We start from the raw sequence: 57,671 nt of genomic DNA on the forward strand, positions 1-57,671 counted from the left end.
GGGATTGGTACAACTTCTCCCAGTTCCAAGTTGGATGTGAAAGGAGGGATTTCAGTGGAAGGGGGAAATCCAATTGCCTCTGTCAATGGTTTCAGAAATTCTTTACAATTTATTTCAACTGGTCATTCTGCCATTGTATTCAACCCCGGTGAAACCACTGAGTTGATGTTTGGCTTTCATACAAACGGGAATTTTTATTGGGGTACAGGACAGAATGCCGGAAACAGATATTCGATGCGTTTGGGCAAAAATGGTGATTTGCAAGTCTATGGCAATATGGGGATTGGAATTAGTCCAAGCCAAAATTATAAGTTTCAAGTCAACGGCACCATCCGAGCCAAGGAAGTAAAACTGGAAGCCCATAACTGGCCGGATTATGTCTTTGAAAAAGACTATGAATTGATGCCATTGGAAGCCGTGGACTCCTTTATCGGGGAAAACGGTCACCTGCCGGGCTTGAAACCAGCCAAGGTATATGAAGAAGAAGGGGTCAATATGATGGAGCTGAACCAGAAGCTTTTGGAGAAGGTGGAGGAGTTGACGCTTTATGTGATCGAACAAAGGGAAGGCTTGATTCTACAAAACGATATGTTGAAGGTCCAAAAGGAAAAATTGGAGTCTTTGGAAAAGAAACTTGAAGAAATATTAAGGTAATCCTAAAATGAAGTCTGTCTACGTTGTCATATGGTCCATTTGCCTGATGTTTCTTGCAGGGAATAATAATGCCCAAACAAGAGCATTGACGGGACCAACCCTGCTGGATAGCCTACAAAAGAACCAACTCCAAAAGGTTGATAGTTTGGTTTCTCTTGACTCAATGCAACACCAATTGAATTCAAAAAGAGATTCCATTCAAGCTTGGTTGGAAAAAACAAAGGGGGGTGGTTTAAAGACTACCATCCCAGAGGACAAGATATCTGTCCAAAAACATATTCCCGCCGAAAAGTTGTCCAAGAAATTGGAAAGACCGGATATCCCTCCCTTTCGAATGGCGTCAGAAGGGCTTCCAGAACAATTGGATCCACAAAGAATACTGAAAGGGAATCTTGGGAAAAACAAGATGGTCCCAAAAGGAAATCAATCTGTTTCTGAAACAACAAATGGATTCAAAACGAAAGCTGATAGGTATATTGGGGAATTTGATGGATATAAAAGTACACTGGACACCATGATGAATATAGACCCCAATCAGTTGGACTCGGTATTTATGGAAATCAAAATAGAGCAGGTTGAAAACCTGGAGGGGAAACTATCTACAACAAAAGAACTGAGCGGTTTGGAAGAAGGCGGTGATATCAAAAGTGCTTTTACGAACACATTGGAAGAAGAAAGATTAGCGCTGCGGAAAATAGACACTGAAAGACTGGATTTAAAGAAAATCCAGCAGGATCATTTTACTGATTTGGCAGTATTGAGACAGGGAATGGAGTCTATAAACAAAGTTAAGTCTGGATATAGCCATTTGCCGGATTCCAGAAAGCCTTGGGAAGGCATCAAAAGAAATAGCCTAAAGGATTATCCTTTTGTCCAAAGATGGGAGATAGGGGTGTCGGGAAATATCACTTCCATAAAGCCATTGTTGGGAAGTCTCCACACAGGCTTGGGGTATAGGTTGGAAAAACGTTGGGTTGCTGGTTTGGGACCTATCATTGCTGTTGATTTGGAAAGAAAGAATTCAAGGCTCTTTTCATGGGAAGGGTATAGGACATATTCACTGGTTACAATCAAAGAGGCCTTTTTTCTCCAAGTGGAATATCAAAGAAGAAAATCAATTGCCTCAATGGGAGACTCCCGGTTCGGAAATATGAATACATTTCTGGGTGGTTTGGGGACAGAGTTTGGACTGATCAGGCAAGTCAAGGTACGTTCTACAATTCTGTACAGCATCAACAAAAGAAAAGTTTTAAAAGAAGGATTCCAGTCCCCTTGGCAGATAAGTATGGGGATCGTCAATTATAGAAAATAATAACAGGTTATGAAAAAAGTTTTACTGGTAATTATAGGATGTTTTTGGGTAAATCTTGTTTTGGGACAAGGTGTTATAGGTTCTTCCCCTGATGCAATGGCCCAGTTTAGACAAGCCAATGCAGGCGTCAGCCAATATACTGGGGCTGTAAATGTGTCTATTCCACTTGGTACGATAAGTGGCAGAGAGCTGGAAACATCTGTATCGCTCAATTATGCAGGATCAGGCCATCGGGTACAAGATGTAGCCTCATCAGTTGGGCTGGGTTGGTCATTGTCCGCAGGAGGGATGATCACGAGGATTGTAAGAGGTGCTCCTGATGATCTACAAAATGGTTACTGTCATAATGTTTCTGATACTGAGCCTGATATGTTTTTCTTTTCTTTTATGGGAAGATCAGGGAGTTTTGTCCTGGATCGAAATGGTGAGGCGATACTATATCCCTATCAAAATTTAAAGATAAAATCAGGGATTTGTGATTATAAGGATATGTGGTACATAATTGATGAGATGGGTAACCAATATAGTTTTGGAAAAGAAGGATACATTTATTCCAATGAATCTATAGAAACCACAACCGTCCAATCAGTGCAAAGTAATGTACCGGAAATAAATTATGTTTCTACTTGGTATCTGAAATCCATAAAATCTTTGAATGGAACAGATGAGATGAAATTTTTCTATACAGATCAAACTAACTACACTTACACCAATTATTATTTCACACAAAATGGCGATTGGTGTGCACAAAGTATTAGGGACGAAAGCTCAATTATAACTGTTCAAACTAGGTATTTATCTTATATTTCCGCTCATGGGGGAACAATTTCTTTCAATTGGAATGACGTTAGGGAAGATCTTCCTGGAGCAAAATCGTTAAAAGGTATCACAGTTAAAAATCATCTTGGAAAAGTTCTTAACCAATATGATTTAGTGTATAGTTATTTCACTTCTCCAGGAGCAATCAATAATTGCCAAACCAATTGTTTGCGGCTTAAACTGGATTATATCTACGATAAAGCTCCAGACCCATTGTATGCTTTTGACTACAACTTAGCAACAAAACTTCCTCGCCGAGATTCTAGAAATTATGATTACATGGGGTTTTACAACGCAAATACAGTGAATTCTTGGTTGCCAGCTATTCCTGAATTTGGACAACCTGGAGCATCTAGGGAGCCTAATGCCACCAATGCCCAAGCCAACATGCTGACAAAGATTAATGAAAGGGGAGGTGCATACAGGTCTTTTATTTATGAGGGCAACAGAGCATGGTTAAACAATTCCAATACATTGGTTCCTGGTGTAAGAATATCGAAAATGATAACTGGAGACGGTAACGGTAATGAAATCACAAAAGAGTATAGTTACTTAATTGGTGATCCAGGTTCCAATTCCAGTGGGATTTTGTTTAGAAAGCCAATCTCTGCTATTATTTTAAACTCACAGATCGTTAGGCATTTTTCGCACTCCCCGATAGCTTTACTGGATGTTAACGGGGTTAATGTTGGATATTCCAGGGTGGTGGAAAAAGTAGTAGGTAAAGGGAAAACCGTATCTCATTATACAAATTATGATACTAGACCAGATGGTGGAACCAACGAAAACCATGAGGTGGATGTATTATTCCTTTCATCGGTTACACCATATTTTTGGGAACGAGGGAATCTACGCAAAACAGAAATATATGACAACAACGACAAAGCTATTTTGTTTGAAACCATTCATTATGATTATACTTTGCCAGTTAAAAGAACCCTGTCTGCGTATTCATCAATTCCTGTTTTTTGTAACGGAAATAATTTTGCTTCACATAGATTTAATTATGAAATTGTTTCCAAACCGTTGGTAATCGAGTTCAAAGAAACAGAAGCCTTTGACCAAACTGATGGTACAAACACACGTAAGATTAAGACTGTAGAGAAATATAAATATGACCCTGTGACTTTACAGTTGGTTGAGTCCTCTCTCCATAATTCAGCAGAACCAAATGAAGAACATATTACCAGACTTAAATATGTTACAAATAATGGTTATGCATATAGGTCAAATTGTGAAAATGATTATATGAATAGGCTAGCATTTATTGTTAAAGGGGATAATAGGTTTGGCCAGTTGTTTTTACTTTACCAACAATTTTTAGATTGTATTGGTAGTGCTGATTTGGATGCAGAAACCTATGCTATTTTGGTGTTGAGGGCAAAAAATGCCATCAGCACAATTGTTGAGACGCAGCATTGGTTAAAAAGGGGATCAGTCGAAGTTTTTTTGGGAGCATCTTTAAACCAATTTAGGATGGAAGGGACAGATAATAATTGGGTAGTCCCATCTTCTGAATGGGCTAGTAAGAAAAGTTCAAGTTTTTCTGGTACATCCATAAGTTCAAGTGGCCAGTTCCAGCGGCCAAATTCTTTTGCGTTAATGAAACATTATCCTGAATATGAAAATACAAATGGTAAGTTGATAAAAGAAATAGATCGAGGTAATATTGCCACTGCCTATACCTACTCCAATAACTTTACCACCTTAGAAAGTGTTACAAGCAACCCTGGAAGTCAAGAACATAAGACTTCATATATTTATGAGCCTGGAATTGGAGTCTCAAAAGAAACAGATGTCAATGGACGGTCCACGTCATTCGAATATGATTTTCTGGGAAGAATGAGATTGGTTAGAGATCATGAAGGTAATATCCTTGAAAGGTATCGTTACCATTATAAAAACCAAAAGCCCAGTTTCAGAATCAATGCAAATAATACCCAGGTTATGCCGGGACAAATGATCGAGATTGATGTATCTGATATGATTTTACCAACTGGGGGTGATGCTGAATTTGTTTGGGATATGGATAATGGTACAGTTTACGAAGACAATAGACTTCATACATCCGTTTCATATTCCACACCTGGATTATATTCTGTGAAGGTAGTGATGTTGACCAATGAATATGAGCCATTTACGAAATATCTTAATATTTTGGTTTTAAGTCCTATGCAGGTGTCAATATGTGCAGACGGACCACAGGAAATTGATGTGTGCGGACAGGATCCTCCATTTTTTGGAGCCTGTACTACAACCAACAACCAACCTTACAGCGCAACAATGTTCCATGCCAACTTTTCACCCTCAAATGCCACAGGCTGTCTTGGGGTATACAACTACCATTGGCAATATAAAAATGTAAATTCCTCTTTTTGGATAACGATGTCGAACCAGAATTCCTCTTCTGCGTGGTTTCCAAATTTTGGAGGTGCAGTGGGAAATTATCAAATCAGATGCACTGTTACAGATAGCTGTAACAATACCGTAACAGCAAATAGTTGGATAAATTATTACAAAAGCAACCCATCCTGTACAGGTGGAGGGGTAATAATTGAGGGAAACAGTAACGATGGTGGGTGAAATATTTGACCTGTCCAGGTTTATATAATTCCCTAGACAATATGATGTCTTGGCATTTTATCAAGTGCCAACTAAATAACTAAAAAGATTTATGAATTAACTTTTATCCATATGAAAAATTTGATAATGACTCTTTTCCTCTTTGTCTGGGTGATAATTCCGGCCTTGACACAGCAAACGAAAATCGTGGAAAATGAACAAAAGAGCCAATATGAGAATACTTCTTACCTCATAGTGGGATCACTGACACTTAAAGCCGGTTTTCATGTCAATTCTGCCCAGACAGGGGATTTTTTTGCCAGACTTCTCGACAACCAAACGGCTGCGGCACCATCAGAGGGACAGAATTTTGTCCGTAAAGAATCGGTTTATACCTATGGGGTTACCACAGATGACGAGGTATTGGCACTGACATCGAATGATAAGAGCACTTCTTTCTCCTATATGGATGGTTTGGGGAGAGGGCTTCAGTCGGTCATTGTCCAGGGAAACCCCAGCAAAAAAGATATCGTACAGCCAGTATATTATGATAGTAAGCACAGGGCTTCCAGAAGCTATCTTCCATATAGGAGTACTGGAAGCAATGGAGCTTTCAGGGCAAATGCCCTTACAGAACAGGCCACATTTTACAATAGTCCCCCAAGTGGAGTGACTGGAGATAGCAAGGCATATTCAACTACCGTATTTGAAGATTCACCTTTGGAAAGGGTCTTGGGGGTTACAAAAGTTGGCAATGATTTTCAAAATGAACTTGCAACAGGAAGGTTTACAGTCAATACCGCAAGTACTGTAAGAAGATGGGGAATCGTAAATAACCTCCCCAGATCATCTTCTTTTTATCCAGCTGGAAGTCTTTCTATTCAGGAAAGTACAGATGAATCAGGAACCAAATCGCGAACCTATACCGATATGGCTGGCCGGACAATCCTTAGTCAAACACAAAGCACGGCATCAGCATGGCTCAATACCTATTATGTTTATAACGACTATAGTGAACTGCTCTTTGTCATTCCTCCCCAATCTTCCGCGACACTGACTCCCTCAGAAGACCATGTGAATCTTTGGCATTTCCAATACCAATATGATGAATTTGGCAGGCAGATAGGGAGCAAAGCACCGGGTACCGGGTGGACATACACCATCTATGACAAATGGGACAGGCCGGTACTGACTCAGGATGCTGAACAGCGGGAAAAATCAACGCATGAATGGACCTATGTCAAATATGACATCCACAACAGACCGGTGATCACAGGAACAATCCCAATAAGTACCGCAATTGGCACACTCAGAACTCAGGTGGCCAACTCTCCTGCCTTAAGATTCGAAACCAGAAACACCTCCGCCCGGGGATATACACTTACTTCCTCCTATCCGACGAATGCCACAGACGCAAGGGTTTTGGGAATTACCTATTATGATGACTATTCTTTCAGTACGAATAGTGGATGGTCAAATAATAATTCCAGTTATATTTTTCAGGCTATTACTGGTGTTACACCAAATTCATTTGAATTAGATGTTAAAGGCTTGGCTACAGGGTCAAAAACTAGGACTCAAGGTAATTCTGTTCAATGGATATATAGTGTTACCTATTATGACCAATATTATCAACCTATTCAAACAGTTTCTTCTCATCAAATGGGAACTACTGGTCTAATCAGATCTTCTAGCAAGTATGCCTTTTCAGGAGAAATCCAACAGAATATCACTACTTATACACATAGTTTGGGGACAACCAATATTCAGAGAAGGTTTACCTATGACCATGCCGGGCGGCCGATAAAAACATACCATAAGATAAACAACGAATCGGAAGTTTTATTGAGCTGGTACCAATACAATGAACTCGGTGAACCTGTCAATGTCATACACCACAGTAGGAATGATGGGGGAAATTTCCTTTACAAAACCGTTTCGAAATCCACCATACAGGGTTGGATGGACGAGGTGGAATATCGCTACTCCAACAATGACCTTGTCTTCCGGCAAAAGCTTGACTATAATAAGCCCAATGGGATATCAAATAACACAAGGTTGGATGGCATGATTACCTCCAACCAATGGAAACACTATGGTTCACAACCTGTTCAAGCTTACAACTATACCTACAATATTCCCAAAAGACTGACGGCATCAACCTATTGGGAGAATGGAGGATCAGAATGGTCGAAAAACGATTTCTATACGGAAAACAACATCGCCTATAGCGGCAACGGGAACATTACTTCATTGAGAAGAAACAAAGATATATCAGGCACAGCACGACAGATTGATAACCTAACCTATACCTATAGTGGCAACAGGTTGACAGCGGTTGCAGATGCAGCCCCCACAGCCTATAAAGCGGAAGGCTTTGATGATGGCAACCCATCAGGAACAGATTATGCTTATAATGAAAACGGCTTTCTGATTAGTGATGTGAACAAGGGGATCACGGGCATCACCTATACCTTACTGGACAGACCTGAACGGGTTACCCTTTCCACAGGAGCCAATATCCGCTACACCTACAGTGCTGGAGGAGGCTTGATGACTGTGTCCTATCATAGTACAAGCAATGGTCCTGCCGACAGAACCTTACAATACGTAGGGGAGTTGGTTTTTGAAAACGGTGTACTGACGGATATCAACCATGAATTGGGTAGGGTACGGGCAGATGCAGGAAACAAATACCAGTACTACCTGACCGATCACCTGGGCAGTACCAGGGTGGTGCTGCAAGAAGACCCGGATGTTTTTGTCTCTTCTGCTGGGTTTGAGATTGAATCCATGGATAAGGAATCAAGCCAGTTTATCGGCTATGATGACGTCACCAAAATAGCAGCAGGCATGCTCAACCATACATCAGGGGAAGAGTCAACCTATGCGATGAGGCTAAGTGGCGGTTATGGAGAAAATATCGGCCTTGCCAAGTCGGTGTCTGTGATGGCGGGGGATACGATCCGTATGGAGGTTTATGGCAAATACATAGATCTTGGTGAGGCCAAGCAGAATCCAGCAGTAATGTCTGTACTGATGGCCATCACTGCAGCAGACCCTGTTTCCATGGGTGTTGATGGAGGTATGGCTACAGCTATGCGTGCCAGGACAGATGGCAACTCAGGACTTGCAGGATTACTGACGGCAAAAAAAGAAAAAGGAGATGCTCCACCAGCCTACTTGAACTACCTATTTTTTGATCGGGAGATGAATTATAAATATGGGGGATTCGTCCAGATGTCCAACCGTGCACGTGAGGATGGTTCCAATGTAGCGCATGAAAGATTAGCCCAGGAAGTAGTGGCGGAAGAACCGGGATATTACTATATTTACCTATCCAACGATTCCAATAAGGGCTCAGAGGCGTTCTTTGATGATTTTACAATTATGACATCAGAGTCATATATTGTGCAGCAAATAGATTACTATCCCTATGGTATGATTGCCAGGAATAACGTCAGAACAGGAGATAAAACAACCAATGATCTCTTTCAGGGAAAGACTTACGAAGAGCTGACGAGCTGGTATGACTTCCATGCCAGACAGTATGACGCTGCCCTTGGAAGATGGTTTGGGGTAGATCCGCAGGATCAGTTTAGCTCACCTTATTTGGCGATGGGCAATAATCCGGTGATGATGGTTGATCCGGATGGGGAGTTTGCTGGGCTTGTTCTCGGAGCTATGGCAGCAGGAGCCACGCAAAGTGCCTTATTCTACGCTGCCAGCTTGACTGCCGGAAATAGTTGGGATTGGGGTCAGTTTGGCAAGTCGTTAGCTATAGGAGCAATTTCAGGAGCCACTACTGGAGGGATAGACGTTTTGTCCACTTCTTTAATGAAAAATGTTTATGGAGTTATTCCGGGAGCTTTGGTAAAGGGCGGCTTATCCGCAGCAGGTTCTGGGATTTCAAGTGGTCTTGGAAATGTGCTAATGGATGGTAGTTGGAGTTCGTTTGGATCTGGCTTTGGAAAAGGAGCTATGATTGGCGGTTTAATGGGAGGGATTTCTGGAGGATTTAGTGGTTATCAAAATGCTAAAAACTCGGTTTTTGAAAGAAATATTTTATTTGGAGGATTGACAGAGAATGGACGAAAGGATGCATTTAAGCATTTTGTTTTAAAGCATGAATTATTTCAAAGTGGAATGATGGACTATAGTTTTGAAAATATTGAGAATGCGTTTGGAACTACTCAGGCAATTGAGCCAGGTACTGGTAATAACATTTCTATTGCGAAGGCTGCAAGGCAATTTCCGAATGGTGTAAATTCGAAGTATTCATTTAATTCTAAAAAGTTAATGTCATTAACTAAAATTGAAGCTAATGTAATTCATGAAAAACAACACATTTTGGATCTTCATTTAGGCAAAGTGAATAAGATCTTATATAAAGCGAGCAGTAATGAAGAGTTTCGAGCTATTTTAGAAATAAGGGCACATGAAGCTGTTTTAAATGCAGGTTTTCAAAAATCTTATAACTTAAGTAGAATAAAATATTGGAGCAACTTTATAAAATAAAATTCATGAAAAAAATGGTATTTTTACTAACACTTATGCAATTTTCAATTGCATGTTCCTCCAATAAGGATTTGTGCGATTTCTATATAAACTCTAAAAATGGGTTAAAGGGAGATTTATATTTTTTTAAAGGACAGAGAGGTGAGTTCATTTCATGGACTAACGATTTGTGGATAGAACAATCAAAGTTTGAATTTTTAGAAGTAAGTGACACTTTGAAAATTTTTTATCTTGAGAATAACATTCAGAATGAAGTTTTCTTGAAAAAGAAAGGGGGGATAAGGAAGATAGATGAAAATGCATCAAATAATAGATTCTTAAAAATATCAAAAAAGAAGGCAAAAAAGAAGACACCATCATATATTTCAAATGAAATATTCCGATACTGATAAATAATTTATATACCTAGATAATCTCTTGAAAATCTGAAATGTAGACATTTAGCTTTAAGGTACTTTTTAGCAATTGATTATCTAGGGTATATACCCTTCTTAACGAAGTTTGGTAAAGAGATCATTCATAATTTATAACCCTACTTGCTTTTTTTAGACTCAAAAGGTGCGATGGCGGAAGCCTTGCAGGTATTTTGAGCAAAAAAGACAACAAAGCAGATGCTCCTCCTGCTTACTTGAACTATCTTTTCTTCGATAGTGAGATGAACTATAAGTACGGGGGATTCGTCCAGATGTCGGAGGCAGCCAGAGAAGATGGCACGTCCAAACCCCATGAAAAATTATCTCAGGAGGTAGTGGCGAATGAGGCGGGATATTTCTATATTTATCTTTCCAATGATTCCAATACGGGATCCGAGGCGTTCTTTGATGATTTTACAATTATGACATCAGAGTCATATATTGTGCAGCAAATAGATTACTATCCCTATGGTATGATTGCCAGGAATAACGTCAGAACAGGAGATAAAACAACCAATGATCTCTTTCAGGGAAAGACTTACGAAGAGCTGACGAGCTGGTATGACTTCCATGCCAGACAGTATGACGCTGCCCTTGGAAGATGGTTTGGGGTAGATCCTAAAGCTGGAGTAATGCCTTACAATTCTCCTTATGTGTCTATGATGAATGATCCAATAATGTTTGTCGATCCCGATGGAGAATTGCCGTTTTTGGCCATAGTAGCTATTGGAGCAGTTGTATTTGGCACTACAAATGTTGCCGTTCAGGCAGCAAATGGAGAGATTAAAAATTTTGGAGATGGGGTAAAAGCGTTTGCTAGTGGTGCTGCTGCTGGAGGTGTTATCACTGCTGGTGCAGTTACTGGACTTGGAGTCCCGGTTTTAGGAACGGTTCTTAAGGGAGCTGGGATTGCATATGGAGCGTCTCTTGTTGTTGGTACAGTTGGTGGGGTGGGGCAGGAATCATAGGGGGGGATTGGTCTAAATTAGGCAATTCATGGAAGCAATTTGCAGGCAATTTCTATTTAGATGGAAACAGAAATTTCTTTGGACAGACGTGGCAGGGGATTAGCCGCTTTAGTTGGGAGTTGCCTCAATCCACAATAGGGCATGGCTACTCGCAAATAAGAAATACTTTTGGAGGAGTAGATCAAGTTAAATATTTAGGAGGGGCGACCTTTTCTGTTGGAACAAATAGAGATGCAAGACAGGGAGTTTCAATAGGTAACCATATAAACATCAGTCTCAGAGATGAAAAAATTGATATGTTGAATGATCCACTATTTATGCATGAGTATGGACATACTTTCCAAAGTAAAATTTGGGGGCCGCTTTATTTACCAACATTGGGATTGCCAAGTATCTTTAGTGCCGGAAACTCACGACCTATAGGAAATGGTTTAACGAGTCACAGCGTAAGATGGTATGAGATGCAGGCAAATAGATTTGCAAGTAAATATTTCGGCAGACATTATGGCATAGATTGGTCCAATTTTGAACCTCCATTGAATAGATATCCAAGAAGAAAACCTTAAAAGAAAATTAAAATGAAAAATATTAAAAATACTCTTTCGGTGATGGTTGTAATAGTTATGTTCTTAACAATGTCATTTAGTTGTGAGGATGTGTTTCCAAGAATTTCAATTGGGATAATTAACAACTCTAGCCATGATATTCAGTATTTAACAACTATTTACGAACCCGAAGGGTTGATTTATCCAGATACAATTTTGCCTTTGAGCTTATCTCCACCATTTAGTCTTTCCAAATCTAATAGCTCTTCTTACCTAGATTTTAACATGAAAGGCAGAGATCTATTCTCTGGTATACCATCGGATACATTGTCGATATTTATTTTTCATCCAGATACTTTGGCTTTGTACGATTGGGAAACTATCCGGACGGATTACAAGATATTGATTCGTTATGATCTAAGTTATAAAGACCTAGAGCGTTTGGATTGGAAGGTCTTTTATCCTCCCAATGATGAAATGGATGGGATAAAGATGTTTCCCAATGAATAGGTTTCAGAAAGTAGATAACGGAACTTGAGGCGTTCTCCTGAGACAAGTCTATTTGTTGGTATACAAGTTCGAGACAGGTTCTGGCGACTTTGCAATTCATATATTGTACAGCAAAAGGCAGCCGCACCTCCTGGTCCAAAGACTCCCGTTTTTCCCCTCCCTACGGTATGATTGCCAGGAATAACGTTAAAACAGCCAATGATCTTTTCCAAGAGGGACGAGCGTGAAGAAACAGTCCTGTGGACTGTTTTAGCGAGTAGCCAGGTTGCGGGAAGGGTACGAATAGCTGGTACGACTTCCATGCCAGGCAGTATGACGCTGCCCTTGGGAGATGGTTTGGGGTAGATCCTAAAGGGGATTTACGACCAAACCACAGCCCATTCATGGCAATGGGGAACGATCCAATAAGTAATATAGACCCAGATGGAGAGTTCTTTTTTGGCACACTTTTATCACCAATCTCTGGAATTGCTAGAGGTATAACAAGGGTAGCACAAGGAGATGGGATAGGAGGTTTTTTTAAAGGTTTTGGAGAGGGTGTATGGAATGGGATAAAGATAGACGCTGGTAAATTTGCATGGGATAAAAACCTAGGTGTCGGGAAAAACCTACTAGCCATTGGATCAAGACTTACGTGGGAAGCTCCACAGCAGTTTGTAGGAAATCTATATAATGCTGCTCATAATGTGACAGGGCAAGTGGATTGGGTTCGTTTTAAATATGGTGCAACAGTAGTAAGTTCCGGTATCCAGCCAGGGGGTATTTCACTTGGTAGTTATATTACCGGTAGAAGTGGGGCTATTCAGGCAGATGAAAATAATTGGCTATTCCAACACGAATATGGACACGTACTTCAGAGCCGCTCATTGGGCTTGGCTTACTTAGGGAGAGTGGGGCTTCCTAGTCTATTTGATAATGATGCTTATGGAAGCCATGACCTGCATCCTGTAGAGCAGGATGCAAACCTTAAAGCGTTTTTGTATTTCAATAAGCACATTCGTGGTTTTTATGAGTCACCTAGCGATTCAGGACAACCGAATGCATACAAACCAAATGATGGCAGAGGTTGGAATTTTACCCGAAATCCACTAGATCCAAATAGAACTGGAAGAAGAGGTCAATATTGGGATTATCGAAACCAAAGCCATTTACAAACATTGAGTAGCTTGAGGGTAAGGGCTCGCTGGTATGATTACGCATTCCCTTTATCGTCAGGTATTTATAATACAATCAGATACAATAATCCTTAATTGATATGAATATGAATTTATTGAATTTAGTAGTTGCATTTATGATTTTGATGGCTCAATCTTGTATTGAAAAGGATGATTGTCACCGTGTAATCAAGATTGTAAACAATTCAAATGAAGGTGTCTGGATAGCAGAATCTGGCATTCAGCATAATGGACTCAATTGCCAACAAATTCCAGGGCTTATTCCGGAAGGCGGAAGCTATGATCTTGAAATAAGAAGCTGTTGGGAAGACCAGATAAATAAAGGGTATCAAGGAGCCGTGGTTTTTTATTTCTTTGATGAAAGCTTTAAGGATAATTTTCCTGACTGTGACTCAATTAGATTTAATCAAAGTGTCATAGAAAGAAGGACTTACACTGTTGAAGATTTAAATGCTTTGAATTGGGTGGTGACATACCCTTAAATAACCGAGGACAAAGTTGATGGGATTAGAGCTGAATGAAGATCTGATAAAGAAATATACCCCCATGACTTTAATGTTTCAAGATATCTGATTGGTCTATTTGGGAGTATTAGTATTTTGTTGGAATATGGTAGAAATTGGCAAAGACAGAAGAGTGAATTCTCAATCCATTTTGTTCAAATCTTGAACTCATGGGGATGCAAAAATCAACCCTGCTGTATCTATCCTGATGGCCACCGCGGAAGCAGTCCCTGTTTCCATGGGTGTGGATAAAGGAATGACTACTACTATGCTAAACAGGTCGGATGGGAATTCAGGACTTGCAGGAATATTGACGGCAAAAAAGACAACAAAGCAGATGCTCCTCCCGCTTACCTGAACTATATTTTCTTCGATAGTGAGATGAATTACAAGTATGGAGGGTTTCCCGAATCGCTTTACTCTAGGGACAAGCTGTCCAGCTGTCCGTGGAGGCAAGAGAAGGTGGCTTCCTACCCTCAATCCTGGCTCAAAAACTCTCGTTCTTGCCCTCCCATGAAAGATTGTTTCAGGAGGTAGTAGCAGATGAGGCGGGATATTTCTATATTTATCCACCGCGGCGGACAAGCTCTATCCAATGATTCCAATAAGGGCTCAGAGGCGTTCTCCCGAGAAAAGACTCGGGACAGGTTATGATGATTTTACAATTATGACATCAGAGTCATATATTGTGCAGCAGAAGGCAGTCGTACAACCTGGCTCAAAGACTCCCGTCTTTGCCCTCCCTATGGCCTGATTGCCAGGAATCATGTGAGAACTGGTGATAAAATAACCAAGGAACTTTTCCAAGAGGGACGAGCGTGAAGAAACAGTCCTGAGGACTGTTTTAGCGAGTAGCCAGGTTGCGGGAAGGGTACGAAGAACTCACTGGCTGGTATGACTTCCATGCCAGACAGTATGACGCTGCGTTAGGCAGGTGGTTTGGGATGGATCCGCAAGATCAGTTTAGCTCGCCTTACCTGGCTATGGGGAATAACCCTGTAATGATGGTGGATCCGGATGGTGAGTTTGTTTTCTTAGCATTAGCAGTTGGTGCAGCTATAGGAGGTTATTCGGGCTATAAAATAGGAAAATCCAATGGCGCCTCAGGATGGGGCATGGCAGGTTATATTGCGGGCGGAGCGTTGATAGGAGGGGTTTCGGGTGCTGCTGGAGCAGGTATTGCAGCAGGTGGAAGTTTTATGGCAAACACTTCTGCCCTAGCTTTTTCTTCAACATTTAATTCAATTGGTATGAGAGCTTTGAACGGTGGGCAGACTCCTGTAACAACAAGCTTTGGTGCTTTCTCAGTTGATTGGTCTACTGGAAAGGTGAATACTTTTAGTAAAAATAATTCTCCTTTGCAAAATTTAGGCTATGCACTAGGGGCAATGGCGAATCTTCAAGATGTATTTGCGGGTCTTGACGGTGCAGTTGCTAACGTTAAGTCAAGAAAAGAAATCGCAGGGCATAGCTGGATGGAGGGAAAGGATATCAATATTTCTGTCGGTCCTGCGGAAGATTTGAAAGAGCATTTACGTAATTTGCCGGATGGGAAAATTAATAATTTGAAATGGGAAACCCAATATTTTTCTAACACAGTAAAAGGTAGAAACTTTATTACCTCTTATAACCCGAAAGAAACATTTAGCACTAAATTGAACAATGTGAATGTTACTAAGCTACAAAAATTCACGAAAAACCTTAATGAAGGTTTGTCTTTGGGAGGAAAGCACAACTTAAAGTATGGTGTTTGGAATGGATGTGTAAACCAAACTTCTCGTGCGTTAATGAAGGCTGGTGTTTTTAATTTTAATTACTTTTTACCAATAACATCCCCAGTTCTACTTAATGCTGAATTGGCCATGAGGAATTATGGAATGTTATTTTCACATTATATGATAAAAAATAAATGAAAGCATTATCTCTTATTTTGTTTATGTTTTGTTTTATTTCAAAACATGCCGGATTCGGTCAAACACAATTTCAATGTGATCTTCGTGCGAAAGAATCTTTGGAAATGGCATACATTGTTGAGTCTATAAAAGTCAATCAAAGTGTAGATAGCTTGATTGAATGGAGATTCTCAAGCGAGTATGAAAACAATATTTTGTATAAGTACAAGCGGGGCAGATATGCTTTTTTTAAATTACAGAAAAATTCCAAAGGTAAATTTCTTCAATCGATCGTTTACCAACGTCAAAGTTTCCAAAAGATAATTTTTTTAGATGATACACTAACTAAATATGAAATAAATAATCAGACTCGATTTAAGGTTTGGATGTCTAAAGATAGACCAAGTATCTATTTCTGCTTGGTAGAGCAAGATAGTATCAAAATATGGGTGTTCACAAAGGACAATAGTGTATATACATCTGAACATGTGCTGGTTGAATGATAGAAATAATTTTGACGGGAATCCTTGGATGCACAGCGTGACTTATTTTGACAAATACTTATGAAGGAATTATTAAAAGATTTAATTGGTAAAGAAATCTATTGTCTGTACTCAGAAAGAATAGAATTAAACACATCCTCTGAAGAAACTCAAAACCATGTGGTTATTCAAATGACGCCATATATACTTATTCGATTGACCAAGAATAATACATTTGGTGTAAAATTATTATCCAAGCAAATTGATGATGATCATTATAAAATTGTCGTTGAAAGATATTCAATTGAAGAATTAAAACATAATGATTTGAATTTTTCGAAACATTTCATAAGACCTTTGGAAAAGATACATTCCATCAATGTCTATATTGACAAATATTCCTCTGGAAACTCAGATTTAGCTACTTCTATTACTTCTATGATCGAAATATGTTTTAAATCAAGTTGCTTGGTTTTATATCCGTCGTATATACCTTTTGGCGGAATGATGTCGTTTTATGACCCTTTTATATGTGACAAAAACTATAGCCTAGAAGATCATAAACTTGCATATTCATTAAAGTAATTGCAACTACTGCGTTTCAATCCATCCAGATCTTTATGGTAGATGGCGCCAATACGATCAATTCATTTAGGTTTTGGGAGTCAGGTTTATCAACTATTTCTGCCTTTAGTGTACCTGCGGACGATTTGACGGGATTCTTTTTGGAAAGACCTGGGCCAAATTCAAGTGTTGCTGGTTCGCGATTGAGAATTCCAGAAGGTCAATATTCTTTAACAAATCACTGGAGAGAACGTTATGGTGGAAAATATAGCCTTCAAAATGCTGATTTATCGGGAAATAGAGGGGGAATATTAATGCATAGAGGTAATTACCCAAGTAACACTGATGGATGCTTGCTACCAGGATGTGCATGGAAACCAAACTATGTAGGGGGTAAAGCTCCTTACAATAGCGGTTATAAATTGAATGAGCTCCATCATTTTATTGATAATGCTGGCTATAAATATGTAAGGTTTAATATATTTAATACAATAGGACGATGAATCATAAGATAGTTTATTTTGTAGTGCTAGTAACTATTTTGAGTTGTGGAAATAACCAAGATAACAACAATAGTTTTGCTTTAAAAAAAGAGTCAATTGACTCAATGTCGGTAAATAAGCGAATTTACATGCTGTTTGAGATAGAAAACAAGCAAACTTTTCTTTTATCAGAAGAAGAAGAGAATAACTTTTTTGGAGCACTTCCGAATTCTTTTGAAGAGTTTAAAGAATTTTATGAAAGAAGTTATCAACTTGATGATGGAAGAAATTTATATCTATCTTATGATCATCATTTTTTGATCTTATTGCCTAACCTTTATTATATTGAAAAGGTAGAGATTCTGAAAAAGTTGATAAATCTATCGCTAAACGGTAATTGGGACGCAGATCAAATTTCGGCCTTACAGAGGTGCATTCAGTTTAAATTTGCTGTAGAGGTTAAAGCTGCTTGCGATATTTTGAGTGGTTTTCCCGAAACTGAAATACTAAAATTCTGGGTGTTTTACTTTGATGGCCCCCATCCAGAAAATTACCAAAAGGATTTCGAAGAACTGTATCAAAGGTATCGGACAGAGAATGTTGAGATTGCAGAACTTATGAAAAGGACTTATACGGAACTGCTTCGGAATTCAGAAGCACACGCACATTGATTTAATGATTGGCTAGGTTGCAGGATAAGGTGGACCTAAGAATTAAATAATACAGGTCGTTTCGATTTCTATACTTGGCAGTACACCTCTCTTTGGGCAGGTAGTTTGGGACTGACCCGCAGGATCAGTTTATCTCACCTTATTTGGCGATGGAGGATTGAACGTTAAGAACCTCTCCTGTGGAGAGATTTAGTGAGAGGCCGGGATGCAGGGTAGTTCGGTGATGATGGTGGATCCGGATGGGGAGTTGGCATTTCTGGCCACAGTGGGAATTGCAGCTGCTATTGGTGGTGCAGGGTATACAGCAAATGTAGCATTTAGCAAAGGTGGTTTTGACAATTGGAGTTGGAACCAGTTTGGCAAATCGGCAGGTATGGGAGCTGTCTCTGGAGTGGTAACAGCTGGAATTGGTTCAAGAATGGGACCTGTAGGGAGCCAAGGATTTGCAGGGGAAATCGAGAGAGCCATGATGCATGGGCAGGCAAACATGATGGTTGGTTCGGCTTTTGGACAAACCCCAAGTTTATCCCCTTTTGCGGCTGGAAGTATTGGGTCTCTTGTTGGATCGGCAGCACATAGATTGGGTCCAGTTGGGCAAATTGCAGGTTCAATATTGGCTGGCGGGCTTGGAGCTGAATTAACTGGGGGAGGTTTTTGGAGGGGTGCTGCTGTTGGTGCGACGGTGGCAGGTTTTAACCATCTGGCACATAGGTTACAAAATGATCCATGGGAAACAACTGGGGAATATGAAAAAAGTGGCAAGTTAGTTGGTATTCATAGGGTCATAAGGCAGCAAAATGGGTATACAACTTATTCAAATAAGACCGGAGGGTTCTTTACTCTTGGTTCTGATGGAAACGATGTAGGGCAACAAAATGGGATGTTGAGTTATTTTCCAGGAGGGAAGAATTTTAGTAATTCACATATGGGTGAAGATATAAGATCTTTTTTTAACTTTATAGATAAAGTGGTTCAAGCAAATAACAAGTATGGAAGAACCGATCCTTCTGGAATTTACACTTTACCTTTACCTTCGGATCCAGATGGTTTTTCAGGAAGGCCTTTTTATTTTATCCCATTTGTACCAAAATTATATAAGTGATAAAATATATATATATGTCACTTTATTGTGTTAGACATTTTATTAGGCCAGTAGACTTGGTTCGAAACATAAGTTTAATTTCAAAATTTAAACTTATGTTTAAGTCGATCGGTGTGTTATTGATTCTAGAGGTTTCTAATATCTTATTTAAGATGGCTTTAGATAGTTTTGGATTTCAATATCGTGCTGAGAATAGGATTATTTCAGATTCTAATATTGATTATTTTACAATTTTATTAGTGGTTCTGTATCAGCCATTATATGAGGAGTTGGCTTTTAGGATGATGTTAACATATAATAGAATAAGAGCAATTGTTTCTTTTTCTCTTATTTTATCTATGGTATTAAAAGTGTTTGTGGGAAGATGGTTAGAGTTGGAAATGGGTGATTATATCCATTATTTTTATTGGGAAACTATTGTGTTGTTATTTAGTTTTATTTGTATTTATCTCGTATTTCACTTTTTTCAGAAAGAAATTTCTAAATGGATTGAAGTTAATTATACACTGTTTTTCTTTTCTTCAATTTTTATTTGGGTAATCCTTCATCTAAATAATTTTGAGATAACAGTTAGTGTATTGCCTTTGTTGTCTTGCTTTTTAGTTGATTTATTTATAGTTGGTTATATATACAGCTATGTTAGATTGAAGAATGGGTTGATTTGGGCAATTGGACTTCATGTTGCTTATAATGCAATGGTGCTATTTTAAAATTTGAATTATAGAAATATTTGGTTGAAATCAATAGCCCCATGCTGGAATAGATGAGCTGAAAAGCCGTTATGCCATTCGGGAAATTTGTAAAGATGATTTTAGTTCAATTGATCTCAGTGAAAATCCATATAATGCAGTTATGAAAGGTATGACACAGAAAACAGCACAGGATCGGTATTTTCGATAACTCTAAGTATATGGCATTTCGCAGAATTGGCTGGATTCATTACAATAAACAAGGTTATGATTATTGGTTAAGAGCCAGAAATTTTATTTGGTATGGTAAATAATTTGTTTTTCCTTTCAATTTTGTTGACAATTGGAAATTGTTCACCCAAAGATAAACTCGTCATATCCAATCAATTGCTGGTTGGGAGTTGGGCTTCGTGTCATGAAGATGGTTTATATGTTGAGTTACATTTCACAGAAGAGGGTGATTATGCGTATCATTTAGATGCTGAAGTATTGGATTACAATATTGGAAAGTATGTCATTTGTTCAGACAAAATTCATGTTTCGGTACAAGAGGAGGATCTTGATTGTGAACAGGAACTTGTGAATAAAATGGAAATTGTTTTCAAGTCATAAGAAGAGTTTGGAAGTGTTGAGAACGGGAAGAAGTATATTTTTAGAAAAATGTCAAGCAAACCGATTATAAACTATAAATTGGGTACTAAATTTCTTGAAGAAGAAGGATACATGGATCAATTTATAGTTAGGAAAGACTCGTTTGATTGTGTTAAAGTCTTTAGTGAATAGATTTATAGATTTAATGAAACCAAAGAATAAAGTTTTGAATATGGGCTTTTAGAGGTTTTTATAAACAGAAATGAAAAAGATAATCTCGACATTGATACTTTCCTTCACTCTACTTGAGGTGTTTCCCATAAACTGTCCTATTGTAAACTACGTGGAAAACAGTGAAGTTGCTGAATTGATCTTCATTGGCAAGGTGAAAGATTTGACTGCAGATTCAGTCCAATTCAAGATATATGAAACATTTAAGGGAGAAGTAAAAGAGGATGTGATGGTTTTAATTCCTACATTTTTCGAAAAGTTAAAATTGGACGATTTATGGTTGGTCTATCTTTACAAGTCAGAAAATGGCGATATGGTTTTGGAGGAGTGTGGTGGAGCCAAAAATTTCTCCAATCCCATAATACATCCAATGGAGCTTTGTTTTCGATTGGTACTGATTTAGTAATTCGTTCCTCAGGAGGAAATAAGGGGTGTCTACAAGTACCATTTTATGGTGAAGACAAACAATCTGGTTTAGGTATTAAAGCTGGCATGGAAAATTTAAAATGGTTTAAATCAATGAGGAATATGTTATTATTAAATTTTAGCTTATCGATGATATTATTTTGTTGTTCTGAGAAATACGACTTAAAAATAATTCAGTCCAACGACCAAACAAAAGAGCTCACAATTGTATGTAAGGATTCCAAATATTTGATTTTTGATGGTAAGGTAGATATTCAAGCTATCCCATCAGATGGATATGTTGTAAATCAAGGGGGAGTTGAATATTTTAATGCACTAGTTAAATGGGAAAATGAAAAGGTCTTTATTTATTATACTTATGGGATATTCGAAAAATCAAACGGCTCTGATCATATTCTTTTGAGTCGCATTTCCGTCAAAGAATTTGAAGAGTTGAAATCTGACTCATCATATACCTATTTTTATTATTAAAATGAGAATCTGACTGCTTCGTGAAATCATTAAGAGAGTTGAAAAAATAAATTCAGATTCAATGGCAAGGAAAGGGAAGAACTGACAGGCTGGGATGATTTCGGGGCGAGGATGTACCAGCCAGATCTTGGTAAGTTTTTTACGCAGGATAGGTTTTCGGAGAAATATTTAAATTTTTCTCCATATCAATATGCGGCAAATAATCCCATATTTTATATCGATGTTAATGGAGATAGTATAAATGTAAGTAACATTCTTTCTAACAAAGATTTGGCAGAAGTATTCAAATCGTTCTTTAACACTAAATTGGGAAAAGGTTTTATTGGCCAATTTGCAGCTAAAGGTCAAACAGTTTTGGGGCATACTTTTGATAAGGATGGAGAGTACCATTCAGCAGGTATAGATCTTACATTCAATGGTAAGTCTTTGGGAGAGGATAGTAGTTCCCCTAATGGTCAAACGGATGCAAAGGAAATAGATGGTAGACTAAGTCTAATTATAGATATAAATACAAATCTTAATAAAGATGGAGGTCCAGTTGACGCATATAGAAAAGCATTGGATAATTATAAAAATGGGACTTTGACAAAAGATGAAGCAACTCAAACTATGAGAGAATATTTAGCTGAACGAGGTAAGACCTTAACACATGAGGCTTTTATTCATGCATATCATTTTTCTAATAATTATGTCAAAGGCATAAGGGGGCGTCCAGGTTTGAATGCTGTAGGAGAATACAAGAACCACCATTATTATGAGTATTATAATAAAGGGAAGACTAAATTTTCAACCGATGGCATCAGGGTTATATTAAGCATACATAAACAGTTCAATACAGGAATATCAGCAGCGGAAATAAATAAAAGTGCACATGAATATAATGTTCGATAAAATGATAAGTTTATTTAATTCCATTGTGACAGTATTTGTTTTATTATCTTGTCAAGCAGAAGGTAATTTACAAGAAGAGGTTCTCAAAGGAGTTTTAAGAGAGTCTTTACTAGTGTACGATTTATACGATTCTAACTTAAGTAAAGGAATAATTGCTGTTAATGACACATCAATTTTGTTAAGTGAAGGAGATAAAGAATCTATTAGTAGACATCTTGAAGAGATTATTGACGGCGATGGTATAAAGGATATCCTTATAGATAGGTTACTTGATCAACAGAGTAAGAATACTGTATTAGAATTGAATCTTCCAAATTTAAAATTACAAAGTAAGGTTGAACCAACAGACAATGTGATAGGTAGAGTTTATTTTTCCAATGTAATTACGATTAAAGATAAACCTTCATTGGTATTGTTTTTCTACAGATTTAGATGTGGGAATAATTGTGGTTCTGGAAATATTGTTTTTGCTCGCTTGAGGAAAGGTAAATGGGAATTGGAGTCAGTTTACCCACTATATGTGATATAACTCTAGCATATAATTAATATGTGTAATCTAAGATTCTCAAATTTCTCCATGAGGGCTGACAGGTGTGGGGAATTATACATATGGTCTTGCCAAGTCGCTTGAAAGCCAGTCCTGATAGCGAAGCGTATCGGGATGAAACCTAGGGACAAGATAGATGCTGAGGTGTATGTAAAATACCTTGATCCGAATACCTCTGGAACACCGGGTTCTGCATTAGCCCAGCTGATCAGTAATTTGGCAAACAATACTGCAGGTGTAGTAATTGATGGGGCAACAGCAGGCTCAGAACCAATGCAACTAGCCGGTTTGCTGAGTTATGGATCAGGTAATTCTACCGGGCCGAAAGCCTACCTGAATGTCCTTGTCTTCGACCAGAACTATCAGCTGCAGGAGGATCTGTCTACCTTCAGACAGGTGGCTTCAGCAGCAAAGGAGACAGGCACCAGCCTCACACCCTGGCCCAAAGACTCCTGTCTTTGTCCTCACACCAGCTCCTAAAAATTTCCCCAATCACGATACAAAAACCGGGATATGTGTATATTTATACGCTGCGGCGCACAAGCTATCTCCAACGAGAATGCTACTCCCGTTGAAGTGTTCTCCCGAGAAAAGATTCGGGACAGGTTTTGGGGAATGTATAGGATACATTTAAGACACAGGTGGGTATAGGTAATTACCCGGCTGTTTTTGAGAATACTACCAGCGACTATGAAAGTAAATACTACTTTGATCAGAATAAAATCAATTCAAAGATGGTTTTCCCTTGGCTTAGAAAGGTCATCACTGTCTGGAAAAGCCAATCACCTATTTAATTCTTCCTCAAGATACTTTTCCAGAGTAGTGGGGAGTTTTACCGTATTGTTCGGCTGTTCTGGAACAGCTTTGTTATCGATCACAGCTTGAGTCATATCCGATAGGTTGGCCGCAGTATTTTCCGTGAATCCAAGTGACATAAGTGTCATTGAGAGGCTTAGGGGTGGGATTCCCCTTTGCCTCGATTGGCATCAGTTTTTTGTTCCGTTTTATAATAAATTCAAGTCGTCTTTAAGTTTATAAAAAACAAGTATTAATAGTTCTAATAACAACAGATAATCGTTTTAACATAAAATACCAACTACAGGGTGTTTTTCACAACAAAAAAGCCTAAATTAAGAGGCTTTAAAAAAACATGTGGCGATTACAAACAACCCTCTGTTCTCCTTTATACTGGAAACCGTCTGACGTGACTGCATAACAAGATCTGCCTCAAGGATTGGGAGTAAGGTCAAGCCTGTCTTGCATTTCGAGATACGATTCTTCCATATGACAGGTACAAGTTGTGAGAGGTTTAAGGGGGGGCTTTATCTCGATATTCTTGAATCGGAAGAATAACTTTTACTGTATTTTTTTATGTTTTTATTTGAATTTATATTTTTTATTTATACTTTCAGAAGTACTTTCTTGTTGATTTTTAGGTGATTTATGGCTTTTTATGCTTTGGTCTAAAGGTTATTGAAAAATTTCCTGAAAATTGTAATAGACAACAAACCCAAAATTATTATGAAAAACCTTCTACTATTTGTGGTAGTTTTTTTTTGTTTTGTATCATTGATACCTGCACAAAACCTTGATTGGGACTATGCAATTAAACCAGGGGGTGGAGAATGGTCTAAATTTACTGACGTACAGGAGCGAATTAAAGCTTGTCAGATTCCTGAAGAAGTAATTCCAAACCTTTCAACCCAAAGACTCTTTAGGCTAGTGTTATCCCAGCCCTTTTTCTTGAGTTATGGATTGTCCAATAGTCCTGTTGAGGGTTTTAATGGAGCAATGAATTCATTTAACGGATACATTGAATTGATAAGTAGGAGTTCTGCATCCTATGAAATAATAAACTATTATAGAAACGAGGACTTTCAAAAACTCTCTTTTAAAGAAGAATTGGCAGGATTTGGTTCAGCGACCACAGCTTACCTTGGTTTGAAATTGATTAAATCAATGGCTGACAGCAGAATTTCTAATTTGGATTTTGAAGATGTTATAGGTGAAATAAAATTAGTAGTCCAATCTCTTAAAAACTAACTCTATGAAATATTCAATACTTATAAGTTTTTTGGTCATTTTCCTTGGCTGCCAGTCAAAGGAAGATATAAACCCTGAATACAGAGACTTACTTGTGGAATGTAATTTAAAGGACACTGGCCAAAATCTCGATTGGCTAAATCAAATAATAAAAGACCTTGATTCTAATCCAGGTGGATATCGCATTGTTAAGTTGGTTCAATATGATTCAACCCCTTACGTGTTGGTTGAAGCGATATGGAAAAGTACGCCAGGGTCTATATATGATTGTAGAGGTCTAGATATTACAGGGAAATCTGAAATGTCTTATAGCGATTTTAAGTCTCGAACAAAGACTATCAAAGTGTTGTATGAAAAGCAATAGTCTATCTATGAAACCACAAAAGCTATACTCTTAATTGTCATTGTTATTAGGCTACTTTCACTCTAATGCACAGAATATTTATACACCTAAATTCACATTGGTACCGACAGGCGGTTATTTTACCTATAACTATTCTCAATCTCAATTAAATGCGATTCAAAGTGATGTCGAAAATGGTTTGTATGGTTCTAGTTGTGTTGTGATAACAGGTTCATCTAATAATTATTGTCATGGCTATGCCTGGAACATGCACCCTCTTGGTGGAAGAGAAGTGGTGCTAGACGATTATTATATGAATGCGGTTTCGACTTATATTGACGATGAGAGCTATTTGACGACAACAAGTACAATCTTACCCGGTGTTATTGTTAGATATTCTGGAGATCATTCAGCAGTAGTGGTAAACGTCACAAATCGATATATTCCAATGTCGTCTTGTTTGATAAGCCAGCATATGGTCAACAAGGTCGATATATTTTTGTAACTATGAATAACAGTTGTACTGCTCCTAGCTCAGAAACTAACATTCACATTTATGATCCTCCCGGAGCTGGAATGGTGGTTTACCCAGTTCCTTCAAATGACGAAGTGAATATTGAATTGAGTGACATGCAGGAAAAGTTAGTACAGGACGATATGACGTATGGGGGCGTGTCTCGGGTAATTCCCATTGCAGGAGTAGCTTATAGTGGATGGACTATTGGAGATGCAATTGGAAGTAATATAGAGACTGTTTCTGAAACCGTAGCTGGATGGTTGATGGAGCTAGTTGTTCCGGCTGCTGTTTTATCAAATCAAGATATGCAACTTAGTCCAGGGGAAATTGGAAAACTTAAAGATGCAGGATTTGACCCCCACGAGTTGAGTTGAAAGGTGGCAAAAGAACTGGACAAACCTATTTGTATAAATATCCAGCTGGAGATATATTTGTGAAGGGTAAGGGAGGTAAAGGGCCTGGAGAGCCTACTGGTATTAATATCAATGACTTAAAATAGCAACATTGTGAAAGTGAATGAAAATAAGGTATATTTTCGATTACATGATTTTGAGGGTGAACCTGATGATATTAGCAAATTAGAAGAGGAGCTGGGTGCAAATTGTATCTATTCCTTCTTAATGCCTCACTCTGTGGGAAAATACCTCGCCTTTAGGTGAAGACTTTAGTGTTTTACTTTCTGATCTTTGTGGTGAAAATTATAACCACTATGATCACCAAGTTTTTCACAAAGGAGAACACGAAGTCTCGGATGCACTTTAGTCGCCTTTAGGCGAAACCCAACCTATCGGTCTTCAGCCGTTAGTAGTTGATTTTTTGGGATTTGCAATTCCCATTTTCAGAAGTGAAGCTGCAAACTTCACCCAGCGCCCAATAGAACTTCAACAGTATAGAGAAGAAAAACACCTAAGAGGGGATATTTCACAAAAATGTAAATGGATTAGGGTAATATGTTTATCCATTTACACTAATTTTGTAGCTGAATATAGAGCGTAAATCCAAATGAGAAATAAAAGATTATTATACATTGCCTTATTTTTATTAGTACCGGTTCTGATTTTTGCGGGTTCGATTTGGGTAATATATAGTAAGCAGAAGGTTTTGACCCAGAATGTGTTGGCGACCATCAATGAGGAGTTTGTTGGAGAGATTACCATCGAAGATTCATATATCTCCCCATTTGCAAATTTCCCATATATCTCTATTGACTTGAAGGGGATAAAGTTTTTTGACTCAAAGGCAAAAGACAATAAGCCCATTTATGAAGCTGCTGATTTTTACATTGGGTTCAATGTGTGGGATATCATCAGGGCTGATTACAAGGTGAAAAAGTTGAAAATCAGCAATGGCCACCTGGATGTCGTCAAATTGGAAAATGGAGATATCAATGTGCTTTTGGCAAAAGGAATGGGCAATGAGGAGAAGGTGGAGGAAGAACCATCGGAATTTGCATTCGATCTATCTGGAGTGGTTTTGGAGAAATTTGATATTACCTATTCTGATGTCAAGACCAACCAAGATTTGGTATTCCACATCGATGAATTGTTGACAAGCTTCAGCCTCAAGAATGGACATATTTATGTGGATTTGATTTCTGACTTTGTATTTGATTTGGACCAAGATGGGGAGAATACATTTTTTGCAGATAAGCGGATCTATCTGGATGTGGAGTTGGACTATTTTGAGGAATTGCAAAACCTATTGATTGCCCCTTCGAAGATCAGGTTGGAGGATGCATTGTTGGGGATGTCTGGGCAGGTCAAGGTATTGGAAGAAGGGCTCGATTTGGATTTAAGTTTGAATGGGGAAAAACCTGATTTCAATATTTTTGCGGCATTTTTGCCAAAAGATGCTGCAGAGACCTTGATGAAGTATAAAAATGAAGGGGAGGTGTATTTCTCAGGCTCAGTAAAAGGGATTGCCGGAAATGGGCAAAGTCCTGCCGTAGCGGTTGAGTTTGGCGCTGACAATGCTTACTTTCTCAATCCTGGCATCCAGAAGAAAGTGGATGAATTGAGATTCTCGGGTTTTTATACCAATGGAAAGGAAAGAAGCCTGAAAACTTCAGAGATCCAGCTTCAAAACTTCCATGCCAAGCCCGATGAGGGGATTTTTCAAGGCAGGTTGGTTATCAGGAATTTTGAAGATCCATACATCAAGATCAACGTTAATGCGGATTTGGATTTAGGTTTTTTGGGTGACTTTTTTGAAATAGAAGGCTTGCAGGGGATCGATGGGCAAGTAGTATTGAACATGGATTTTGACGAGCTGATTGATATGGATATAACTACAGCATCCATCTCCAATGTGGAGGGGAGTCTTCAGAGTGAGTTGTTTCTGAAAAATCTTAGCATTCAAATACCAGGCTATCATCTTCCTGTCAAAAATGCCAATGGATACGCATACATGCGCAAAGGCAAAATGGTCTTGGATTCCCTAAGCTTCCAAATGGGAGGGTCAGACTTTGCCTTTTCTGGTGAACTGAGCGATTTCCCGGTGTTGCTGCATGGCAACAACCTGCCTATGAAAGTAAAGTTAAATGCAAAGTCCAACTATTTGGATTTGAGGGAGTTGATTCCTGCTGATTCAACTATCGGTGGAATCGAAGAAGAGATTTATGATTTTCAGGCCAAATTGGCATTTGAGACAACAGGCAAAGAGATTTATGGTTTTGAATATTTGCCAAAGGGTGAATTTTTCATTGAAGATTTTTATGCCAAATTCAAGAATTATCCACATTTGCTCCATGATTTTCACGCAGATATATTTATCCGGGAAGATTCTTTGGAAGTCATAGACTTTAGTGGCGAGATCGATAAAAGTGACTTTCTGTTCACAGGGAAAGTCCTGAATTATAAAAAGTGGTTCCAGGATGAGCAAATAGGGGATAGCAGCTTTGATTTTAAGCTTGTATCCAGGCAACTTCAGTTAAATGACCTATTGAGTTACAATGGGGTCAATTACCTGCCCGAAGATTACTCCAACGAGATAATTTCGGATTTGAATCTTAAAGGAAAAGTTGACTTACACTATCAGGGAGATTTTAAATCGGCTGATTTCTATCTGGAAGATTTGGACGGAAAAATGAAAATCCACCCATTGAAACTCGAGAACTTTTCCGGAAGGATTCACCTTGAAGATGATTACCTGACGATGGATAACTTTCGTGGAAAAATGGGGTCATCTGATTTTTCAGTCCGTTTGGGATATTTTCTGGGTGCAAAGGATTCTTTGTTGAACCATGCGTCGAAATCAAATTATTTCCACCTGAAGTCCCAGGCTTTAGATTTGGATGCATTGTTGGGTTTCGAAGGGATAGAAGTTGATACCAATCACCAAGAGGCTTTCAATATCTTCAAATTGCCATTTTCGAAGATGGAGTTTTCAGCTGATATCAAAAAGCTGAATTACCACACTTTCTGGCTAAGTGATATTACTGCAAAAGCAAGGACTACCGAAAACCATTACCTGTATTTGGATACGCTTGGGTTTGGGATAGCGGATGGTTCCTTGGCCGTCAATGGCTACTTCAATGGCTCCAATCCGGAGGAGATCTACTTTAGCAGTGAAATGAAGGCCAACAAAATGGATCTGGACAAGCTGTTGATCAAGTTCGAAAATTTTGGGCAGGATTATCTGATCAATGAAAACCTGCATGGGAAAGTCAGTGGGAAAATCACAAGTAAGTTTCTGGTTTATCCAGACCTAACCCCGATCATCGATAAATCAGAAGCAAAAATGGATCTTACGGTATATCAGGGCAGTTTGGTGAATTTTGCCCCTTTGGATGCCATGTCTAGTTATTTTTCTGATAAGAACTTGAAAAATGTGCGTTTCGATACCCTTAGCAATACTTTTGAACTCAAAGGGGGAGTACTGAGTATTCCGAAAATGAACATCAATTCAAGTTTGGGCTTTATCGAGCTCTCAGGCAAGCAAAGCCTTGATTTGAATATGGATTATTTTATCAGGGTTCCATTGGCTTTGGTGACACAGGTAGGTTTCAGGGCGCTATTTGGTGGAAAGAATAAAGGCGAGATCGACCCAGAGCAAGAAGATGCAATCGTATTTAGAGACCAGGATAAAAAAGTCCGGTTTGTGAATATCAACATGAAGGGCACACCTGATGATTACAAGATCAGCCTGAAGAAAGATGGGAAGTAGGACAAAAGAAACTAATGGAGGGATGAAGGAAGGCGTGAGACGTTAGATATGGGATTTGAGACAAAGGACGTGAGATTTTGTTATGTCCTGAAATTACTTGGTACTTATTCTTTATAAATTGAAGAAGTTCAACCTCCCGTACCGAAAGCTTTCGGTACGGTACAGGCTTTGGTACATCGTACTTGGTACTTTGTACTTTCATCCCTCCACTTCCTAGTACAAAAAAAGGACGTCACTTCTCTCCCGCATGCTTTCAGGAGAGAGGTGACTTGGTGGTCATTTCGAATTTACCTCACGTAAGGGAGGCGTGGAGCCTGTTCCGTAGGATTTCCGAGAGAAATCTCGAACTGAATTTCACACTCCAACTTCAATTTTCACTTGCCTTCTTCAAAGACGGGACGAGACCTCTCCTTCCATCGAGGTGACGTAGTCGTAAAAACAAACTTGCCTCTTTGTTCTTGGCTCTTGCCTCTTGTTTCTTAAATTTTGTTCCTCGCTTCTTTGTCTGAGTCTTATGTCTCATCCGCTGTGGTGGACAAGTCATTTGGCATCTTCCTCATCCCACTCAACCTTCTTCCATAACCAGACCTTGCTTTTCCAGCTTCACCACATTTTCCAAGAAGTCTATAGTTCCTTTCAAGACAGCCTCCCAGTCTTTGGAAGTAATATCCGATGCGATCACGTGGTCGCCTGATTCCGGAAATGCTTCTTTGATTTTCTGCGAATCCGGAGTGCCTAATCCTTCAAACATCTCAAGCATCTTAGGTACTGAAACCACAAAGTCCTGCTCTTCTTCATTTTTGTAATAGTAAGCCAGGTACAAAGGCTGTTCGATTTTGGCAAAAGTCGTATCGTTCATCGTGCTTTTCAGCAATACTGCCAAACTTTCATAGCTGTTTACATGATATTCCTCCGACCAATATTTGGCTTTTTCCCCTTCTCTTGCCAAAGTATTCATGCCCTTTTCGAATCTGAAATTTTCGGCAATGTACTTTCTCCAAGGTTCAAAGAACTGGTTTAACATTTCTCCACGTATTCCCACGGCAGGGGAGTAGAGGACTACTGCTTTTATGTCTTGTCTCTCTGATGCAAGATTGAGTGTCAGTGCCCCACCCATTGAGGTACCTACCACAATGACACTATCACCGAGACTTTTTCCTATCATATAGGCTTCCCTTGCTCCATCCATCAGCTTTTGGGCTGTCATGTGGCGCATGGCGTCTTCTCTCTTGATTCCATGCTCAGGAAGCCTAGCCAAATACAAATTGGCACCAAAATGCTCTGCCAGCAACCTATTCACAGGACTGCCTTCCATTTCACTGGCTCCAAAACCATGGATGTAAACTATGCTATAGGGGGTTTTCTTCTTGTCCAATGGGTCTGCCCAAATGATTTTCGCTTCATTTCCAGGCTTCAGACCTTTGACTGTATCCTCTTTTTGGAGTACATAACTTTCCAATTCAGCTAAATCCGTAGGGATTTCTGGATATCCACCAGCCAAATTCTCAACAGATGCCTTGGGCCCAAGCATATAAACGATTACCAGGACCATAGAAATGGCCATGATGATAGGTAGGATTCTTTTTAACATGTTGCCGATTTTTTGTTTTTCCTCAATCCACTGAGGTATTTTACTTTTTTTTCTTCAAAGATAGATTTTTCAATCTTGATTTCTTTTCTATTGTACAGAATGATTCCTTCACGCTTCAGATCATTGAGACATGCGGTTATATTTTGTCTACAATTTCTCAGGATGTTGGAGAGCTCATCATGGGTAAAGTAGTTGGGCATAGTATAGTAATCCCCGGAATCTGTTCCGAAGATCATACAAAAGTCAAAAAGGAGGTAGAAAATCCTTTCGTGAAGTTCCAGATCGTAATTCCTGACCTTCTGCTGGTGGATTCTCTTGAGCCTTTCATTGTAGAATTTTACCTGGATCTCAGGCAAAATCCCCCTTTGGATCGATGATAGGTACTTGGATGGCAAAAAGATGACTTTGGAGAACTTTAACCCTTCCAAGTAAAAATTATCCCTGGATTGGTAGTTTCCATTTTGGACTGTGAATATCTCTCCCTGAAAAATAAGGTCTGTATTGATTTTTAGCCCCTTTTCATTGATTCCATAGATTTTGGCGATGCCTTCCTGGACATAGACAAGCCCTTCGCTGATTTCTTTCTCAGGATTGAGATGGATTTGGTCGATTTCAGATCCAAATTCATAGATGGAATCAAGGACGAGATTGATCTTAAGTTTTTCAGGCATACAATTGGAATGAATTCCGAAGTTAGGATATTCAGATTATCCCAAGATTACCCCAATATGATTTTTTCTGCAACCTAGAAAAAGGCCTATGGTTTTCCATAGACCTTTTTGCAATTATAGATAGAGCAGAAGAATTTAGAAAGTATATCTCAATCCCAATTGGACCTGGTATGGTGCATTTGACTTGACTGTCTCCCCAAACGTTGGGTTGACTCTATAGGCGTACTGTGGTCTTCCCTGTTGTGTTGCGATAGGATCTAATCCCAGGGTTTGGAGTAGGATTTGGTTGCTGCCGGGTACGGTAGAAGCACCACCCCAATCACTGTTCAGCAAGTTGGTGAAATTAAAGACCTCAGCAATAAATTCCACATTGTTCTTTCCAAGTCCGGGAATAACCGAATGGTCCAATCTGTAAGTAAACCTCACATCGACATTGTGCCAAAATGGATTGTAAATTTCATTTCTGGGGGCAACATTGTCCAAGTTATCGATCAAAAGCCCCCTGGCAATGTTATCTGGGTTGCTTAGGACTACATCCATTCCATCGGCTATTAATGTTTCAAATGGCGTAATGCCTGGAGTGTTTCTGATGGTTTCAGGGTTGAAGATAAAAGCCCGTTTATTTGCGTTGATCAATAAACCTGCGCCATCACCTACGATATCACCAAACACCAATGGTGACCAAGGTGTACCGGACTGACCAACATATCTTGCGGAAATTGTCATGTTCTTGAATGTTGGAGTGGAGCCAAATAGGACGATTTTGTGTCTGAAATCCGTATTTGCACCTCCTCGGTTATTTTGGAGATCCCTTGGATCGTCAAAAATCGCCGTAGTCACAGATGTCCTTGCGATACAGCAATTATAAGAATTGTTGTCCTCAGTCCTGTTAATTGTAAATGAACCAGTGATAGAACCTCCTTTAGGGAAGATGTAACCAGATTCGAATATGATGCCTCTTTGCCATATGTCCGAATCACCGTTCAATTCCAGCACCCTTCCCAAATTAGGGTTGGCATTGACAACTGATGGGTTTATTGGGTAGACGACTACTCCAGGGGCATTCACATTCACATTGGTGATTTGGCTGGGATCAGCATATACACCTCTGTTTCCTTCATTTTGAAGCCTAAAAGCAAATTCATTGCTCAAGTTCAAATCTTGGTATCTGTAATTGTTGACTGTTCTGGCGAAATAGGCATTGGCTCCAAAGTAAAACTCATTCGTGAGAAAGCGTCTATAAGCCAGGTTTCCTTTCCAGGTATATGGAGCTTCAAAATTTTCGCCAATCAAATTGATGTAGGGAGATCTTCCTTGGCCACCCACTGGTACACCCGGTACAGATGCGGGATTTTGGATATAGCTGGGATAATTTGGCGTTGGAACATCAGCTCCGGTAAGCAGTAGGTCTGTCAGCTGCGTGCCAGATTGCAATATGTTGCTCAATTGAGCCCAATGTACGATGTTTGCAGAATATCCCCCAAACCCTAATTTCAACACATTTTTTTGGTCTTCATTGAAATCATAGGTGAACTGTACCCGTGGTTGGAAATTGTTGTAATCCTTGGCAACAACATCAGTTCTTCGGCCCAATTCAGCCTCTATCAAAGGGTTGTATTCAGGTGCAGTCAAGAATACCGTCGCATCCCAGCGAACACCCAAAGAACCACTAAGTTTGTTGGTGAAATTCAATTCTGCTTGGACAAATGCCGAGAGATCCAATGCAGTTTGCTGTAGTTTTGGGGTATATCTTCCGTCAGGATTGTTTGGTACCAACCGGCTGTATTGGAAAGCATTTCCCTCTTCCAAATCATCTAAACTTGCAAATTGGAACAAACCGCCTTGTTCGTTGGTATTGAGGGTATTGGTGAAAGTTACGAGATTGTCAGTACCAAAGGTCCAGAATACCTTTCCAGTTTGTAGATAGGTTGTGTTGACCAATTGGATTTGTTTTTCACCTTGCTCTTCCGGTGCAATTCTGTTTCCGCCAAATTGAAACTGCCTGAACAGCCTCGTTCCATCTTCCTGAAAAGATTCTATTCCCACAAAACCTCTTGGAGCAAATGATCTAGCTACAAAATTCCTCTGTGCCCTGAGGTATTGGACTTTGAGTTCGTTGGTCAGTTTCGGTGAGAAGGTTGAGCGAAGTGCCAGCTGGCTGTTCAATCCAGAAATCTCAAGATCGCCTCTAGAATCGGCCAAGGCTGTCTGGTCACCACCGACGACGAACTCATTTGCCCCCCAGAAAAAATTGTTTCTAAAAGTAAGTTTATGGATCTTATTGATTTGCCAATCAAGTTTCGCAAAGATGGTTCTATTTGTTGGCTTTCTGTTGAACAGCCCAGTTTGTTGCCTGTTGGGATCAAGGCCGTATTGATCTTCCAAAATATTGATAAACCTGTCCAGGTTCTGTTGGGTAATCTGCTCCAGCCTTTCAGTCTGTACATCCCTGACATCAATGATCGCAAATGGCTCACTTCTATCTTCAAAATCCAACGCTGTAAAAAAGTGAAGTTTGTCCTTGATGATGGGACCTCCAAGCGAAAAGCCATATTGGTTGATGTTGAAATCATTGATGGGTCTTCCGACATAATCTTCACTGGCTGTCAAAGCTTGGTTTCTATTGTAGAAAAATGCTGATCCGGATAGTTCGTTGGTCCCTGATTTGGTCACCACATTGATCGCACCACCTCCTTGACGGCCTTCCCTGACACTGTACTCATTGGTTGTGATTTCATACTCCCGAATAGCTTCCATCGATACCGTGTATTGGGAAATCAAACCTCCATTCATCATAAATCTCTGGTTTCCACCATCAAGGGTGATGGATGTTGAAGATTCCCTTGTACCTCCAATGGAAAGAGATCCACCCGGTGCAGTAGTTGGTGCCAGGTTAGCCAAATCTTGGAAACTCCGGCCACTGGTTGGCAGGTTTTTGATTTCATTTATGCCGAACCTTGTTGCCCCACCAATCGGGGAAACCCTATTTGGGGCATAATCTGCGGCCGTGATTGTAATGGTTTCCAATTCGTTGTCACCATCCCGCAATTCAAAATCAACTCTTACCTGATCGCCCAAGTTTAACATGTAACCCCGCTTTACCACATTTCCTTCTCCCACAAAAGATGCCCCAATGGAGTATGGGCCACCAAGAGGTACCTGGTTGATCTGGAACCTTCCTTCCAAATTGGTCACTGCACCTGCAGAAAATCCGGTTGATTCGTTTTTGATGAGGACATTTGCACCAGGCAAAGTTTCTCCTGAAGTCCCACGTACAACTCCAAATACTGAGGCAGAAGCGTTTTGGGCAAAGGACTGATTGTGTTTTCCCAAACATACAATCAGGAAAGAGACCAATGCCAATAGTAATATTCTTTTCATTTTTCGGGTAGTTAAGTTTTTTTGATTGTTAAAACTAAGCAGCCCCACAGCTTCCAAACTGTCGTTATACGACAATTATCTATTGTTAATCTTTCCTTAACTTTATGGATATTTTTAATTTCCACCCAAATGAATTTAAAGGGGAATTTTTTTTGTGAGTAATACAAACAAAAAAGCTATTTTTATAAACTATTTGAATTGATCATTCGTTGTAGTGTTGATTTTAGAGTGATATATGGAAAAATTACTAAAAAATATGAGGGTTGATGTAAATTCAGACATATACATCAAAGACCCTTTTAGTTCTGATTTAGGTAAGGAGATTATAAGACAAAGTCTGGAATTGATACCGGAGTTGGGCTTAGATCATTTTACGTTCAAAAAGCTTTCCATCAGAGTTGGTTGCACAGAATCGGCGATTTATCGTTATTTTGAAAACAAACACAAGCTGATGTTGTTTTTAACACTTTGGTATTGGGGATACTTGGAGCAGAACCTGGTTTTGTGCACCATGAATATCCAAGATCCAAAAGAAAGGCTTCTGATAGCCATAAAAATCCTTGTAAAGGGGCCGATTTATGTGGTAAATGATTACATTGACCCTGTTTCATTGAAAAGGGTACTGGTAGATGAGTCTACCAAAGCATACCTTACCAAGGAGGTCGATGAAGATTATAAAAATGGCTTTTTCAACCTTTACAACAGGTTGGGAGAGCGGATAGCTGCGATTATTCTTGAAATCAACCCAAAATATGAGTTTCCCAAAACCCTTGTTTCTACGGTAATGGAATCAAGCCTATTACAGTCATTCTATTCTAAACATATTCCCAGTCTCACCGATATTCACCCAATGGATATTAGAAGAGTAGATTTTTTCCAAAAACTTGTTTTTAAAGCCATAGAAAATGAAAATTGACGTAGCATTGACCCCGCTAAGGAGGTTCGCTAGATTTCTGCATGAAGAGCGTAAAGAAGTATATGCCATATATTTCTATGCCATCCTAAATGGAGTTGTGTCCCTAAGCTTACCTTTGGGGATCCAGGCCATTCTAAATTTTATCTTGGGAGGTAGAATCAGTACTTCCTGGATTCTGTTGGTGATTGTGGTTGGTGCAGGGATAACTTTTGGTGGCTTTCTCCAGATCAGCCAACTATACCTGACGGAAAAATTGCAACAAAGGGTATTTACCAAAGCGGGATTTGGGTTTGCCTATAGATTACCAAGGTTGAAGTTGGACGAATTGCATGACAAACATGCGCCGGATCTTGTGAACAGGTTTTTTGATGCTGTGAATCTCCAGAAGGGAATGGCCAAAATCTTGATTGATTTCTCGGCAGCATCGATACAGGTAGTTTTTGGATTGATGCTATTGGCGCTTTACCATCCATTCTTTATAATTTTCGGTTTTGTACTGATTTTGTTATTGCTCATCATCTTTTATTTCACCAGTCCAAAAGGGATGGAGACCTCCCTGAAAGAATCCACATCCAAGTATAAGGTGGCCTATTGGCTGGAAGAGATAGGAAGGACAATGGCAACCTTCAAGTTGGCAGGAAATTCAAAACTGCCTTTCATGCGCGTAGATAAGTTGTTGGAATCCTATGTGGATTTTAGAAACAAGCATTTTGCAGTGTTGATCTTACAATACAAGGTGTTGATAGCTTTCAAAGTATTGATCGTATGCTCATTGCTTGTTGCAGGTAGTTTGTTGTTGATCAATAACGAAATAAGTATAGGCCAGTTTGTGGCAGCGGAAATCATCATAGTATTGGTAGTGAATTCTGTGGAAAAGTTGATACTTACATTGGAGACAGTTTATGACACGCTGACTGCCACTGAGAAATTGGGACAGATACTTGATTTGCCGGTTGAAAGACAAGAGGGGATTGATAAGGCACTTACGGAAGAGTTCAAAGGTCTTGAATTTAAGATGATGAATGTGTCCTACCAATCAAGGGATGGACAGTTTAACATTCTGGATGGGGTTTCCTTGGAATTGAAGACTGGGGAAAAAGTGATACTTACTGGGACCAGTGGAAGTGGTAAAAGTACCTTGATGTACTTGCTTGCCGGATTGTATTCCGAATATTCAGGCAAAATCCTAGTCAATGGATTGCCAATCGATATGATGAATTTGGATAAGTTCAGAAGCTTTATAGGTGATAGCTTGACACATCAATCCATCTTTCACGGTACTATTTATGAGAATATTACTTTGGGTAAGGATGTAGACAATAAGCAGCTCAAGAAAATCATTGAACTGGTGGGGTTGAAAGATTATGTCTATGCCCTGCAAAAAGATTTGGATACCAAATTGATGCCTGAAGGTAAGGGGTTGAGCAAAAAAATAATCAGTAAAATAATCATGGCAAGATGTCTGACAGGCACGCCAAAGGCATTGATTTTGGAGGATTTGTTCAGCTATTTTGATGATGATGTCAAAAATGATGTAGGAAATTATATCCTGGAAGGGCCTTGGACTACAGTGATGGTAACCGATGACCTTGAGTTGATCAAGAAATCACCAAGGGTAATAGAGTTGAAGAACGGAAAAATTTCATTTGATGGTCCAAGTGAAGCTTTTCTTGAATATAAAAACCTTTAATCTTTAGGATATATGTTAAACATTTCAAAAAACAACGCAGAGAAAGGAATGTCTTTTGATCACTTCAAAAGTTTCTCGATGACGATGCCTACTGATCAAAGTAAGAAAAGAATTAGGGTCTTATTGTGGTTTTTGCTTGGGATGGTGCTGTTTGTATTTTTGCCTTGGACCCAAAATGTGAGATCCAATGGATATGTGACAGCGTTGAGGCCGGATCACAGGCCGCAGACTATCCATTCAATCATTGCAGGCCGAATTGAGAACTGGTATGTATCTGAAGGGGATTATGTCAGCAAGGGTGATACCATCCTTTTGATTTCGGAAGTCAAGGATGAATACTTTGATCCGCAACTGTTGGAAAGGACAAAACTTCAGGTGACTGCCAAAAATCTGTCAGCCAAATCCTATGAGCAAAAGGTCATCGCACAGGAAATCCAAGTGGATGCTTTGAGGGCTAACAATGCGCTTAGAAAAGAGCAGGCTGTAAACCGACTGAGGATGGCAGAACTGAAAGTCCAGTCGGATAGCATCCGTTTCGAACAGTCCAAGGTGAACTTCCAGGTTGGGCAAGAACAGCTCGACAGGGCAGAAAAGCTCTATCTTGATGGTTTGAGGTCTCTGACTGATTTCGAAACCAGAAAATTGAGGTTTCAAGAAGTAAAGGCAGGCCTGATTGCCGCTGAAAACAGTCTGTTGAGCTCCCAAAATGAATTGATAGCAGCCCAGATAGAGCTCAATGCCATAGATAACGACTTTAGGGATAGGATGGCTAAGGCCGAGTCGGATAAGTATTCTGCATTATCTGCCCAATATGATGCCGAAGCAACTGCAACGAAATTGGAAAACCAGTATACCAATTATGAATTCAGGACAGGATACAGGCATATATTGGCACCGCAGGATGGTTATATTACCCAAGCTATCCAGGTGGGTATAGGAGAGACGATCAAGGAAGGGGCGGAGATTGTGAGTATCCTTCCTGCTGATGCCCAACTTGCTGTTGAGATGTTTGTGGAGCCTGTCGATTTACCTTTGTTGCGACCAGGAAACAAAGTCCGCTTTATCTTCGACGGTTGGCCTGCGATTGTGTTTTCGGGTTGGCCACAGTTTTCCAATGGAACTTTTGGGGGAAAAGTAAAAGCAATTGATAACTTCACGGGGCCAAACAATAAGTACAGGGTCCTCGTCGTAGAGGATCCAGAGGAAGACCCCTGGCCGTATGCTTTGAAAATCGGCTCGGGAGCGGATGGGATAGCCTTGTTGAATGATGTGCCTATCTGGTATGAGATCTGGCGTCAACTCAATGGATTCCCTGCAGATTACTATACAAGAAAAGAAAAACTGGCAAACAAGAAAAAGTAATTGACAATGAGGCGATTGATGTTAACTTGTTTAACCGTTTTATATATTTTTCCGGCCTTGGCACAGGAAGAACTCAGCTATTACCAGTTTTTGGAGTGGGTAAGGTATTACCATCCCATCGCAAAGCAAGCTGATATCAACCTGCGTTTTGGTGATCAGGAGATGATGATTGCAAGGGGAGGTTTTGATCCATTGCTATTTGGGAATTATGACAATAAGCAATTCAATGACACCGAATACTATGACAAGCGGGAAGCAGGGGTAAAAGTGCCGACAATGGCTGGTGTTGAGTTGAAAGGGGTCTTTGAGCAAAATTCTGGTACTTATCTCAATCCTGAAAGAACAGCTCCCAACAATGGGTTGATAGCTGCCGGAGCATCTGTCAATCTCGGACAAGGCCTGTTGATAGACAGGAGGAGAGCGGCTTTGAGGCAAGCCGAGATTTATCAAGATGTCACCCAAACTGAAAGACAACAGATTCTTAATGACCTATATCTAGATGCTTCTGAAGCATATTGGGAGTGGAGTGCCGCGTACCAAAATATGAAGATTTTGGAAGAAAGTGTTGAGTTGGCGGAGATTCGATTTGAGGGCATCAAAACAAGTTTTATCCAAGGCGATCTGCCTGCTATCGATACTGTGGAGGCCTACACCCAGATAATGAACAGGATCTACAGGTTTCAGACCTCGCAGATTGAATATTTCAATGCTTCCCAGGAGTTGGAGACATATCTTTGGGATGAAGATGACAATCCCATGAATATTGCATTGACTACTTTTCCGGAAGATGTGCTGGGACAAATTCCATTGGACTATGATCAAAATACACTCCGGACTCTGATAGCAAGCCATCCAATGTTGAGGTTGACAGATTATGAATTGGCTTCTTTGGATGTAGAGCGCAGGTGGAAGGCAGAGCAGCTCAAGCCCATTGTACAAGTGAATTATAATTTCTTGACAGAATCCATTGGCCAGTTTAATGAGGCCCCATTTTTCGAAAACAATTATAAGTGGGGCTTTACGATACAGACACCTTTGTTGCTGAGAAAAGAACGAGGGGGATTGGGATTGACAAAAGCAAAAATTGATTTCAAACAGAATGATAGAGACCTGAAATTCCTACAACTGAGATCTAAATTGGAAGCTGAAATAAATAGGTTTCAAACCCTACAAGAGCAATTGGCAGTATACAATGCAAATATTGTAGGCCTAGAAAGGCTTCTGGAAGGAGAACAGACGAGGTTTGATATTGGGGAAAGCTCCCTATTCCTGATCAATGCCCGTGAAGTGAGTGTGTTGGATGGCAGGATGATCCTCAATGACCTTGCAGCCAAAAGGAAAATCGCCTATGCCAAAATGCTCAATGCAGCAGGTCTAGGGTTTGATGAATAATAGGGGATGGGTCTTTGTAGGGTAAATGATTGGCTAAAGCGCCATCCCAATAGAATTGCCACTTGCTTCAGCTGGAGGAAAACAAAATGGGAAGAAGAGTATAGGGTTTAGCCAGAAGCAATATTCGGCTGAAGCCAATTTTTCTCATTTTTTTCAATTGGGGATGGTGTTTTAACCCATCCCCAATTGAATTTAAAGACAAAACAAAATCACCTATCCAAAATCACTTTTTCTTTTCTTGGATATTTGACTTCATATTCCAACTCCAGTACTTTTTGCTCTCCTGGATTCAGTGTAAGTTCCCATTCGATTATTCCAGTTTCCTTATTTACATTTCCATTGGAAGATTTCAGAAGGCTTACAGTAATGTCACTTACTATCGAAATCGGATATTGGTCGACGATCTTCAAATTGACATTGGAGGATTTGTTGTTTTTGACTGTGATTTTATAGGCTCTTGATTCAGTATAATTTGATCCTATGAGTCGTTTTTTGGAATTTTGGTCGATCTTTTCCCTTTCGATCACGATGCTTCTGTCTCGTCCCAGAGATATTGATAGGGTATCATTCAAGCTTTCTGCTTCCAAGATGGATCGACCAATATAGGTGTCTTCAAAATAGAGGTTGGCTTCCCCCTGTAGGAGATTGTATTTCTCCCAATCCACCAATTTGGCCACCAAAAATGCATCTTTTTCCTTTTTGGGGATAGCGAAATATTCATAGACAGCATCGACTTCATATTTTTTCAAATCAACCAAAAGTTTGTCTCCATTGGAAGTTATCGTATATGGTTTGTCAACAGCGATTTCTACAGTAGTTTGGTTTTCGATGGTTGTCGTTGCCTGAATATTTGATTCATATTTTTCTACATCCAACGAACTTTCCCCCCTTACACGAGTTAAGGGTGCATTGCTTTTAGCGAAACCAACAATTACGGTTTCATTTAGCATTTGTATATCCTCTTCCAAAACAACATTCATTAAATCACCGGAAATGACCAAATCCTTACTTCTGAATCCAATAAAAGAGTAAACCAACCTTTTGGCTGTGGAGGGAAGGGTAATGCTATAACGGCCATTTAGATCAGATGCTGTGCCTATGCCTGATCCTTTTACAGATATAGTAACCCCAGGAAGAGGATCGCCATTACTATCGGTAATCGTACCACTTACAGAGCCAATATTCACGAAGCTATTTTGATCGAATGTGGTCAACCTTGCATAGGTTAGATCCCATTTTTTCAAATCAGGAATAACGCCACTCTTTTGTGGGGTTGCATTGGAGAATTTGAGCTTTACATTGTTCCAATCATTTCCGGTGTTTTGCCAAACCTCAGCTTTGTATCTCAAGTCCAATGGTTTGGAAATATCTTTGGCCCTGACGTCGTATTTTGGAAACCATCCGGCATTGCCTACCAAATAGGAGATGGCCAGCTCACCTGTGACAGTACGGTCAGCACTTACTTTGATGAGGATGTCATTGACTGGCACGATTGGTTTGTTGCTACTTTCGTTCAGCTGTCTTTCCAACCTCTGGATTTTTTCTTTGGTTTGGTTGGACTTCTGTCTGTTTTTGATTTCGGCATCTTTGATGCCCGTGATCTCTTTTTCATAAAAATCCAGCGCTTGTTTGAGCTGAACCATACTCAGGCCATTGTTTTGTCCACCAAGGTTTTTATTGGTGTTCAAGAGTGTCATTTTTTCCTTTAATACTTCTGCTTGTGCATCCAGTTTTTCCAATGTGGTCCTCTCTTCATCGAGAATTGATTGGAGGCTATCCAAGGAGTTGCTGACTTTCTCTTCGAGGTAATTGGATTGTACATTGACCGATAGGATGGTGAAATCGCCGAATCCCTTTACTTGGATACTTTTACCATCAATGTAAGGGGACTTGCCTTTGATCATCAAAACCGTCTCGCCAGCGCCAATATTCAGGCTGCTTTTTTCATTGATCTGTGCACCATTTTGAAATACAGTCACTTCTTTGATTTCAGATTTAATCACTTTTTCTGAAGGTGTTGCGAATATATTTGCCACTAAGGCAAAAGACAAAAGTATTTGGTTTAGCATTTGATAAGCTTATGGTTAAGAAAAGATTTTTTAATAGAATTAATACGGTATTAAATCTACTAAGATTTTATTTCATTAAAAATAATTACAAGCAAAGAATGGGTTGTGAAATACAAAGAGAGTGTTTAATTAAGAACCTGAAAAAAAACTTTGCGTACCATAGCACCCCTTTCGGCTGGAGCAATCCCGCTTAGATTTGCCGCAGAGGTGCGCAAAGGTTCGCGAAGAATGTGTTTTACTTTGTATGCTGTAGGGGCTTTTTGTAACCTATCCAGTTCGGAAATAATCAGCAGCCAAGAATGGGTTGGAACGCAAAGAGCATGTTCGATTAAGAACCTGAAAAAAACTTTGCGTACCATAGCGCCCTTTGCGGCAGAAGCAATTCCGCTTAGATTTACCGCAGGGGGCGGAAAGGTACGCGAAGTGAATATTTCAAGTAAGAACCCGAAAAAGACCTTTCCGTACCATAGCACCCCTTGCGGCAGATCCTATCTAAACTCCCAATTCCCAACCGCTTCTATATTCGCGCTTTACAAATTGATTGGCAGCATCGAAGTTGGTTACTTTCATATTTGGTCCGTCCCAAACAAGTTTGATACCCCTACCTGGATAATTAAACCCATTTCCATTCTCTCTTGGTGTTCTGTAGTCATAGCTTCTGATTGCAAGGTTGCCCATCAAGACAGATTCCGTCAATGGCCCTGCCACTGAGAATGGAGAACTCAACCTGTCAAATTCTTTGCTTCCATATCCACCTATACATGCTTCCACCCAGTTGTTGTAGTGTCCCGAATCTCCTCCAGGGACTCTGTACAGAGACTCTGCCACATTGATTTCCTCAGTCTTGGAGGTAGGCAATAACCTAGGATCCCTTCCATAGGTACCACACATCATTTTACCTTTGGTGCCTTCTATGATCACCCCATTTCCTCCGTCACCCATTATCTCGTTAGGCCCAAGTTCATCTGGTCTGGCTGGCTGGATCCCACCATCCATCCAATGGAAAGCCAGGTCTTCTTTACCTTCTCTTTTGAACTTAAGTGTGATATGGGAGGAAGGAGGACAACTGTCCGGAAAATAACCTCTCTGGAATTCACCCACATAGACTGAACCCACGCTACATTCGGCAGATTCTGGATAACCCAGTCCCAAGACACGGAAAGGTGGCTCCATGATATGGCAAGCCATATCTCCCAAGGCCCCGGTACCATAGTCCCACCATCCTCTCCAGTTGAATGGAATAAGGTTGGCTACATAATCTTTTTGCGGAGCTGTACCGAGCCATAAGTCCCAATCAAGATCCGCTGGCGGGGTGGCTGTATCTGAAGACCATGGTAAGCCCTGTGGCCACACGGGCCTGTCTGTCCAACAGTATACACGGGTTGCTTCACCGATCAGGCCGGCATTGTACCATTCCACCATTTTTCTCACACCTTCACCCGAAGAGCCTTGGTTGCCCATTTGTGTCACTACCTTGTATTTGTCTGCAGCTTCCGTCAGCATACGGGCTTCATAGATATCATGGGAAAGCGGTTTTTGGACATACACATGTTTTCCTAGCTGCATGGCAGCCATTGCCTGGATGGCATGCATGTGGTCGGGAGTGGAAATGGTGATTGCATCTATGTTTTTGTGCTCTTTTTCAAGCATTTTCCTATAGTCTTTGTAATATTTGGCTTTGGGGTGGTCTTCTACACTTTGCTTCGCACGGGTATCATCTACATCACACAGGGAAACAAAGTCAACTTTTCCACTGTTGAAGACGCCTCTGACATCTCCGCCTCCCATACCGCCAACGCCTATTCCGGCTACCCTTAACCTGTCGGAAGGGGCAATGAATCCTGGTCCACCGAGTACATGTCTTGGTACAAAATAAAATCCTGCCATTGCAGTTGCCGAAGCCTTGATGAAATTCCTCCTGGATTTGGTATCAGGAGTAGGTTTGTCTTTTTTCATTAGATTTATTTGGGTAAAAGTGAAATTGATTTAAATATTATATGGTTATCCGCAGTGGCACCAGTAGTTAAATTATACATATGAAATCATGCGGATAATTGTCAATAGTCTACGGTTGACAATCAACTGCCCTCGGAAATAATATGGATGCATTATTTAAGTGGCTACTGCTAAGTGAGTGGATATACATATAATGGATTTTCAAGATATTAAAATATGTCATTGTTTCGAAAAAATCTTTGTTATTTTTCTGTTCTTTTTGAAAAAAATTGATGAACGGGAAATAGATCTACAGTCAACAGGTAATAGTCAACTTTTGCATTGAAAATCTAAGGGCATTATAATTTAAGCAGCAAATGTCAATAATGAGTATAATCACTATAAATTGGGCTTTTGCCTTTGCAAAAGTTAAACAAGGGAAGTCTCTGGTTTTTTGTTGAGGGGTGACAGTTTTAACGCCTCACTCTGGGGCAAAATCCTTCGCCTTTAGGTGAAGACTTTGGTATTTTTTTTCTTTGTAAACTTGGTGTTTTTACTTTGTGATCATCGTAGTAAAAATTATAACCACTAAGATCACCACGTTTTTCACAAACACTAAGTCTCGGATGCACTTTAGTCGCCTTTAGGTGAAACCAAACCTATCGGTCTTTAGCCGATAGTAGTTTAGTTTTTGCAAAATCAAAAAAATGCGCTTAATATGCCTATTCATTTACAATTGAATAATGGGACAATACATCGTAGATTTTAGTAATTGGATTTGGGATACACCAATGCTTATCCTTTTGATGGGAGGGGGATTGCTTTTGTTTATTTACTCTGGGTTTCTGCCATTCAGGCATTTAGGACATGCCATCAAATTGGTCAGTGGCAAATTTGATGACCAAAATATGCCAGGACAGATCAGTTCAACGCAGGCATTGTCGGCAGCTATAGCAGCTACAGTCGGATTGGGGAATATCAGCGGTGTAGCCATAGCCATCAATATGGGCGGTCCGGGAGCTATATTTTGGATGTGGATGTCTGCATTTGTGGGAATGGCTACAAAGTATTTTTCATGTACCCTTTCGATCATGTTTAGGGGCAAAGACTCAACGGGAGAAGTCCAAGGTGGCCCTATGTATGTGATCGAAGAAGGTATGGGGAAAAAATGGAAGCCATTATCGGTTTTGTTTTCGGTAGCTGGGGTTTTGGGCTTGTTATCAATCTTTCAGGCCAATCAATTGACGGCGGTTTTTCGATCGGTGATGATTAATGATAGCCCAAAAGTTCTTGGGTTTTTAACATCTTTTACTGAAGGATTGAATGGTCTACTGGGTGTGGGATTGGAATCGGAAGAAGTCACCAAGTGGATTTTGGGAATTTCTATGATGATCATAGTCGGGGCAGTTATCTTGGGTGGTATCCAAAGAATTGCGATGGTTGCCTCAAGGCTGGTTCCTTTTATGGTTGCATTGTATTTTATTACTGTGATCATAATTTTGGTTCAATATATAGGTAATGTACCGGACATGTTTTATCTCATCATATCAGATGCTTTTACTGGGGAAGCAGCCATGGGAGGAGTAGTCGGCGCTGTTATCATCATAGGGGCGAGGAGAGCCGCATTCTCCAATGAGGCAGGTATTGGCACTGCCCCCATGGTGCATGGTGCATCCAAAAACAATGAACCAGTGAGGGAAGGCTTGATTGCGATGCTTGGCCCATTTATAGATACAATTGTAGTATGTACCTTGACAGCTTTGGTGATTTTGTTGACAGGTGTGTGGGAGGCCACAGAAAAAGATGGCGTAAGGTTGACTTTGTCGGCTTTTGATATGGCACTTCCAGGGTATGGAAGGTATCTTTTGATGATGGCAGTGCTGGTATTTGCATTATCTACCATGTTTACTTATTCATACTATGGGCACAAATGCTTCAATTACCTCTTCGGTGCCAAAAAGGCGAATTATTACAATTACTTCTACCTGATTACCATCGTAGCAGGTGCTGTAGTTTCCTTGGAAGTGGTCGTGAGTTTTATAGATGGGATGTATGCAATCATGGCTATTCCGACAATGATCTCCACCATTTACCTAGCTCCTAAAGTCAAGGCGGCTACCAAGGAATATTTTCAGAGGATGAGAGCGCAGAAAAAATACTAATGTTTCGCTTATGAAAATCCTTATTGCACCAAATGCATTCAAGGGAACGATGGAAGCACATGTAGCAGCTACCATTATCAAGGACACCTTGTTGGGCTGTGATAGGAATTTGATGACAGAACTATGTCCCATTGCCGATGGAGGTGATGGGACTTGTTTTTTGTTGGGACAAGCTCTGGGGTTGCGGCAAACCCAATTGTATGCTTTGGATGCGATAGGAAGACCAAGATTGGGGTATTACTTTATGGATCCAGCCCAATCAACAGCTTATTTGGATATTTCTACCGTATCTGGCATCAAGTTCCTGAAACCTCATGAAATCAACCCTTGGATAGCCAACTCCTATGGTACAGGGGAATTGGTCAAAGATGCCATCTCTCATGGAGCAAAGCATATCATCCTCGGGCTAGGAGGGAGTGCGAGTATAGATTTGGGGGTTGGTATTTTGAGGGCATTAGGTTATCTCTTTTTGGATGGAAAAGGTCGGGAATTAAGTATGTTTTCAGAAAATCTATTGGCAAAAATCAAACATATTCAAGCTCCAATTGAAAAAAGAGCATTGAAATTCACCATCTTATGTGATGTGGAGAATCCGTTTTTTGGAGAGAGGGGGGCGATTCCTGTTTTTGGACCACAAAAAGGATTAGATGCTGGACTGCATGGTGAATTTCTGGAACAATGTGAAAATCTGATTCAAATCTTAGGTAAGAAATCAGCTGGAGAAATTGAAGACAGGCCTGGGTTTGGGGCAGCTGGTGGAGTTGCATTTGGTCTTGCGCATTTCTTTCCAGTAGCTATAGAGATGGGTTCAAAATGGTTCTTCGATAAAACGGAGATCCAAAACAAGATACAATCTGCAGATTTGATTATAACCGGAGAAGGAAGATATGATAGCCAATCGGCAGGAGGGAAGGGGAGTTATGAGTTATTACAATTGGCCAAAAAACATCAAAAGAAAACCATCTTAATCACATCTGGAAAGGAAGGACGGCAAGATGGTTTTGATCGGGTGATGACTTTGCCTGAATTGGATTTTTCACAACCAGACTTTAGGGGTATAGCTGAGAAAAACCTGAAAGAAATCACCCGCGAAATGTATCATCGGATCAAGGCTTCATAAAAAAGCGCATTTTTTGCTTTCCGGTACTTCCTAGACCTACATAGAACTTGATGGCCAATGCATTGAATTCCGGTGTCTGCCATTGGATGTTTACACAATTCTTCTCTTTTGCCACTACTTGGATTCTCTTCATGATCTCGGTACCGATTCCCTTACTTCTGATACTTTCATTCAGATACAGACAATCCATATACAAAAATGAAGCAGCATCCCAAGTCGAAAAATCGATCGTGTAGGTTGCAAAGCCTTCCACTTTTCCATTTGATTCTACTACCCAGCAGTTCAGTCTTTTGGGTTCTCCAAAAATCCCTGATCTGAGTGCTTCTACTTTTCCGGTGGGATCAAATTCCCCTTTTTCATATTCAGCATGCGCAGCGCATAACTTCACCAAATCTTCTAGGTCTTTTTCCTCGCAGTTTCTAATCTTATAATCCATGGGTAATTTCTGTTAATTTTCTAGCGATAATACGATTATCGGTTGATATATAAAAGTAAAACCCGATATCGTTTTGCACAATATCGGGTTTTGGGAAAATATTAAGAATTTTTACTTTTTAATGTGTATTAATTTTTTCGAAGGCACTTCGGAATGATTTGGGATCTTCCAATAAGAGACCCTGTCTGATTTTTCTGTCTAAAGATGAACCTACAAACTGTCTTTTAATTCCTGATTTTCTTCCTGAAGGTGGTCTATTCAAAATTTTCTCTATGGCTGAATTTAAAAGAGGCTCATTGATGTCTCCAAGATTTCTGAAAGGTAAAAAATCTAGTTCATTCATTTCAATATCTGGAATGAATCCATTTCCATAATCAGATTGGTCAAGGCTGTTGAAACTTTTTGTGATGATAGGCAATAAACCATAATTATTATCAGGATTATCTTCATCTTCAAAAGCTACAGATCCAACATTTTTTCCATATGTAACATCTCCAATGATTACAACTTCCATATAAGGTTTCAATGAATTTATCACCAATTCACTTGCAGAAGCAGTACCTCTTGAAGTAATTACATATACAGTTTTTTCTGTAAGGTTGTTCCCAATGTTTTGGCTTTTTGTCTTAAAATTGGTTTGAACATTTTGAAATTGGGAGAATTGAGATAAAAAACTATTGAACTTGGTTTTAGAGAATATGCTACTCGAAGTTATATCAGGAGCTATCATGCTTGCCAAATTCACCGAGCTAGTGACATAACCACCTCCATTATATCTGAAATCAACTACCAAATGATTTACACCTTCTGCTTTGAACTTTGCAAAAACTTCATCCATTTCTTGGTCATATCTAGTGTCCATCTGTCCTTGTGAGTTTTCGACTCCTGGAGAAAAGAAATTATAGATAAAATAACCTATTTTTTGGTTTTCGAAGGTATAAACGGTGTCTAGGAAATTTGGATTTTCTTGAATACTGATGGTTGAAAGATTCATGGTTTGCCCAGGTCCTAAAGTGTTGCTTCCTTCGATAAACCTTCTGTACGTAACTGTGTGATTTGAAGAAATACTTCTCAATAAGGATTGATAGTTGGATAAAGTCATAGTCGTACCATTAATCTGAGTTAATAGATCGCCTCTGAGCAACCCCCCAGAATCTGCAGGACTTCCTTTTTTGATATAAGTGACAGCTGCCAGTACATTTTGGTTGTCAAGACTTTCTCGAAGGAGGCTAAACTCATATCCAGCTTCAGTAGATACTCCAGAAAGATTATTTATCAGTTCTTGGTAGTTTGGATAGATTGCCGAAAATCTATCCGTAGGCTTGAACAGCAAAGATTCAAAATAATCCGCTGGCTCAGAATTATTGGCTATAGGTGTCTTCATATCATCAAGCCAATAATAAACTTCTTTCATCACGTCCAAGATCCAATTGTTTATGGCAACATTTGGAGACACAATTACTTCTTCTTCCTCCTCATCTGGATTCACCTCTTCATCGTCTTTACAAGAAAATATTGTAATGGCCAATAGTGTGAAAAGTGCATACAGCCTAAACTTGCTTTTGAACGTATTCATAACTTTTTATTTTGTAAAATAACCTATTTTAAACAGATTTTGTTTGATTCAAGCCCAACCGTTCGAAAGGAAGAATTGATCGCACGTAATTTACTTGAAAAATAATGATATTTTACAATATTTAAAAGTATGATTTTTTTGATCAATAAGAAGTATTGATGGAAATATCGGCAGTCTTACTATCCAGAAGCAAGCCTTTCTCGCATTTCAGAACTCTGTAAGGATATTTCCGAAGCAGGTCGTGATTGTGCGTAGCCATCAAGATTGCAGTCCCCTGTTTGTTGATTTCCTGAAAAAGTTTGAAAACACCATCTGCTACATCAGGATCCAAGTTACCAGTAGGTTCATCGGCAAGTAAAATAGCTGGTTCGTTGATCAAAGCTCGGGCGATAACTACCCTTTGTTGTTCCCCACCGGATAGTTGATGGGGCATTTTGGTGGCAGCATCTCCTAGGTTTACCTGCATCAGCACCTCTGCCATTCTGCTTTTCATCTTGCTTTTGTCCTTCCAGCCTGTTGCTTTCATGACAAAAAACAAATTCTCTGCAACTGACCTATCGGGAAAAAGTTGAAAATCCTGAAAAACAATTCCCAGTTTCCTTCTGAGAAAGGGGACTTCCTTACTTTTGATTTTGTTGAGGTTGAAACCAACAATTTCGGCTTCCCCCATCCTTAATGGCAAGTCAGCATACAGTGTTTTAAGCAGTGAGCTTTTGCCACTTCCTGTCCTTCCTATAAGGAATACAAATTCATTCTTTTCAATGCTGAAATCAACATTGTGCAATACTGCATCTAATCCCTGAAAGATACCTGCATCTTGTACCTTTATGATTGGCTCGCCTGTGAAATCCATTCTTATAATTCCAATTTTTGAAGTTTTCCGAAAGGAAGATCCCTGATCAAAGCTTCCAAAGCCTCCTCTTTTCCTTCCAAACCGAATTTTTCTACATTTTTCATAGGTCTGTCAGCTCTAAAATATGCTACCAATACAAAGTTCTCATCTCTGATCTGAATGTAATCCGGTATTTTAGCTTTGCCTTTGACTTTTATGATGTACATCTTTGGGTCGGTTTGATATAACGATGAATATTCCCACGGATTATTTCCTATGAAGGTTAATTGTCATGGAAAGTTGACAATACATTTTCAAAATGCTAACCCGTGGGAATTGATACTGGTGAACCACATTTGACCATCCAAATTGGGAACGCCTTCGAGGGTTCGTCTTTAAAAGATTTAAAGGTCAAATTCGGTTTTCTATTTTCAGCCTACTGAAACCTTCTGATGGTTTCTTACTGATTGCAATTTCTCCGGGGATTGGGATTATTTGCCCGCCGCTTTTGCATGGTCGGCAAGGAAAGTAGCCAATCCTGAATCTGTCAATGGATGCTTTAGCAAACCAGTGATCACTTTCAATGGACAAGTAACTACGTCAGCACCTATCTCAGCACATTTGATCAAGTGCATAGAGTGTCTTACCGATGCAGCCAAAACTTCAGTCCCAAATCCATAAGTATGGTAAATATGTACGATCTGCTCGATCAATTCCAACCCATCATAAGAAATGTCATCAAGTCTACCGATGAATGGTGAAAGGTAGGTAGCACCTGCTTTGGCAGCAAGGATAGCCTGGCCAGCTGAGAATACCAAAGTACAGTTTGTTCTGATTCCTTCTGAATTGAAGTATTTGATAGCTTTTACACCATCTTTGATCATTGGGATTTTGACTACAATTTTATCATCGATTTTTGCCAACTCCTTACCTTCTTTGATCATACCTTCAAAATCGGTGGATATTACTTCTGCACTTACTTTATCATCTACGATATCACAGATGGCCTTGTAATGTGCCCTTACATTTGCGTCTCCGCTAATGCCTTCTTTCGCCATCAACGATGGGTTGGTGGTAACGCCATCAAGGACTCCAAGGTCGTAAGCTTCTTTGATTTCGTCAAGGTTTGCAGTGTCAATAAAGAATTTCATTTTAATATAGGTTTAATGATTGTTGTTAATGCAACAAAGTTAAAGGAATATCTAGTATTTGAACTGCCTATTAATTCCTTTCTTCAAAAAAGAACTAATTTTTGGACTTTTGTTGTTGGATACGAGAAGCGAGAGGCAAGAGACGAGAGGTGGGAAGCGAGAAACAAGAAACGAGCGATCAACCACGAAGTGGTTAAACTTTGATTAGCCCCGGGCTGCAACCCGGGGATGAAAGTTGATGACGAGGACAACAACCCCAATGGGGTTGAACTTCTTCACATTAAAGAATTAAATTGTCAACTAATTTCAGGACGCTACAAGTACAATTCCAAACTTGACAGAGAAATTCAAAATCCCTGTTTAGAATAAATAACGAATAGCAAATTCAGAATATTGAAAAAAAGAAGAAATAAGGCGATATATGTATTTAGAAATAGATTGTAAAATTCTCTAGCAAACCAAAAGCTATCATCCTCTCAGCTTCTAATATTCTATAGCACTGTTTAATAATAACCAATCACTAATTAACTAAAACTTATTTACCAAATTCTCCTTAAAATTAGCATGTCAAAATCAAAAAGAGGTGAAAACAGGGTCACCATGTCCCATGTTTTCAAAACAATCATATGGCCAAGGAGAAAGCAATTGTTCTTGGGCCTTTTTTTAATCATCATCAGCAGGCTTTCCGGATTGGTATTGCCAGGGGCAAGTAAGATATTGATCGATGATGTAATTCCTTCCAACAATATAGACACACTCAAATGGTTGGTGCTTGGAGTAACCATTGCGATCACTGTTCAGGCGGTGACTTCCTACGCTTTGACACAAATCCTGAGTGTAGAAGCCCAGCACTTGATTTCAAAACTGAGGGCGCAGGTGCAAAGACATATTATCCAGTTGCCAATCAGATTCTTTGACAATACCAAAACAGGTGAATTGGTATCCAGGATTATGACAGATGTGGAAGGTGTGAGGAATTTGGTGGGAACTGGATTTGCGCAAATGGTAGGAGGGGTATTGACAGCAATCATTTCTTTGGTTTTGTTGATTTATATCAGTCCATTGATGACATTATATGTACTCGTCCCAGTGATTATTTTTGGATTGATTTCACTCAAAGCTTTTGGGAAAATCAGACCAATCTTCAGGGAAAGGGGCAAAATCAATGCAGAAGTGACTGGTAGATTGACCGAAACTTTGGGAGGGATCAGGGTCATCAAGGGTTTCAATGCTGAGGAACAGGAGATCAAAAGTTTTGAATCGGGAGTTGAACGTTTGTTTTTGAATGTGAAACAGAGTTTGACGACCACCAGTATAGTGACTTCATCAGCTACGTTTCTTTTGGGTTTGGCTTCTGCCGGGATCATGGGGATTGGTGGATATATGATAATGGATGGGCAGATGACCTTTGGGGATTTCTTGGCATTTACACTCTACTTGGGATTTATGATAGCACCAATTTTACAGATGAGTAATATTGGGAGTCAATTTACAGAGGCATTTGCAGGCTTGGACAGGACTGAGGAGATCATGAATACTCCTTTGGAAAATGCCTCTGGAGAGAGAAATCTTGCCCTTCCCAAGATCGTTGGCAATGTCAGTTTCAAGGACGTGTCTTTTGCCTACGAAGAAGGGAAGGAAGTCTTACACAATATTTCTTTTGAAGCACCGGCTGGATCTGTCACTGCTTTGGTAGGAACTTCTGGTTCTGGCAAAACGACAATCGCTGGACTTGCAGCGTCATTTCTGAATCCAGAGTCAGGGTTGATAAGTGTGGATGGTGTAGATTTGCAAAAGATAACTTTGGATAGCTACCGCTCACAGCTCGGAGTCGTCTTGCAGGATGATTTTCTTTTCGAAGGAACCATCAAAGAAAATATCCTTTTCCCAAGACCAAATGCCAATATTGACCAACTGGATCAAGCAGTCAAGGCAGCCCACGTGGATGAATTTACTGACCGTTTTGAGGATGGTTTGGATACGTTGATCGGTGAGAGGGGAGTAAAGTTGTCAGGTGGACAAAGGCAGCGAATTGCCATAGCAAGGGCGATTTTGGCTGATCCAAGGGTGTTGGTGTTGGATGAGGCTACGTCCAATCTGGATACGGAAAGTGAATCCTTGATCCAGGCGAGCTTGAAGGAATTGATGGAAGGTAGGACGACCTTTGTGATTGCCCATAGACTGAGTACGATTAGGCAGGCAGACCAAATATTGGTCATCGAACAAGGGCGTATTGTAGAGCAGGGAAAACATGACGAATTGATCGAGAAGCAGGGTAGATATTATCAATTATATACCTATCAAGCGAGGATTTGATTGATTTCAACAGTCAAAAAAGTGAGACCAATAAAAGATGTTGCTTTAATAGCATCTCTAAGGATTTAAATAATAAAGAGGAGACCAAGTAGCTCCTCTTTTTTTTTATGCTATTAAAATATCTTAAAGGAAATAATTCCAATTATCTGCCAATATCTAATTTCCATCAATATCCAATATCAATAAATATCTTTTAAAAAAATCAGGACAAGGACTGATTCTCTTTCGAAGCCAATTCCAATATTTTTTCATATTCGCTAGGCTCAAGATCTTTGAAGAAGTAGTGGACCGGATTGACGAATGCACCATCCTTGATTACTTCATAATGTACGTGTGGTGCTGTAGAAGAGCCTGTGTTGCCTACAGTTCCGATCAGATCGCCTCGTTTGATTTTTTGACCTACCCTTACGTTGAACTCATTCATGTGGGCATACCTGCTGACAAAACCAAAGCCATGGTCTATTTCTATATATTTTCCATAACCACCAAACACCGTCTTCACTTCAGAAATAACCCCATCACCCGTGGCATAAATAGGAGTGCCTTTGGGGGCAGAGAAATCCACACCAGTATGCATTTTCCTTACTTTCAAAATAGGGTGCAGCCTGGTCCCAAAACCTGATGCCAAATTGGTCAATTCCTCATTGACAATTGGTTGGATAGCTGGAATTGAAGCCCAATATTCTTCTTTATTCAGGGCCATTTCAGAAATATCATCATAACTGATGTTCTGTACATAAAGCTGTCTTTTGAGGTTTTCCACTTTGCCCTTGAGCGAAATGATCAACTGCTCTTGCTTAAGTCCTTTCGACTTGATTTCCCTAAACCTATCTGATCCACCAATACCCGCATTCCTGATTTCCGAAGGAATCGGCTCGGTTTCAAAAATCACTCGGTAAAGATTGTCATCCCTTTGTTGTAAGTCCGACAGCATTTGCCCCATGATATTGACTTCTTCTTCCATCAATTGATAGTAAAGCTTCAATTCTTTGTTCTCTTTTTTGAGCAACACTTCTTTTGGGCTGTCGAAATAAAGGTTGAAAACGAATAAAATCCCAACTGCTACAATTGAGGCAGCAGAAAGAAAACCAAGCGTATTTAAGACCAAGTCCCATTTGCTTTTTTGGTATCTTTCATATTTACAGGTTTTTGGATCGTAGTAATATTTTATTCTACTCATTATAATTTGCGGGGTAATTCTTCTAATTTTGCATTCCTTGCACGTACTTGGGTGGTATAACGTAACGCAGGCGTGCAAATATATAAATAATGAATTTATAATCCGAACATAGTCAAAAGCTTACATGGAAGCAAAGAAAATCAGAAGTACATTTATTGAATTTTTTCAATCAAAACAGCATCAATTTGTACCATCTTCACCAATAGTAGTCAAGAATGATCCTACCTTGATGTTTACAAATGCCGGTATGAACCAATTCAAGGATTATTTTCTTGGAAATGAAATCGCAAAGGCAACCAGGGTGGCGAATAGTCAAAAATGTCTGAGAGTTTCCGGAAAACACAATGATCTCGAAGAAGTGGGGGTGGACACTTACCATCATACCATGTTCGAAATGCTCGGAAATTGGTCTTTTGGGGATTATTTCAAAAAAGAAGCCATAGCATGGGCTTGGGAATTATTGACTGAGGTTTACAAGTTGCCGAAGGACAGGTTGTATGTTTCAGTATTTGGCGGTGATGCAAAAGATGGGTTGGACAAGGATATAGAAGCTTTTGAACTATGGAAAGACATTGTTCCTGAAGACCGCATCATCTTCGGATCCAAGAAGGATAATTTTTGGGAAATGGGGGACACAGGTCCATGTGGTCCATGTTCGGAAATCCATGTTGATTTGAGGTCTGATGAAGAAAGAGCCTCTGAAAGCGGCTTTGATTTGGTCAACAATGACCATCCTCAAGTAATCGAAATTTGGAACTTGGTATTCATGCAGTTCAATAGGTTGAGTGATGGTTCCCTGAAAGAACTTCCTGCCAAGCATGTGGATACAGGGATGGGTTTTGAGCGATTGGTGAGAGCCATCCAAGAAAAATCCTCCAATTACGATACAGACATTTTCACACCATTTATTCAGGTTTTGGAGGAGAAATCCGGGAAATCCTATGGGAAAGATGAAAAAATAGACATCGCAATGCGGGTGATTGTAGATCATATCAGGGCGATTGCTTTTACCATTGCAGATGGGCAACTTCCTTCCAACAATAAGGCAGGGTATGTGATCCGAAGGATTTTGAGAAGGGCAGTGAGATATGGTTATACTTTCCTTGGATTCCAGAAGCCATTTATGTTTGACTTGATGCCACTTTTGGCAGAAAACTTCGGGGAAATATTCCCGGAAATTGCTGCACAGCAAGAGTTTATAGCCAAAGTGATCCAGGAGGAGGAAGCTTCATTTTTGAGGACACTGGATAATGGTCTGAAAATACTTGACCAGATTCAGTTGGAAATGGCTTCCAAATCCGAAAAAGTGATCGATGGAAAAACTGCTTTCGAATTGTACGACACTTTTGGATTTCCATTGGATTTGACTTCCCTGATAGCAAGGGAAAATGGTCTTTCCGTTGACGAAGCGGGATTTGTCCAAGAAATGGAAAAGCAAAAAACAAGATCCAGGGCTGCGGCAGAACAGGAGACAGGGGATTGGGTGATGGTTTCTGAGGATGAAGGAGTGGAATTTGTCGGATATGATCACTTGCAAGCTGAAAGTAAGATCGTCAAATACCGACAAATCAAAGATAAAAAGGGAGATCGTTACCAATTGGTATTGGACAAGACACCTTTTTACGCTGAGAGCGGTGGACAGGTGGGGGATCAAGGGATATTAGAATCTGATACTGAAAAGATCAAAGTGCTGGATACTAAAAAGGAAAATGATTTGATTGTCCATTTTGTAGACAGACTGCCAAGCAATCCTTTATCAAGTTTTACTGCCAAGGTAAATGCTGAAAAAAGAAGGTTGACCATCAA

At 39.7% G+C, this 57,671-nt stretch carries 48 protein-coding genes and 3 pseudogenes (1 of these 51 running past the window's edge); 38 read left to right on the top strand and 13 right to left on the bottom strand.

Annotated elements, in window-relative coordinates:
• The 10 genes and pseudogenes from ACFSKL_RS06870 to ACFSKL_RS06915 all read left to right on the top strand — a co-directional run.
• A pseudogene (locus ACFSKL_RS06870) lies at positions 1-654 on the top strand (hypothetical protein); the annotation flags it as partial.
• Positions 655-661: 7 nt separating this feature from the next.
• Positions 662-1,966, top strand: coding sequence for a hypothetical protein (locus tag ACFSKL_RS06875; RefSeq protein ID WP_376884725.1), 1,305 nt, complete (start codon positions 662-664; stop codon positions 1,964-1,966).
• Between the two features lie 9 nt (positions 1,967-1,975).
• Entirely contained in the window at positions 1,976-5,368 is a 3,393-nt protein-coding gene (locus ACFSKL_RS06880; RefSeq protein WP_376884727.1) for a hypothetical protein, read from the top strand.
• Positions 5,369-5,479: 111 nt separating this feature from the next.
• Complete coding sequence (locus ACFSKL_RS06885; RefSeq protein WP_376884729.1) at positions 5,480-9,865, top strand: DUF6443 domain-containing protein; 4,386 nt, start codon at positions 5,480-5,482, stop codon at positions 9,863-9,865.
• A 5-nt stretch (positions 9,866-9,870) separates the two neighbouring features.
• Positions 9,871-10,254, top strand: a complete 384-nt coding sequence (locus ACFSKL_RS06890) for a hypothetical protein (protein WP_376884731.1) — start codon at positions 9,871-9,873, stop codon at positions 10,252-10,254.
• A 197-nt stretch (positions 10,255-10,451) separates the two neighbouring features.
• On the top strand, positions 10,452-11,246 hold the full coding sequence (locus ACFSKL_RS06895) for an RHS repeat-associated core domain-containing protein (protein WP_376884733.1): 795 nt from the start codon (positions 10,452-10,454) through the stop codon (positions 11,244-11,246).
• A 578-nt stretch (positions 11,247-11,824) separates the two neighbouring features.
• Complete coding sequence (locus ACFSKL_RS06900; RefSeq protein ID WP_376884735.1) at positions 11,825-12,301, top strand: hypothetical protein; 477 nt, start codon at positions 11,825-11,827, stop codon at positions 12,299-12,301.
• 198 nt (positions 12,302-12,499) lie between these two features.
• Positions 12,500-12,646, top strand: coding sequence for a hypothetical protein (locus tag ACFSKL_RS06905; protein ID WP_376884737.1), 147 nt, complete (start codon positions 12,500-12,502; stop codon positions 12,644-12,646).
• 38 nt (positions 12,647-12,684) lie between these two features.
• Complete coding sequence (locus tag ACFSKL_RS06910; protein ID WP_376884740.1) at positions 12,685-13,551, top strand: hypothetical protein; 867 nt, start codon at positions 12,685-12,687, stop codon at positions 13,549-13,551.
• 5 nt (positions 13,552-13,556) lie between these two features.
• A complete protein-coding gene (locus ACFSKL_RS06915) occupies positions 13,557-13,958 on the top strand; it encodes a hypothetical protein (RefSeq protein WP_376884742.1) in 402 nt (133 codons plus the stop codon).
• Between the two features lie 189 nt (positions 13,959-14,147).
• Here the strand turns inward: ACFSKL_RS06915 and ACFSKL_RS06920 are convergent, their stop codons facing one another.
• Positions 14,148-14,552 (bottom strand): hypothetical protein, encoded by a 405-nt coding sequence (locus ACFSKL_RS06920; RefSeq protein ID WP_376884744.1) that lies wholly within the window; start codon positions 14,550-14,552, stop codon positions 14,148-14,150.
• A 287-nt stretch (positions 14,553-14,839) separates the two neighbouring features.
• Here ACFSKL_RS06920 and ACFSKL_RS23235 point away from each other — a divergent pair.
• The 14 genes and pseudogenes from ACFSKL_RS23235 to ACFSKL_RS06985 form a co-directional block, all read left to right on the top strand.
• Positions 14,840-14,941, top strand: a pseudogene (locus ACFSKL_RS23235) (RHS repeat-associated core domain-containing protein); the annotation flags it as partial.
• Positions 14,942-14,962: 21 nt separating this feature from the next.
• Positions 14,963-15,892 carry a hypothetical protein gene (locus ACFSKL_RS06925; RefSeq protein ID WP_417281967.1) on the top strand — a complete coding sequence of 310 codons (930 nt, stop codon included), beginning with the start codon at positions 14,963-14,965 and terminating at the stop codon, positions 15,890-15,892.
• The gene (locus ACFSKL_RS06930; RefSeq protein WP_376884748.1) at positions 15,889-16,374 is read left to right on the top strand and encodes a hypothetical protein; all 486 of its coding nucleotides are present in this window, start codon (positions 15,889-15,891) and stop codon (positions 16,372-16,374) included. The genes ACFSKL_RS06925 and ACFSKL_RS06930 overlap by 4 nt, the downstream gene beginning before the upstream one ends.
• 60 nt (positions 16,375-16,434) lie before the next feature.
• Complete coding sequence (locus ACFSKL_RS06935; protein ID WP_376884750.1) at positions 16,435-16,938, top strand: hypothetical protein; 504 nt, start codon at positions 16,435-16,437, stop codon at positions 16,936-16,938.
• Positions 16,939-16,973: 35 nt separating this feature from the next.
• Positions 16,974-17,420, top strand: coding sequence for a DUF5675 family protein (locus ACFSKL_RS06940; protein ID WP_376884751.1), 447 nt, complete (start codon positions 16,974-16,976; stop codon positions 17,418-17,420).
• Entirely contained in the window at positions 17,417-18,070 is a 654-nt protein-coding gene (locus ACFSKL_RS06945; RefSeq protein WP_376884753.1) for a hypothetical protein, read from the top strand. The genes ACFSKL_RS06940 and ACFSKL_RS06945 overlap by 4 nt, the downstream gene beginning before the upstream one ends.
• A 205-nt stretch (positions 18,071-18,275) precedes the next feature.
• Positions 18,276-19,172, top strand: coding sequence for a hypothetical protein (locus ACFSKL_RS06950; RefSeq protein ID WP_376884755.1), 897 nt, complete (start codon positions 18,276-18,278; stop codon positions 19,170-19,172).
• 95 nt (positions 19,173-19,267) lie between these two features.
• Entirely contained in the window at positions 19,268-19,882 is a 615-nt protein-coding gene (locus ACFSKL_RS06955) for a CPBP family glutamic-type intramembrane protease (RefSeq protein WP_376884757.1), read from the top strand.
• 282 nt (positions 19,883-20,164) lie between these two features.
• Positions 20,165-20,473 carry a hypothetical protein gene (locus ACFSKL_RS06960; RefSeq protein WP_376884759.1) on the top strand — a complete coding sequence of 103 codons (309 nt, stop codon included), beginning with the start codon at positions 20,165-20,167 and terminating at the stop codon, positions 20,471-20,473.
• A 241-nt stretch (positions 20,474-20,714) separates the two neighbouring features.
• Positions 20,715-21,086, top strand: a complete 372-nt coding sequence (locus ACFSKL_RS06965) for a hypothetical protein (RefSeq protein ID WP_376884761.1) — start codon at positions 20,715-20,717, stop codon at positions 21,084-21,086.
• Entirely contained in the window at positions 21,062-21,580 is a 519-nt protein-coding gene (locus ACFSKL_RS06970; RefSeq protein WP_376884763.1) for a hypothetical protein, read from the top strand. The genes ACFSKL_RS06965 and ACFSKL_RS06970 overlap by 25 nt, the downstream gene beginning before the upstream one ends.
• 57 nt (positions 21,581-21,637) lie before the next feature.
• A pseudogene (locus ACFSKL_RS06975) lies at positions 21,638-22,471 on the top strand (RHS repeat-associated core domain-containing protein); the annotation flags it as partial.
• A 1-nt stretch (position 22,472) separates the two neighbouring features.
• Positions 22,473-23,000, top strand: coding sequence for a hypothetical protein (locus ACFSKL_RS06980; protein WP_376884765.1), 528 nt, complete (start codon positions 22,473-22,475; stop codon positions 22,998-23,000).
• 132 nt (positions 23,001-23,132) lie between these two features.
• Positions 23,133-23,498, top strand: coding sequence for a hypothetical protein (locus ACFSKL_RS06985; protein WP_376884768.1), 366 nt, complete (start codon positions 23,133-23,135; stop codon positions 23,496-23,498).
• A 302-nt stretch (positions 23,499-23,800) separates the two neighbouring features.
• On the opposite strand, the gene ACFSKL_RS06990 is transcribed toward ACFSKL_RS06985, so the two are convergent.
• Complete coding sequence (locus tag ACFSKL_RS06990; protein ID WP_376884770.1) at positions 23,801-23,953, bottom strand: hypothetical protein; 153 nt, start codon at positions 23,951-23,953, stop codon at positions 23,801-23,803.
• 538 nt (positions 23,954-24,491) lie between these two features.
• Between ACFSKL_RS06990 and ACFSKL_RS06995 the strand changes: the two genes are divergently transcribed.
• The 6 genes from ACFSKL_RS06995 (at position 24,492) to ACFSKL_RS07020 (ending at position 30,085) form a co-directional block, all read left to right on the top strand.
• On the top strand, positions 24,492-25,061 hold the full coding sequence (locus ACFSKL_RS06995; RefSeq protein WP_376884772.1) for a hypothetical protein: 570 nt from the start codon (positions 24,492-24,494) through the stop codon (positions 25,059-25,061).
• Positions 25,062-25,065: 4 nt separating this feature from the next.
• On the top strand, positions 25,066-25,425 hold the full coding sequence (locus ACFSKL_RS07000; RefSeq protein ID WP_376884775.1) for a hypothetical protein: 360 nt from the start codon (positions 25,066-25,068) through the stop codon (positions 25,423-25,425).
• Between the two features lie 34 nt (positions 25,426-25,459).
• A complete protein-coding gene (locus ACFSKL_RS07005; protein ID WP_376884776.1) occupies positions 25,460-25,909 on the top strand; it encodes a hypothetical protein in 450 nt (149 codons plus the stop codon).
• Between the two features lie 2 nt (positions 25,910-25,911).
• Complete coding sequence (locus tag ACFSKL_RS07010; RefSeq protein WP_376884778.1) at positions 25,912-26,295, top strand: hypothetical protein; 384 nt, start codon at positions 25,912-25,914, stop codon at positions 26,293-26,295.
• A complete protein-coding gene (locus ACFSKL_RS07015) occupies positions 26,292-26,420 on the top strand; it encodes a polymorphic toxin type 33 domain-containing protein (protein WP_376884779.1) in 129 nt (42 codons plus the stop codon). Before ACFSKL_RS07010 ends, ACFSKL_RS07015 begins: the two co-directional genes overlap by 4 nt.
• Before the next feature lie 503 nt (positions 26,421-26,923).
• Entirely contained in the window at positions 26,924-30,085 is a 3,162-nt protein-coding gene (locus tag ACFSKL_RS07020) for an AsmA-like C-terminal region-containing protein (protein ID WP_376884781.1), read from the top strand.
• 565 nt (positions 30,086-30,650) lie between these two features.
• Here the strand turns inward: ACFSKL_RS07020 and ACFSKL_RS07025 are convergent.
• The 3 genes from ACFSKL_RS07025 to ACFSKL_RS07035 all read right to left on the bottom strand — a co-directional run bounded on the left by ACFSKL_RS07025 (position 30,651) and on the right by ACFSKL_RS07035 (position 35,728).
• Positions 30,651-31,676 (bottom strand): alpha/beta hydrolase, encoded by a 1,026-nt coding sequence (locus tag ACFSKL_RS07025; protein ID WP_376884783.1) that lies wholly within the window; start codon positions 31,674-31,676, stop codon positions 30,651-30,653.
• Complete coding sequence (locus ACFSKL_RS07030; RefSeq protein WP_376884784.1) at positions 31,670-32,347, bottom strand: Crp/Fnr family transcriptional regulator; 678 nt, start codon at positions 32,345-32,347, stop codon at positions 31,670-31,672. The genes ACFSKL_RS07025 and ACFSKL_RS07030 overlap by 7 nt, the downstream gene beginning before the upstream one ends.
• Positions 32,348-32,482: 135 nt before the next feature.
• Positions 32,483-35,728: a TonB-dependent receptor gene (locus ACFSKL_RS07035; protein ID WP_376884786.1), complete on the bottom strand. Its 3,246-nt coding sequence runs from the start codon at positions 35,726-35,728 to the stop codon at positions 32,483-32,485.
• 235 nt (positions 35,729-35,963) lie between these two features.
• Between ACFSKL_RS07035 and ACFSKL_RS07040 the strand changes: the two genes are divergently transcribed.
• Genes ACFSKL_RS07040 through ACFSKL_RS07055 form a run of 4 tightly spaced genes read left to right on the top strand, consistent with a single transcriptional unit; the run spans position 35,964 to position 41,088 of the window.
• Positions 35,964-36,644: a TetR/AcrR family transcriptional regulator gene (locus tag ACFSKL_RS07040; RefSeq protein WP_376884788.1), complete on the top strand. Its 681-nt coding sequence runs from the start codon at positions 35,964-35,966 to the stop codon at positions 36,642-36,644.
• Positions 36,634-38,334 carry a peptidase domain-containing ABC transporter gene (locus tag ACFSKL_RS07045; RefSeq protein WP_376884790.1) on the top strand — a complete coding sequence of 567 codons (1,701 nt, stop codon included), beginning with the start codon at positions 36,634-36,636 and terminating at the stop codon, positions 38,332-38,334. Before ACFSKL_RS07040 ends, ACFSKL_RS07045 begins: the two co-directional genes overlap by 11 nt.
• Positions 38,335-38,346: 12 nt before the next feature.
• Entirely contained in the window at positions 38,347-39,696 is a 1,350-nt protein-coding gene (locus ACFSKL_RS07050; RefSeq protein ID WP_376884792.1) for an HlyD family secretion protein, read from the top strand.
• 18 nt (positions 39,697-39,714) lie between these two features.
• Positions 39,715-41,088 carry a TolC family protein gene (locus ACFSKL_RS07055; RefSeq protein ID WP_376884794.1) on the top strand — a complete coding sequence of 458 codons (1,374 nt, stop codon included), beginning with the start codon at positions 39,715-39,717 and terminating at the stop codon, positions 41,086-41,088.
• 209 nt (positions 41,089-41,297) lie between these two features.
• Here the strand turns inward: ACFSKL_RS07055 and ACFSKL_RS07060 are convergent, their stop codons facing one another.
• Together ACFSKL_RS07060 and ACFSKL_RS07065 are read right to left on the bottom strand one after the other, a co-directional pair.
• Positions 41,298-43,139: a DUF4139 domain-containing protein gene (locus ACFSKL_RS07060; protein WP_376884796.1), complete on the bottom strand. Its 1,842-nt coding sequence runs from the start codon at positions 43,137-43,139 to the stop codon at positions 41,298-41,300.
• A 510-nt stretch (positions 43,140-43,649) separates the two neighbouring features.
• A complete protein-coding gene (locus ACFSKL_RS07065) occupies positions 43,650-45,113 on the bottom strand; it encodes a Gfo/Idh/MocA family protein (protein WP_376884798.1) in 1,464 nt (487 codons plus the stop codon).
• 722 nt (positions 45,114-45,835) lie between these two features.
• Here ACFSKL_RS07065 and ACFSKL_RS07070 point away from each other — a divergent pair.
• Both ACFSKL_RS07070 and ACFSKL_RS07075 read left to right on the top strand, forming a co-directional pair.
• Positions 45,836-47,254, top strand: coding sequence for an alanine/glycine:cation symporter family protein (locus ACFSKL_RS07070; protein ID WP_376884799.1), 1,419 nt, complete (start codon positions 45,836-45,838; stop codon positions 47,252-47,254).
• A 10-nt stretch (positions 47,255-47,264) separates the two neighbouring features.
• The gene (locus ACFSKL_RS07075; RefSeq protein ID WP_376884801.1) at positions 47,265-48,374 is read left to right on the top strand and encodes a glycerate kinase family protein; all 1,110 of its coding nucleotides are present in this window, start codon (positions 47,265-47,267) and stop codon (positions 48,372-48,374) included.
• Here ACFSKL_RS07075 and ACFSKL_RS07080 read toward each other — a convergent pair.
• The 5 genes from ACFSKL_RS07080 to fsa form a co-directional block, all read right to left on the bottom strand.
• Positions 48,361-48,810, bottom strand: a complete 450-nt coding sequence (locus ACFSKL_RS07080) for a GNAT family N-acetyltransferase (RefSeq protein ID WP_376884802.1) — start codon at positions 48,808-48,810, stop codon at positions 48,361-48,363. The genes ACFSKL_RS07075 and ACFSKL_RS07080 overlap by 14 nt on opposite strands.
• 118 nt (positions 48,811-48,928) lie before the next feature.
• Entirely contained in the window at positions 48,929-50,386 is a 1,458-nt protein-coding gene (locus tag ACFSKL_RS07085) for a S41 family peptidase (protein ID WP_376884804.1), read from the bottom strand.
• A gap of 142 nt (positions 50,387-50,528) precedes the next feature.
• Entirely contained in the window at positions 50,529-51,239 is a 711-nt protein-coding gene (locus ACFSKL_RS07090; RefSeq protein WP_376884807.1) for a cell division ATP-binding protein FtsE, read from the bottom strand.
• 2 nt (positions 51,240-51,241) lie between these two features.
• Positions 51,242-51,445, bottom strand: coding sequence for a fructose-6-phosphate aldolase (locus ACFSKL_RS07095; protein ID WP_188439751.1), 204 nt, complete (start codon positions 51,443-51,445; stop codon positions 51,242-51,244).
• 264 nt (positions 51,446-51,709) lie between these two features.
• The gene (gene fsa / locus ACFSKL_RS07100; RefSeq protein WP_376884809.1) at positions 51,710-52,369 is read right to left on the bottom strand and encodes a fructose-6-phosphate aldolase; all 660 of its coding nucleotides are present in this window, start codon (positions 52,367-52,369) and stop codon (positions 51,710-51,712) included.
• Between the two features lie 564 nt (positions 52,370-52,933).
• Between fsa and ACFSKL_RS07105 the strand changes: the two genes are divergently transcribed.
• On the top strand, positions 52,934-54,685 hold the full coding sequence (locus tag ACFSKL_RS07105; RefSeq protein WP_376884811.1) for an ABC transporter ATP-binding protein: 1,752 nt from the start codon (positions 52,934-52,936) through the stop codon (positions 54,683-54,685).
• Positions 54,686-54,887: 202 nt separating this feature from the next.
• Here the strand turns inward: ACFSKL_RS07105 and ACFSKL_RS07110 are convergent, their stop codons facing one another.
• Positions 54,888-55,865 (bottom strand): M23 family metallopeptidase, encoded by a 978-nt coding sequence (locus ACFSKL_RS07110; RefSeq protein ID WP_376884812.1) that lies wholly within the window; start codon positions 55,863-55,865, stop codon positions 54,888-54,890.
• 124 nt (positions 55,866-55,989) lie between these two features.
• On the opposite strand from ACFSKL_RS07110, the gene alaS reads away from it, so the two are divergent.
• Positions 55,990-57,671 carry the 5' portion of an alanine--tRNA ligase gene (alaS, locus tag ACFSKL_RS07115; protein ID WP_376884814.1) on the top strand. 949 nt of this gene lie beyond the right edge of the window, so only the first 1,682 of its 2,631 coding nucleotides appear in the window; its start codon is at positions 55,990-55,992; its stop codon lies beyond the right edge, outside the window.

It is taken from the genome of Belliella marina (assembly GCF_042682445.1).
Classification (GTDB): domain Bacteria; phylum Bacteroidota; class Bacteroidia; order Cytophagales; family Cyclobacteriaceae; genus Belliella; species Belliella marina.

Bases quoted from the DNA above. Each gene is read 5' to 3' on its own strand.
- ACFSKL_RS06890 (WP_376884731.1), top strand. From the start codon at position 9,871: ATGAAAAAAATGGTATTTTTACTAACACTTATGCAATTTTCAATTGCA.
- ACFSKL_RS06960 (WP_376884759.1), top strand. From the start codon at position 20,165: ATGGTAAATAATTTGTTTTTCCTTTCAATTTTGTTGACAATTGGAAAT.
- ACFSKL_RS07075 (WP_376884801.1), top strand. From the start codon at position 47,265: ATGAAAATCCTTATTGCACCAAATGCATTCAAGGGAACGATGGAAGCA.
- ACFSKL_RS07010 (WP_376884778.1), top strand. From the start codon at position 25,912: ATGAATAACAGTTGTACTGCTCCTAGCTCAGAAACTAACATTCACATT.
- ACFSKL_RS07000 (WP_376884775.1), top strand. From the start codon at position 25,066: ATGAAATATTCAATACTTATAAGTTTTTTGGTCATTTTCCTTGGCTGC.
- ACFSKL_RS07065 (WP_376884798.1), bottom strand. From the start codon at position 45,113: ATGAAAAAAGACAAACCTACTCCTGATACCAAATCCAGGAGGAATTTC.
- ACFSKL_RS06910 (WP_376884740.1), top strand. From the start codon at position 12,685: ATGGCAATGGGGAACGATCCAATAAGTAATATAGACCCAGATGGAGAG.
- ACFSKL_RS07090 (WP_376884807.1), bottom strand. From the start codon at position 51,239: ATGGATTTCACAGGCGAGCCAATCATAAAGGTACAAGATGCAGGTATC.
- ACFSKL_RS07020 (WP_376884781.1), top strand. From the start codon at position 26,924: ATGAGAAATAAAAGATTATTATACATTGCCTTATTTTTATTAGTACCG.
- fsa (WP_376884809.1), bottom strand. From the start codon at position 52,369: ATGAAATTCTTTATTGACACTGCAAACCTTGACGAAATCAAAGAAGCT.
- ACFSKL_RS06945 (WP_376884753.1), top strand. From the start codon at position 17,417: ATGAATCATAAGATAGTTTATTTTGTAGTGCTAGTAACTATTTTGAGT.
- ACFSKL_RS07055 (WP_376884794.1), top strand. From the start codon at position 39,715: ATGTTAACTTGTTTAACCGTTTTATATATTTTTCCGGCCTTGGCACAG.
- ACFSKL_RS07025 (WP_376884783.1), bottom strand. From the start codon at position 31,676: ATGTTAAAAAGAATCCTACCTATCATCATGGCCATTTCTATGGTCCTG.
- ACFSKL_RS06955 (WP_376884757.1), top strand. From the start codon at position 19,268: ATGTTTAAGTCGATCGGTGTGTTATTGATTCTAGAGGTTTCTAATATC.
- ACFSKL_RS06905 (WP_376884737.1), top strand. From the start codon at position 12,500: ATGATCTTTTCCAAGAGGGACGAGCGTGAAGAAACAGTCCTGTGGACT.
- ACFSKL_RS06990 (WP_376884770.1), bottom strand. From the start codon at position 23,953: ATGTCACTTGGATTCACGGAAAATACTGCGGCCAACCTATCGGATATG.
- ACFSKL_RS06915 (WP_376884742.1), top strand. From the start codon at position 13,557: ATGAATATGAATTTATTGAATTTAGTAGTTGCATTTATGATTTTGATG.
- ACFSKL_RS06940 (WP_376884751.1), top strand. From the start codon at position 16,974: ATGGTAGATGGCGCCAATACGATCAATTCATTTAGGTTTTGGGAGTCA.
- ACFSKL_RS06875 (WP_376884725.1), top strand. From the start codon at position 662: ATGAAGTCTGTCTACGTTGTCATATGGTCCATTTGCCTGATGTTTCTT.
- ACFSKL_RS06925 (WP_417281967.1), top strand. From the start codon at position 14,963: ATGGGGAATAACCCTGTAATGATGGTGGATCCGGATGGTGAGTTTGTT.
- ACFSKL_RS06935 (WP_376884750.1), top strand. From the start codon at position 16,435: ATGAAGGAATTATTAAAAGATTTAATTGGTAAAGAAATCTATTGTCTG.
- ACFSKL_RS07095 (WP_188439751.1), bottom strand. From the start codon at position 51,445: ATGTACATCATAAAAGTCAAAGGCAAAGCTAAAATACCGGATTACATT.
- ACFSKL_RS06965 (WP_376884761.1), top strand. From the start codon at position 20,715: ATGAAAAAGATAATCTCGACATTGATACTTTCCTTCACTCTACTTGAG.
- ACFSKL_RS06885 (WP_376884729.1), top strand. From the start codon at position 5,480: ATGAAAAATTTGATAATGACTCTTTTCCTCTTTGTCTGGGTGATAATT.
- ACFSKL_RS07085 (WP_376884804.1), bottom strand. From the start codon at position 50,386: ATGAATACGTTCAAAAGCAAGTTTAGGCTGTATGCACTTTTCACACTA.
- ACFSKL_RS07040 (WP_376884788.1), top strand. From the start codon at position 35,964: ATGGAAAAATTACTAAAAAATATGAGGGTTGATGTAAATTCAGACATA.
- ACFSKL_RS07050 (WP_376884792.1), top strand. From the start codon at position 38,347: ATGTTAAACATTTCAAAAAACAACGCAGAGAAAGGAATGTCTTTTGAT.
- ACFSKL_RS06950 (WP_376884755.1), top strand. From the start codon at position 18,276: ATGCAGGGTAGTTCGGTGATGATGGTGGATCCGGATGGGGAGTTGGCA.
- ACFSKL_RS06985 (WP_376884768.1), top strand. From the start codon at position 23,133: ATGAAACCTAGGGACAAGATAGATGCTGAGGTGTATGTAAAATACCTT.
- ACFSKL_RS06880 (WP_376884727.1), top strand. From the start codon at position 1,976: ATGAAAAAAGTTTTACTGGTAATTATAGGATGTTTTTGGGTAAATCTT.
- ACFSKL_RS07070 (WP_376884799.1), top strand. From the start codon at position 45,836: ATGGGACAATACATCGTAGATTTTAGTAATTGGATTTGGGATACACCA.
- ACFSKL_RS07110 (WP_376884812.1), bottom strand. From the start codon at position 55,865: ATGAGTAGAATAAAATATTACTACGATCCAAAAACCTGTAAATATGAA.
- ACFSKL_RS07035 (WP_376884786.1), bottom strand. From the start codon at position 35,728: ATGAAAAGAATATTACTATTGGCATTGGTCTCTTTCCTGATTGTATGT.
- ACFSKL_RS06900 (WP_376884735.1), top strand. From the start codon at position 11,825: ATGAAAAATATTAAAAATACTCTTTCGGTGATGGTTGTAATAGTTATG.
- ACFSKL_RS07105 (WP_376884811.1), top strand. From the start codon at position 52,934: ATGTCAAAATCAAAAAGAGGTGAAAACAGGGTCACCATGTCCCATGTT.
- ACFSKL_RS06980 (WP_376884765.1), top strand. From the start codon at position 22,473: ATGATAAGTTTATTTAATTCCATTGTGACAGTATTTGTTTTATTATCT.
- ACFSKL_RS06930 (WP_376884748.1), top strand. From the start codon at position 15,889: ATGAAAGCATTATCTCTTATTTTGTTTATGTTTTGTTTTATTTCAAAA.
- ACFSKL_RS07030 (WP_376884784.1), bottom strand. From the start codon at position 32,347: ATGCCTGAAAAACTTAAGATCAATCTCGTCCTTGATTCCATCTATGAA.
- ACFSKL_RS07080 (WP_376884802.1), bottom strand. From the start codon at position 48,810: ATGGATTATAAGATTAGAAACTGCGAGGAAAAAGACCTAGAAGATTTG.
- ACFSKL_RS07045 (WP_376884790.1), top strand. From the start codon at position 36,634: ATGAAAATTGACGTAGCATTGACCCCGCTAAGGAGGTTCGCTAGATTT.